Source organism: Xylophilus sp. (genome assembly GCA_009914555.1).
Classification (GTDB): Bacteria; Pseudomonadota; Gammaproteobacteria; order Burkholderiales; family Burkholderiaceae_C; genus WNDY01.
Genome location: WNDY01000025.1, coordinates 1 through 55,697 on the forward strand (window position 1 = coordinate 1; position 55,697 = coordinate 55,697).

The 55,697-nt window shown below is 70.3% G+C and carries 50 protein-coding genes, 3 pseudogenes and 1 riboswitch (1 of these 54 running past the window's edge); of the genes and pseudogenes, 25 read left to right on the plus strand and 28 right to left on the minus strand.

Annotated features, from left to right (window positions below):
- Positions 1-124: 124 nt before the first annotated feature.
- From GAK38_RS12395 to mntR, 13 genes and pseudogenes are all read right to left on the minus strand, one after another.
- Positions 125-760, minus strand: a pseudogene (locus tag GAK38_RS12395) (ATPase, T2SS/T4P/T4SS family); the annotation flags it as partial.
- 1 nt (position 761) lies between these two features.
- Complete coding sequence (locus GAK38_RS12400) at positions 762-2,054, minus strand: AAA family ATPase (RefSeq protein ID WP_325344541.1); 1,293 nt, start codon at positions 2,052-2,054, stop codon at positions 762-764.
- A 17-nt stretch (positions 2,055-2,071) separates the two neighbouring features.
- The gene (locus GAK38_RS12405; RefSeq protein ID WP_325344543.1) at positions 2,072-3,403 is read right to left on the minus strand and encodes a type II and III secretion system protein family protein; all 1,332 of its coding nucleotides are present in this window, start codon (positions 3,401-3,403) and stop codon (positions 2,072-2,074) included.
- Positions 3,404-3,508: 105 nt separating this feature from the next.
- On the minus strand, positions 3,509-4,519 hold the full coding sequence (gene cpaB / locus GAK38_RS12410) for a Flp pilus assembly protein CpaB (RefSeq protein WP_325344545.1): 1,011 nt from the start codon (positions 4,517-4,519) through the stop codon (positions 3,509-3,511).
- Between the two features lie 18 nt (positions 4,520-4,537).
- Positions 4,538-5,005 carry a TadE/TadG family type IV pilus assembly protein gene (locus tag GAK38_RS12415; RefSeq protein ID WP_443089211.1) on the minus strand — a complete coding sequence of 156 codons (468 nt, stop codon included), beginning with the start codon at positions 5,003-5,005 and terminating at the stop codon, positions 4,538-4,540.
- A gap of 136 nt (positions 5,006-5,141) precedes the next feature.
- Positions 5,142-5,687 carry an A24 family peptidase gene (locus tag GAK38_RS12420; RefSeq protein WP_325344549.1) on the minus strand — a complete coding sequence of 182 codons (546 nt, stop codon included), beginning with the start codon at positions 5,685-5,687 and terminating at the stop codon, positions 5,142-5,144.
- A gap of 24 nt (positions 5,688-5,711) precedes the next feature.
- Positions 5,712-5,894, minus strand: coding sequence for a Flp family type IVb pilin (locus GAK38_RS12425; protein ID WP_325344551.1), 183 nt, complete (start codon positions 5,892-5,894; stop codon positions 5,712-5,714).
- A gap of 214 nt (positions 5,895-6,108) precedes the next feature.
- Positions 6,109-6,852 carry a monofunctional biosynthetic peptidoglycan transglycosylase gene (gene mtgA, locus GAK38_RS12430; RefSeq protein WP_325344553.1) on the minus strand — a complete coding sequence of 248 codons (744 nt, stop codon included), beginning with the start codon at positions 6,850-6,852 and terminating at the stop codon, positions 6,109-6,111.
- Between the two features lie 5 nt (positions 6,853-6,857).
- Positions 6,858-7,709: a shikimate dehydrogenase gene (gene aroE / locus GAK38_RS12435; RefSeq protein WP_325344555.1), complete on the minus strand. Its 852-nt coding sequence runs from the start codon at positions 7,707-7,709 to the stop codon at positions 6,858-6,860.
- A 72-nt stretch (positions 7,710-7,781) separates the two neighbouring features.
- A complete protein-coding gene (locus GAK38_RS12440; protein ID WP_325344557.1) occupies positions 7,782-8,645 on the minus strand; it encodes an energy transducer TonB in 864 nt (287 codons plus the stop codon).
- A gap of 15 nt (positions 8,646-8,660) precedes the next feature.
- Positions 8,661-10,733: a ribonuclease catalytic domain-containing protein gene (locus GAK38_RS12445; protein ID WP_325344559.1), complete on the minus strand. Its 2,073-nt coding sequence runs from the start codon at positions 10,731-10,733 to the stop codon at positions 8,661-8,663.
- 138 nt (positions 10,734-10,871) lie between these two features.
- The gene (locus GAK38_RS12450; RefSeq protein ID WP_325344561.1) at positions 10,872-11,462 is read right to left on the minus strand and encodes a YqiA/YcfP family alpha/beta fold hydrolase; all 591 of its coding nucleotides are present in this window, start codon (positions 11,460-11,462) and stop codon (positions 10,872-10,874) included.
- Between the two features lie 40 nt (positions 11,463-11,502).
- The gene (mntR, locus tag GAK38_RS12455; protein ID WP_325344563.1) at positions 11,503-11,970 is read right to left on the minus strand and encodes a manganese-binding transcriptional regulator MntR; all 468 of its coding nucleotides are present in this window, start codon (positions 11,968-11,970) and stop codon (positions 11,503-11,505) included.
- 187 nt (positions 11,971-12,157) lie between these two features.
- Between mntR and GAK38_RS12460 the strand changes: the two genes are divergently transcribed.
- Genes GAK38_RS12460 through rodA form a run of 5 tightly spaced genes read left to right on the plus strand, consistent with a single transcriptional unit; the run spans position 12,158 to position 16,849 of the window.
- Positions 12,158-13,066, plus strand: a complete 909-nt coding sequence (locus tag GAK38_RS12460) for a metal ABC transporter substrate-binding protein (RefSeq protein WP_325344564.1) — start codon at positions 12,158-12,160, stop codon at positions 13,064-13,066.
- Positions 13,063-13,956 (plus strand): manganese/iron ABC transporter ATP-binding protein, encoded by an 894-nt coding sequence (locus GAK38_RS12465; protein WP_325344565.1) that lies wholly within the window; start codon positions 13,063-13,065, stop codon positions 13,954-13,956. Before GAK38_RS12460 ends, GAK38_RS12465 begins: the two co-directional genes overlap by 4 nt.
- Positions 13,953-14,822, plus strand: coding sequence for a metal ABC transporter permease (locus tag GAK38_RS12470; protein ID WP_325344567.1), 870 nt, complete (start codon positions 13,953-13,955; stop codon positions 14,820-14,822). The genes GAK38_RS12465 and GAK38_RS12470 overlap by 4 nt, the downstream gene beginning before the upstream one ends.
- Positions 14,819-15,637 carry a metal ABC transporter permease gene (locus GAK38_RS12475; RefSeq protein WP_325344568.1) on the plus strand — a complete coding sequence of 273 codons (819 nt, stop codon included), beginning with the start codon at positions 14,819-14,821 and terminating at the stop codon, positions 15,635-15,637. Before GAK38_RS12470 ends, GAK38_RS12475 begins: the two co-directional genes overlap by 4 nt.
- Before the next feature lie 57 nt (positions 15,638-15,694).
- Positions 15,695-16,849: a rod shape-determining protein RodA gene (rodA, locus tag GAK38_RS12480; protein WP_325344569.1), complete on the plus strand. Its 1,155-nt coding sequence runs from the start codon at positions 15,695-15,697 to the stop codon at positions 16,847-16,849.
- Here the strand turns inward: rodA and GAK38_RS23935 are convergent.
- Positions 16,836-17,971: pseudogene (locus tag GAK38_RS23935) on the minus strand (amidase family protein). The gene rodA and the pseudogene GAK38_RS23935 overlap by 14 nt on opposite strands.
- Before the next feature lie 99 nt (positions 17,972-18,070).
- Between GAK38_RS23935 and tldD the strand changes: the two are divergent.
- On the plus strand, positions 18,071-19,531 hold the full coding sequence (tldD, locus tag GAK38_RS12500; RefSeq protein ID WP_325344575.1) for a metalloprotease TldD: 1,461 nt from the start codon (positions 18,071-18,073) through the stop codon (positions 19,529-19,531).
- Between the two features lie 19 nt (positions 19,532-19,550).
- Here tldD and GAK38_RS12505 read toward each other — a convergent pair whose 3' ends face one another.
- Positions 19,551-20,375 carry an HpcH/HpaI aldolase/citrate lyase family protein gene (locus GAK38_RS12505; RefSeq protein WP_325344577.1) on the minus strand — a complete coding sequence of 275 codons (825 nt, stop codon included), beginning with the start codon at positions 20,373-20,375 and terminating at the stop codon, positions 19,551-19,553.
- Here GAK38_RS12505 and GAK38_RS12510 point away from each other — a divergent pair.
- Positions 20,322-20,540 (plus strand): annotated as a pseudogene (locus GAK38_RS12510) (LysR substrate-binding domain-containing protein); the annotation flags it as partial. The gene GAK38_RS12505 and the pseudogene GAK38_RS12510 sit on opposite strands and share 54 nt — an antisense overlap.
- Before the next feature lie 253 nt (positions 20,541-20,793).
- A complete protein-coding gene (locus tag GAK38_RS12515) occupies positions 20,794-21,936 on the plus strand; it encodes a 3-deoxy-7-phosphoheptulonate synthase (RefSeq protein ID WP_325344579.1) in 1,143 nt (380 codons plus the stop codon).
- Between the two features lie 61 nt (positions 21,937-21,997).
- On the opposite strand, the gene mpl is transcribed toward GAK38_RS12515, so the two are convergent.
- The 3 genes from mpl to GAK38_RS12530 are packed head-to-tail and all read right to left on the minus strand — an operon-like array spanning position 21,998 to position 26,477.
- Complete coding sequence (gene mpl, locus GAK38_RS12520) at positions 21,998-23,377, minus strand: UDP-N-acetylmuramate:L-alanyl-gamma-D-glutamyl-meso-diaminopimelate ligase (RefSeq protein ID WP_325344581.1); 1,380 nt, start codon at positions 23,375-23,377, stop codon at positions 21,998-22,000.
- A 38-nt stretch (positions 23,378-23,415) separates the two neighbouring features.
- A complete protein-coding gene (locus GAK38_RS12525; protein ID WP_325344583.1) occupies positions 23,416-24,738 on the minus strand; it encodes an ABC transporter ATP-binding protein in 1,323 nt (440 codons plus the stop codon).
- 17 nt (positions 24,739-24,755) lie between these two features.
- Positions 24,756-26,477 carry an ABC transporter permease gene (locus tag GAK38_RS12530; RefSeq protein ID WP_325344585.1) on the minus strand — a complete coding sequence of 574 codons (1,722 nt, stop codon included), beginning with the start codon at positions 26,475-26,477 and terminating at the stop codon, positions 24,756-24,758.
- Between the two features lie 209 nt (positions 26,478-26,686).
- Here GAK38_RS12530 and GAK38_RS12535 point away from each other — a divergent pair, with 209 nt between their 5' ends.
- From GAK38_RS12535 to GAK38_RS12560, 6 genes are all read left to right on the plus strand, one after another.
- Positions 26,687-26,977, plus strand: coding sequence for a co-chaperone GroES (locus GAK38_RS12535; protein ID WP_325344638.1), 291 nt, complete (start codon positions 26,687-26,689; stop codon positions 26,975-26,977).
- A gap of 50 nt (positions 26,978-27,027) precedes the next feature.
- Positions 27,028-28,674, plus strand: coding sequence for a chaperonin GroEL (groL, locus tag GAK38_RS12540; RefSeq protein WP_325344587.1), 1,647 nt, complete (start codon positions 27,028-27,030; stop codon positions 28,672-28,674).
- A 200-nt stretch (positions 28,675-28,874) separates the two neighbouring features.
- Positions 28,875-28,971, plus strand: a riboswitch (S-adenosyl-L-homocysteine riboswitch).
- 73 nt (positions 28,972-29,044) lie between these two features.
- Positions 29,045-30,484 (plus strand): adenosylhomocysteinase, encoded by a 1,440-nt coding sequence (ahcY, locus tag GAK38_RS12545; protein ID WP_325344589.1) that lies wholly within the window; start codon positions 29,045-29,047, stop codon positions 30,482-30,484.
- Between the two features lie 26 nt (positions 30,485-30,510).
- Positions 30,511-31,512 (plus strand): TlyA family RNA methyltransferase, encoded by a 1,002-nt coding sequence (locus GAK38_RS12550; protein WP_325344591.1) that lies wholly within the window; start codon positions 30,511-30,513, stop codon positions 31,510-31,512.
- A complete protein-coding gene (gene metF, locus GAK38_RS12555; protein WP_325344593.1) occupies positions 31,509-32,390 on the plus strand; it encodes a methylenetetrahydrofolate reductase [NAD(P)H] in 882 nt (293 codons plus the stop codon). Before GAK38_RS12550 ends, metF begins: the two co-directional genes overlap by 4 nt.
- The gene (locus GAK38_RS12560) at positions 32,377-32,907 is read left to right on the plus strand and encodes a septal ring lytic transglycosylase RlpA family protein (RefSeq protein ID WP_325344595.1); all 531 of its coding nucleotides are present in this window, start codon (positions 32,377-32,379) and stop codon (positions 32,905-32,907) included. The genes metF and GAK38_RS12560 overlap by 14 nt, the downstream gene beginning before the upstream one ends.
- A gap of 58 nt (positions 32,908-32,965) precedes the next feature.
- Here the strand turns inward: GAK38_RS12560 and GAK38_RS12565 are convergent, their stop codons facing one another.
- Positions 32,966-33,859: a 23S rRNA (adenine(2030)-N(6))-methyltransferase RlmJ gene (locus GAK38_RS12565; protein ID WP_325344640.1), complete on the minus strand. Its 894-nt coding sequence runs from the start codon at positions 33,857-33,859 to the stop codon at positions 32,966-32,968.
- Positions 33,860-33,972: 113 nt separating this feature from the next.
- Between GAK38_RS12565 and GAK38_RS12570 the strand changes: the two genes are divergently transcribed.
- From GAK38_RS12570 to mdtD, 5 genes are all read left to right on the plus strand, one after another.
- Positions 33,973-35,616, plus strand: a complete 1,644-nt coding sequence (locus tag GAK38_RS12570) for a serine/threonine protein kinase (RefSeq protein ID WP_325344597.1) — start codon at positions 33,973-33,975, stop codon at positions 35,614-35,616.
- A 174-nt stretch (positions 35,617-35,790) separates the two neighbouring features.
- Entirely contained in the window at positions 35,791-36,222 is a 432-nt protein-coding gene (gene rplM / locus GAK38_RS12575; RefSeq protein WP_325344599.1) for a 50S ribosomal protein L13, read from the plus strand.
- A gap of 11 nt (positions 36,223-36,233) precedes the next feature.
- Complete coding sequence (rpsI, locus tag GAK38_RS12580) at positions 36,234-36,629, plus strand: 30S ribosomal protein S9 (protein ID WP_325344601.1); 396 nt, start codon at positions 36,234-36,236, stop codon at positions 36,627-36,629.
- A gap of 178 nt (positions 36,630-36,807) precedes the next feature.
- On the plus strand, positions 36,808-37,173 hold the full coding sequence (erpA, locus tag GAK38_RS12585; RefSeq protein WP_325344603.1) for an iron-sulfur cluster insertion protein ErpA: 366 nt from the start codon (positions 36,808-36,810) through the stop codon (positions 37,171-37,173).
- 111 nt (positions 37,174-37,284) lie between these two features.
- Positions 37,285-38,721 (plus strand): multidrug transporter subunit MdtD, encoded by a 1,437-nt coding sequence (gene mdtD / locus GAK38_RS12590; RefSeq protein WP_325344605.1) that lies wholly within the window; start codon positions 37,285-37,287, stop codon positions 38,719-38,721.
- A 70-nt stretch (positions 38,722-38,791) separates the two neighbouring features.
- Here mdtD and GAK38_RS12595 read toward each other — a convergent pair whose 3' ends face one another.
- A complete protein-coding gene (locus GAK38_RS12595; protein WP_325344607.1) occupies positions 38,792-39,907 on the minus strand; it encodes an anhydro-N-acetylmuramic acid kinase in 1,116 nt (371 codons plus the stop codon).
- A 37-nt stretch (positions 39,908-39,944) separates the two neighbouring features.
- Positions 39,945-41,303: a peptidoglycan DD-metalloendopeptidase family protein gene (locus tag GAK38_RS12600; protein ID WP_443089210.1), complete on the minus strand. Its 1,359-nt coding sequence runs from the start codon at positions 41,301-41,303 to the stop codon at positions 39,945-39,947.
- A 182-nt stretch (positions 41,304-41,485) separates the two neighbouring features.
- Between GAK38_RS12600 and tyrS the strand changes: the two genes are divergently transcribed.
- Complete coding sequence (gene tyrS / locus GAK38_RS12605) at positions 41,486-42,718, plus strand: tyrosine--tRNA ligase (protein WP_325344609.1); 1,233 nt, start codon at positions 41,486-41,488, stop codon at positions 42,716-42,718.
- A gap of 46 nt (positions 42,719-42,764) precedes the next feature.
- Entirely contained in the window at positions 42,765-43,064 is a 300-nt protein-coding gene (locus GAK38_RS12610) for a type II toxin-antitoxin system VapB family antitoxin (RefSeq protein WP_325344610.1), read from the plus strand.
- A 9-nt stretch (positions 43,065-43,073) separates the two neighbouring features.
- On the opposite strand, the gene GAK38_RS12615 is transcribed toward GAK38_RS12610, so the two are convergent.
- The gene (locus GAK38_RS12615; RefSeq protein ID WP_325344612.1) at positions 43,074-44,057 is read right to left on the minus strand and encodes a LysR substrate-binding domain-containing protein; all 984 of its coding nucleotides are present in this window, start codon (positions 44,055-44,057) and stop codon (positions 43,074-43,076) included.
- A 111-nt stretch (positions 44,058-44,168) separates the two neighbouring features.
- Between GAK38_RS12615 and GAK38_RS12620 the strand changes: the two genes are divergently transcribed.
- The 3 genes from GAK38_RS12620 to GAK38_RS12630 all read left to right on the plus strand — a co-directional run bounded on the left by GAK38_RS12620 (position 44,169) and on the right by GAK38_RS12630 (position 46,827).
- Entirely contained in the window at positions 44,169-44,540 is a 372-nt protein-coding gene (locus tag GAK38_RS12620; protein WP_325344613.1) for a DUF2917 domain-containing protein, read from the plus strand.
- 122 nt (positions 44,541-44,662) lie between these two features.
- On the plus strand, positions 44,663-46,075 hold the full coding sequence (gene glmU / locus GAK38_RS12625) for a bifunctional UDP-N-acetylglucosamine diphosphorylase/glucosamine-1-phosphate N-acetyltransferase GlmU (protein ID WP_325344615.1): 1,413 nt from the start codon (positions 44,663-44,665) through the stop codon (positions 46,073-46,075).
- Positions 46,075-46,827 (plus strand): sensor histidine kinase, encoded by a 753-nt coding sequence (locus tag GAK38_RS12630; RefSeq protein ID WP_325344616.1) that lies wholly within the window; start codon positions 46,075-46,077, stop codon positions 46,825-46,827. The genes glmU and GAK38_RS12630 overlap by 1 nt, the downstream gene beginning before the upstream one ends.
- 62 nt (positions 46,828-46,889) lie before the next feature.
- Here GAK38_RS12630 and GAK38_RS12635 read toward each other — a convergent pair whose 3' ends face one another.
- Together GAK38_RS12635 and GAK38_RS12640 are read right to left on the minus strand one after the other, a co-directional pair.
- On the minus strand, positions 46,890-48,542 hold the full coding sequence (locus GAK38_RS12635; RefSeq protein WP_325344617.1) for a methyl-accepting chemotaxis protein: 1,653 nt from the start codon (positions 48,540-48,542) through the stop codon (positions 46,890-46,892).
- A gap of 99 nt (positions 48,543-48,641) precedes the next feature.
- Positions 48,642-49,166 carry an Lrp/AsnC family transcriptional regulator gene (locus tag GAK38_RS12640; protein ID WP_325344619.1) on the minus strand — a complete coding sequence of 175 codons (525 nt, stop codon included), beginning with the start codon at positions 49,164-49,166 and terminating at the stop codon, positions 48,642-48,644.
- Between the two features lie 121 nt (positions 49,167-49,287).
- On the opposite strand from GAK38_RS12640, the gene glmS reads away from it, so the two are divergent.
- Positions 49,288-51,147: a glutamine--fructose-6-phosphate transaminase (isomerizing) gene (gene glmS / locus GAK38_RS12645; RefSeq protein WP_325344621.1), complete on the plus strand. Its 1,860-nt coding sequence runs from the start codon at positions 49,288-49,290 to the stop codon at positions 51,145-51,147.
- 58 nt (positions 51,148-51,205) lie between these two features.
- Here glmS and GAK38_RS12650 read toward each other — a convergent pair whose 3' ends face one another.
- The 4 genes in view from GAK38_RS12650 to GAK38_RS12665 are tightly spaced (at most 11 nt apart) and all read right to left on the minus strand, a layout consistent with a single transcriptional unit that may run on beyond the window.
- Positions 51,206-52,852, minus strand: coding sequence for a 3-(methylthio)propionyl-CoA ligase (locus tag GAK38_RS12650; RefSeq protein ID WP_325344623.1), 1,647 nt, complete (start codon positions 52,850-52,852; stop codon positions 51,206-51,208).
- 8 nt (positions 52,853-52,860) lie between these two features.
- Positions 52,861-53,832, minus strand: a complete 972-nt coding sequence (locus tag GAK38_RS12655; RefSeq protein WP_325344624.1) for a Bug family tripartite tricarboxylate transporter substrate binding protein — start codon at positions 53,830-53,832, stop codon at positions 52,861-52,863.
- Positions 53,829-54,476, minus strand: coding sequence for a 3-isopropylmalate dehydratase small subunit (gene leuD / locus GAK38_RS12660; RefSeq protein WP_325344626.1), 648 nt, complete (start codon positions 54,474-54,476; stop codon positions 53,829-53,831). Before leuD ends, GAK38_RS12655 begins: the two co-directional genes overlap by 4 nt.
- Positions 54,477-54,487: 11 nt before the next feature.
- On the minus strand, positions 54,488-55,697 hold the 3' portion of the coding sequence (locus GAK38_RS12665) for a 3-isopropylmalate dehydratase large subunit (protein WP_325344628.1). Its footprint extends 197 nt past the window's final position; only the last 1,210 of its 1,407 coding nucleotides appear in the window; its start codon lies off the right edge, out of view — the gene reads right to left on this strand; the stop codon is at positions 54,488-54,490.

Below are 55,697 nucleotides of genomic sequence, written 5' to 3' on the forward strand. Positions count from 1 at the left end.
TTGGGGATCGTGGGCAACGCCGCCGTTCGGGCGGCTATCGCTGCGTTCTTCGTTTTCGTCTTGCTCGTCGGCATACATGCTCCTCATTGACATGCTATGCCTCACACACAAAATTTCGGACAGGCTCGACCGCCATCTCCAGCAGCTGCGCCATCGCATGGTCGAAGGTGCCCAGCTGCACCAGTTCGGCCGGCTTGAGCGGGTCGCTGCGGAACTTGCGGATCGACACCGCCGGTCCCTTGATGACCAGCGGCTCGATGACCACGTTGATGCGCCCGCCGTCGGGCAGCCGCGCATCGACCATCGGATTGGATTCGTCGAGCCGCCGGCCGATCGGCGCGAGAATGCGGCGCACGATGCGCAGCAGATGGTCCTCGTCGGTGAAGCGCAGCGTCTCCTTCTGCAGGATGCCGCGCCGCGACACGTAGACTTGGTCGCTGCCGTTGATGAGGATGTCCTCGACGGCCGGGTCGTGCAGCAGGTCTTCCAGCGGACCCAGGCCCGCCAGCTCCTTGGTGAGCGCGTCGGCCACGAGCTGCGTCTCGCGCTCGTTGATCGGCACGCGCTGGAGGCGGACGAAGCTGTCGAGCTCCAGTTCGACGAACTGCCGGATCGCCGCGCGCGACCAGCGGCCGAACTCGGCGCCCAGCTCCTCCACCCGGCCCAGCAGGTGCTCGTGCGCCCACGACTTGATGTTCTGGAACTGCTGCGACTGGGCAAAGGCCTCGTTGTCGTCGGCGAACTCGATGCCGTTGCTCATGTCATTTCCACTTGCCGGTGATCTGGTGCATCAGCGACGACCAGCGGTCGGCCGCCGTCGCCGCCGTCGTGGCTCCGGCCGGGCGGCGCTGCGGCGCCAGCGTGCGCACGATCGCCTGCAGCGCCTGCACATAGGGGTCGCTGCGCGCCGTCTGCGACAGCAGCGCGCCCCGGTTGGCGGCGGCCAGCAGCGCCGTGTGCCGCGCCGGCAACACCGGGCCCAACGCCAGGCCCAGCCGCGAGGCGATGTCGCGCGGCGCCAGGCTGACCTGCGCGTCGTACCGGTTGACCAGCAGCGCGAAGGCGGAGGTGTCCACGCCGCGCTCGCGCAGCTCCTTGAGCTGCGCCGCGGTGGAGACGATGGAGCCGATGCCCTGGTCGCAGACCACCCAGACCCGGTCGGCCTCCTTCACCGTCTGCGCGATGAAATCCACCGTGCCGAAGCCGCCGAGATCGACCACCTGGTAGTCGAAGAAGTCCACGAGCCGGCGGATCAGCGAGACCGACTCGGCGTGCGAGATCTCGCGCACCTGCGCGAGGCTGGCGGGCAGCGGCAGCACCGCGGCGCCGCTGCCGTGGTGGGCGAGCGCGGTCTGCAGCAGCGTTGGGTCCAGCCGGCGCAGGTTGACCACGCCATCGACGAAGCTGAACTCGCTTTGCAGGTTGAGGTAGAGCAGGCCGTCGCGCGCCGGCAGCCCGAGGTCGAGCAGGGCCACCGCCTGCCGCGGGGCCGGCTGGGATGCCGGCTGTGCGCGGTCCCGCGGCTGCGCCGCCGGCGCGAACTGCTCGGCCAGCATCGCCGCGAGATGGGTGGCGAAGGTCGTCACCCCCAGGCCGGCGCGCGCGCCCAGCACCACCAGGGCACGGCCGCGCTCCACGGCCTTCTGCCCGGTGCGGCGCTCCATCAGGGCCGCGAGCGTGGGCACCACGGCGTCGGGCGAGCCGGCGAGGTCCACGAAGTCGTTGACGCCGGCGCGCAGCGCGGCCAGCGTGCTGGCCGCATCGCTCACCACGCCGGCGGCCAGGACGGGCAGCTGCGGCCAGTCGCGGCGCAGCGCCTGCACGAGCGCGGCGGAGCGCTCGGCCGCGTCGGCCGAGAAGTCGAGGAAGACCGCCTGCGGCTGCAGCAGGGTGATGCGCTCTTCGAGCACGGCGGCGCTGGGCAGGGCCGGGACGACGGCGCCATAGTGGCCGATCGCGTCGGACAGCCAGGTAATGCGCGAGCCGTTCTCCGTGGCGAACAGGTAGGTGCCCTCGCCGAAGTCGGCGGGGCGGTGGTCATGGCGGGCGTTCATGGGAGGTAGGCGGAGCATCAGCGGGAAAAGCCGGGCACCGCATCCTCCTGCGCCCCGAGCAGGTAGCTGCGCCACACCGGGCCGTCGCGCTGCTCCGAGCGCGCGCCGGGCAGCTGCGCGTCGATCGGCGTGCCGCGCGCCAGCGGCTGCACCAGCCGCGGCGTGACCACGAACACCAGTTCGCGCTCATCCTGCTGGTACTGCAGGCGCTTGAAGAAGGGGCCGAGCACTGGCAGGTCACCCAGCAGCGGCACCTTGTCCACGCCCGATGCCGTGTTGCGGCTCACCAGCCCGCCAATCACGAAACTCTCGCCGTCGCCCAGCTCCACCGTGGTGTCGGCCTGCCGCGTCTTGATCGCCGGGATCAGGATGCTGTTGGTGGTCACGGCGTTGGTGTAGTCCAGCTCGCTGGCCTCGGGTGCCACCTTGAGCACGATGCGGTCGTCGGCCAGCACCGTGGGCGAGACGGTCAGCCCGATGCCGAATTTCTTCCACTGCACGCTGGTGGCGCCCAGGGTGGACGAGGTGGGGATCGGTATCTCGCCGCCGGCCAGGAAGTTGGCGCTCTGCCCCGACAGCGTCACCAGTGTCGGCGCGGCCAGCACGCGGGCCAGGTTGTTCGATTCGAGCAGCTGCAGGTTCAGCCCGATGTCGGCGCGGCCGAAATTGAGCAGCAGCGAGAACGCCTGCGACAGCGGTGTGGCGTTGGCGGTGTCGAGCGCGCCGCCCGATCCGAACACCGTATTGCTGGCGCCGCCCGGGGAAAGCACGCCAAAGCTGAAGCCGTGGCGGTTGGTCGCGGTGCTGAACAGGTTGAGGCCGGCCTTGTGCAGCACCGACTTGCTGAATTCCACCACCCGCACGTCCACCTGCACGGTGCTGCTGCGCAGCGCGATGCGCGAGCGGTCGAACAGCAGGTCGTCCTTGGCACGGGCGGCCCCGGCCTCGGCCAGGGCTTCCTGGTGCGCCGGCAGGCCGGGCACCTCGGCATCGAGCCGCTGCACGCGGCGCGCCACCGTCAGCGCGTAGACCTGCGCCGGGCCGCCGCCGCGCGGCCACAGCAGCAGCGTCGTGCTGCCGCCGGCCAGCGGCGTGATCAGTACCCGTGCTGCCGGCTGCCCCGCGCGGGCGCGTGTCAACGTCACACTGGCCACCGATTCGTCACCGATGGCGATCCGTTCGAGCCCCGCCTCCACCGTCAGCTCGTGCGGGGTGCCGACGGTCAGCGACAGCGGGATGGCGGCAGCGGCCGGGGCGGCAGCCAGCGCCGCTACGGCGCAGAGCAGGCCCGCCGCAGCGGCCGGTCGCGCGGCGAAGGGCGAGGCGGTGGAACGGCGGTGGATCGGCATGGATTCCTTGGCGGCAGCGGATGGTGCGGGGCGAGAGCGGGAAGGGCGGGCCTTCATGGGACATTTCTCATGAGTTCTGCTTCCTTTGCGCCCGGTGTTTCTTCTTCAGTAGCGCAGCGTGTCGCGCTTGGCGCCGTGGATGAACTCCACGGCCGCGGCCTGGGGCACGGGCGCCGACGTGCGGGCGGGCGCGCGCGGCAGCGGCGGGGCGGCGGGGCGGCTGCCGCCGCGCGGCGCGGTGCCGCCGGCGGCCAGGTCGGCCAGGGCCAGGCCGGAGCGGGCGTCGTCGATCGGTGCCAGCGGCGGGGCGCTGCGGCTGGCGGCGGTCCTCACGGCCGCCGCGGGCCTGCCAAACGCGGTCGCCGGCGGCAGCCAGGCCGACAGGCCCGGGTCAGGCTCGGTCGTGTCGCTGGGGTTGCGCAGCGCCAGTACCAGATGGCCGTGGGCCTCGCCCAGGGCCAGGCGGTTGATCTCGGCCACCGGCACGGCCAGCACCGCCGTGCGTGCGGCCTCGCTGCGCCCGCCCTGCTGTTGCGCGGCCGGGGTCGTGCCGGGCGGGGCGGCGTCGGTCAGTCCGTCGAGCGACGAACCGCCGTAGGCCAGCACCTTCTTGCGCGCCAGCAGCAGCCGGGCCTGGCTGCGGTCGATCTCGCCGTTGTCGCGGCGCAGCAGGAAGAACACGTCCACGTAGTCTCCCGGGCGCACCCGGTGGCCGGCGGCCGAGGCTTCGTCCACCTTGACCGCGACCGCGCGTTCGCCTTCGGCCACGCGGTTGGCCAAGCCCGTGGCCAATTGCTGGCGCAGCACGGGCGTGCCAGCGCCGAGGTCGAACACCGGCACCTGTCCGGCCAGCGCCTCCACCGTGCGGAAAGCGCCCGGCGGGTCGATGGGAAGCGTGGTCACCTTCAGGTCGCCGGCCTTGAGCGGCTGGCCGGCCGGCACGGCCGCGGTGGTGACCACCACGTCGAAGGCGGCCTGAGGCGCGGCCGCCCGCGCGCCGGCGGCCGGCGCCGGCGCGCGGGCTGGCGGGCGCTGGGCGAGAAACCACGCATAGCCGCCCAGCGCCACGGCGAGCAGAACCAGGACGACGGCGAAGATCTGGGCGAAACGTGGCATGGCAGGTGCTTCGGTTCTTCAAAGGGTGGTGCTGTATTGCGCGACGGCGTTGCCGTACAGCTTCGGGGGAGTGGGCAGTTTCAGGAGGCTGCCGAGCAGATGGGGTACGAGCGGGTGTTCCGCGTAGTCATAGGTCAGCGTCACCTCGATACAGCCCACGCCCGTGACGGTGGGGCACTTGGCAGCGGGCGCCGGCTGGGGGCTGCAGGTGATCGAGGCGCCGACCTGGTTGAATACCTGCACGAGCGCCAGCGCCGTGGTGCACGACAGATCCCGCCGGCTCGGTTCATCCTTCTGGTAGCGCACGGCCGCCCGCGCGCCCTCGGCGGCGGCCAGCGTCAGGGTCTGCTGGGCTGTGAATATCAGTCCGTAGGTGATGATTCCGTAGAACAGCAGGAAGAAGGCCGGAAAGAGGAGCGCGAACTCGACGGCCGCCGCACCCGCCTGCTGGCGGCGGGGCGGGCAGGCGCGGTGCCGGTCCCGCATGGCGCGCTGTTGGCGGTGGCGTGGATCGGCGGTACGCATGATGGCTGGGGTTCCCTCGGTGTGTGTGGCCGGTGCGGCTGATGTCGTTGTGTTTGCTTGTCCTTGCGTGCTTGCCGATGGCGCGCCGTCTGTCTGCCTATCCCGCCGGCAGCGCCGCCAGAGGCGGTCCCAGCGCCAGGGCGGCGACGGCCAGATAGCTGCCGTACGGCACCGGCCGCAGGCGTGGCTGCCGCGCGCCCTGCCCCTGTTGCGGCGCAGCGGGAGCAGGGCGGCGCCCGGCCAGCAGCGGTGCGAGCCAGGCCCACCAGGCGGTATTGCGCGTGGCCACGATGAGCAGCGCATGCAGCCCGGCCAGCACGCTGGCTGCGGCCCAGATGGTCAGCAGCGGGCGCCAGCCCAGCGCCAGGCCCAGCACGGCGGCGAACTTGACGTCGCCGGCTCCCATGAGGCCGGTGGCGTAGAACACCAGTAGAGCGGCCAGCGCCATGGCTGCCCCCAGCAGACCCGGGACGATGCCCGTGCCCCAGGGCAGCCGTCCCGCGCCTGTGGCGTACAGCACAGCCAGCACGATTACCGTGCCGAGCAGCAGCCGGTTGGGGATACGGCGCTGGAGGCCATCCCCCAGCGCGACGGCGGCAAGGAACAGCGCCCAGGGAAGGACCCAAGCGGTGTGGTCCGACACACGGGACACTGCTAGGCAGGCCCCTCAGGAGGCGCCCAGAGCTGTCAGCTTGGTCACGATCGTTCCGTAAAAAGTGGCCAGAGCGCTGCGGACACTTTCGAGGGAGACGATCAGTCCCACAGCGATCAGGCCAACGATCAGGGCGTACTCGATCGCCGTGGCGCCTTCTTCGTCGCGCACGAATTGAAGAAAGATTTCTTTACGCATGGTGCTCTCCTTGCCGGGAATGATGAAGGTTCAGTGAATGATACTTCAGAAATAAAAATGTTTCCTATGCTTACGACAATATTTAGGAGCGGATTGTTACGTCGAGTCAATCAAAGTTCGCGCAGCGGTAGGGAGTTGGAAACAATTTGCGAAAGCCACTGTGGCGTCGCAACCGGTGTTTCGCCCCCGTGCGCCCGGACACGGGGCGGTGCTGTCAGGGCGCTTCCGCCGCAGCTATCCGCGCCTGGATGGTCCGCGCCCGCCCGGCCACATAGGCCGACTGCGGCAGCCGCTCGAAGTACTTCGGCCGCGGCAGCATCACGGCCAGGCGGGCCGCCTCGTAGGCGGTGAGGCGCGCGGCCGGCTTGCGGAAGTAGCGCTGCGCCGCCGCTTCGGCGCCGAAGATGCCCTCGCCCCATTCGACGCTGTTGAGGTACAGCTCCAGGATGCGGCGCTTGGACAGCAAGGTTTCCAGCAGCACCGTGACGACGAGCTCCTGCCCCTTGCGCAGCATCGTGCGCTCGCCCGAGAGGAACAGGTTCTTGGCCAGCTGCTGGGTGATGGTGGAGCCGCCGCGGATGCGCGGCGGCCGGTTGCCCGCGCGGGCCCGGCGGCTGCCCCGGTAGGCACGTTCTTCGGCCTGCTCCTGGGCTGCGGCGTTGGTCTGCCAAGCCTTCTCGACCGCGGTCCAGTCCACGCCGTCGTGGTTGGCGAAGCCGCTGTCTTCCGAGGCGATCACGGCGCGCTTCAAGGTGTTGGGCAGCTGCGTGTACGGCACCCATTCCTGGCGCCAGCGGCCGATGTCGCCGCTGCGCGCGAGGCGCAGCGCCTCGGAGCGCTGGAACGCGGTGGATTGCGGGTCGGCCACCGCCATGAGCGCGATGCGCGCGGCGAAATAGAGCTGCAGCGCCAGCCCGGCCAGCAGGGCCAGGGTGATCCAGCGCAGCAGCGGCTTCATGGTCGTCAGGCGCCGACGGCCTGGGGGACGAGGGCACGCAACTCCGCCAGCACGGCCGCGGCCGGCGGCCGCACGCCGCGCCAGAAGGCGAAGGATTCGGCCGCCTGCTCGACCAGCATGCCCAGGCCGTCGCGCGGCACGGCGCCGTGCTGCCGGGCCCAGGCGAGGAAGCCGCCGGCCGGCTCGCCGTACATCATGTCCACGACCAGCGCACCGGGGCGCAGCACGCCGGCCGCGACCGGCACGCCGCCGCCGGCCAGGCTGCTGGCCGTGCCGTTGACGACCACGTCGTAGGCGGCGCCGGCATCGGCCAGGCCGGCTGCGGCCAGCACGACGCCGTGGGCCTGTGCGATGGCGGCATGGCTTGCGATCAGCGCACAGGCCTTGCCGGCCGTGCGGTTGACGACCGTGATCTGCGCCGGGCCGGCGGCGATCAGCGGGCCCAGCACGCCGGCGGCCGCGCCGCCCGCGCCCACCAGCAGCACCCGCTGCCGGGCCAGCGCGACGCCGGCGTTGTGCTCGATGTCGGCCACGAGGCCGGCGCCATCCGTGTTGTCGGCGGCGATGCGGCCATCGGCCTCGAAGCGCAGCGTGTTGGCCGCGCCGGCCAGGCGGGCGCGGTCGGTCGGCGCCTGGGCGAGCGCGAAGGCGTCGAACTTGAAGGGCACGGTCACGTTGCAGCCGCGGCCGCCGGCAGCGGCGAACGCGCGCACCGCGGCGACGAAGCCGTCGAGCGGTGCGAGCAGCCGGTCGTAGGCGACGGCCTCGCCGGTCAGCGCGGCGAAGCGGCCGTGGATCCAGGGCGAGCGGCTGTGTTCGACCGGGTTGCCGATGACGCGGTATTGATCGAAGGGCATGTATGGGGGTATGTCTCTGAAGCGGGCGACTGTCGCGCGCGTTGGGCTGTTACGTGCGGGGGTATCTGCTGCTCAGCGCACCGTCGTCTCAAGCGTCGCGTCGCGTGTGAACCGGAAGCGCGAGACCACGACGATCTGGTCGGCCTGCCGCCGCATCGCCGCGGTGCAGGCGCCGAACGGCCCGGCGCCGCGCGCGATGGCCTCGGCCCGGCGGTCGAGCAGCTTGTTGCCCGAGCCTTGCACGATCTCGGTGTCGATCACCCGGCCGTCGTGGTTGACGGTGAGCGTCATGATCAATTCGCCATAGAGCTTGCGGCCGCCCTGTTCGGGGAAGTTCTGCGTGCCGCGGTCTTCCACCTTGCGGCGCAGGCCGTCGTAGTAGATGGCGTAGACCTCCTCGCGCGTGGCCGGGCTGATGTAGTGCTTGCGCGGGCGGGCGTTTTCCTCGTTGATGCGGCGCTCGATCTCGGCCAGCAGCTTGACGAGCTGGCGCCGGCGTTCTTCCTGCGACTGGTTGTCGGTGCTCTGGCTGGGCGCGTGCGGGTCGGGCGGCGGCAGCGTGGCGAGCTGGCGGCGCAGCTGGGCGAGCAGCTGGGTCTGCTGCTCCTGCAGCGTGTCCATGCGGCGCTGGGCTTCCTCCAGGCTGTCGCCGACGCTGGTCAGCGCCGCGGAGGGCAGCGGGCTGGTGGCGCGGCCCTGGGGCCCGTCGCCGCCGCCGGCCAGCGCGCTCTGCGCGATGGCCTGGGCCTTGTCCGGGCGCTGCCCGTTGGCGCGGGCGTTGACCAGGATGACTTCGAGCGGCGTGTCCTGGAACACCCGCTCGAACGCCGCCGGGTCGGCGAAGCGCACCGCCAGCAGCGCCGCATGCACCGCCACGGAGGCCCCCAGGGCGATCTGCAGGGTGGAGAGCGGGCGGAGGCGGGCGAGCAGGGTCACGGGCGCGGATTATCGCTACGCGCCGCCGCCGGCCGTCGGTGCATCGGCCTCGTTCACGTCGACCGCGATGGCGATCGGGCCGGCGATCGGCTCGTCGTCCTCGGCGGCTTCCCCGGCCGCGCTGTCGGCGTCGCTGTCGTCGGCCAGCACCTCGATGACGGTGCCGTTCACGTCGAGCGCGATCTCGTCGATCTCGCCCAGGCGCACGCGCACCCGCGCGCCGCGGGCCAGCGCCTGCGCGCCCAGGGCCGGCAGCACCAGCGGCAGGTTCTCTGCGCGCACCAGCACGCCGCCGCCGGGCAGGTTGTCCCGGACCACGCTGGCGGTCAGCTCGGTGATGCCGTTCTGGCGCAGGTACTGCAGCGTCCAGAAGCGCTCCATGTTGGCCTGGTGGGTGTTGTAGGCGCCGTAGGCCGCATCGAAGGCCGAGAGGATGGAGAACAGCTCGGCGTCCTTGGGACGGAACGGCGCGGCCAGCGCGGCGGTGCGGCCGTGGCGCACGGCGGCGATGATCTGCCACTGGTTGACCAGGTCGACGTAGCGGCGCAGCGGCGAGGTGCTCCAGGCGTAGCTGGCCACGCCGATGCCCGCGTGCGGCAGCGCCTTGGTGCCCATGCGCACCTTCACGCCGGGTGCGAGGCTGGCCTGGCTGCGGTAGAGGCCGGGCACGCCCAGCTCGCCGAGCCAGCTGCCCCAGGTGCTGTTGGCCAGAATGGCGGCCTCGGCCACGATCAGGTCCAGCGGCGCGCCGCGGCGGCGCGTGGTGATCTCCACGCGCTCGTCGCCGCGCGGGCCCTCGTCGCCGGCCACGCCGTCGAGGCGGAAGCTGTAGTCCGGGCGGCTGAAGTTCTCGGGCTTGCCGCGCACGACTTCGCGCCGGGCCTTGAGATGCTTCGCGAGGCGGTGCAGGAAGGCGAGTTCGGACCGCAGCGCGAGCAGCTCGGGCGGCGCGCCCTCGGGCTGGAGCGGCGCGTCGGCCAGCCAGGGCTCGGTCACGATGTGGTCGAGCCTGTCGTGGCGCAGGTTGTGGACCACGGGCACGCGCTCCAGGCGCGTCTGGCTCGCGGCGATCTCCAGCGTGGCCTCGTCGAAGGTCACGTAGAGCGACACGGCCGGCCGCGCGGAGCCGGCGCCGAGCGTGTAGATCTGCACCACCTCGTCGGGCAGCATGGTGATCTTGTGGCCGGGCATGTAAACGGTCGACAGGCGCGTGCGGCCCAGCTGGTCGAGCGCGCTGCCGGGCTGGATCGCCAGCCCCGGCGCCGCGATGTGGATGCCCACGGTGACCTGCCCGCTGCCGAGGCCGCGCACCGACAGCGCGTCGTCGATCTCGGTCGTGGCCGAATCGTCGATCGAATACGCCTGCACGTCGGCCACCGGCAGGTCCTCCGGCGGCTGCGGCGCGGTGACGGCCGGAAAGCCGGTGCCCTTCGGGAAGTTCTCGAACAGGAAGCGCTGCCAATGGAACTGGTAGGCCGAGTCGATCGCGCCGGCGGCCTGCAGCAGCGCCAACGGCGCGGTCTGCGTGGCGCGCGCGGCCTCGACCACGGCCTTGTATTCAGGCGCGTTCCTGTCGGGCTTGAAGAGGATCCTGTAGAGCTGGTCGCGCACCGGCCGCGGGCACTGTCCGGCAACCAGCTCGCCGGCCCAGGCATCGATCTGCGCCTGGAGCTGCTTCTTCTTCTCGATGCCGGCCAGCGCCTGCTGGAGGATCTCGGCCGGCGCCTTCCTGAAGCGGCCCTTGCCGGCGCGGCGGAAATAATGCGGCGCCTCGAACAGGCGCAGCAGCGCGGCGGCCTGCTGCACCAGCGTGGCATGGTCGCCGAAGTAGTCGCTGGCCAGGTCGGCGAAGGCGAATTCGTCCTCGGGCGCGAATTCCCAGGCCAGGTCCAGCTCGATCTCCTGGGCCTGCACGGCGGCCTGGGCCAGCAGCTCGGCCGGCGTGGGCTTGTCGAACTTCAGCAGGATGTTGGCGGCCTTGACCTTGACCCGCTTGCCCGAGTCCAGCTCGATCTGGGCCGAGCTTTCCGCCTCGGAAAGGATGCGGCCGGCGTGGAACTTGCCGGCTTCTTCGTACAGTGCGTGCATGGGGCGGATTGTCCCACGCGCGCCGGGCGCCGCCTGGCCGGCGGCTGCGCCTGACGCAGGGATGTCGCGATTTGTCCTGGGGTATGGGTCCGAAGCGGTTGGGGGAGGAGCGCTTGGGGCTGGTAAAGGGGGGAGTATTTAGCGCGCCAGTTGCAGGAAGTCGAACACCTCGTCGATCTGGCTGGCGAAATCGTCCAGCGCATGGTTGCTGCCGTCGAGCAGCCGCAGGCGGGCATGCGCGCAGCGCGCGGCCATCTCGCGCCAGTCGAGCACCTCGTCGCCCTTCGCGATCACGGCAAAGGCCGGCGCTGCCGGCGGCTCGCCGCGCACGTCGAGCGCACGCAGTTCGTCGATGTACTCCGCGCGGAAGAAGACGCGCTCCTCGGGCGATTGCCACACCGGGTGTTCGCCGATGTAGCGGGCCAGGTCGCGCGCCGGGTCCACGGCCGGGTTCAGCAGCACGCTGGGGCACCGCATCCGCTGCGCCACCCAGCCCGCATAGAAGCCGCCGAGCGAGGAGCCGATCACCGCCATCGCCGCCCGCGGCCAGCCGGCGATGCCGCCAGCCACCATCGCCATCGCCTGCCGCGGCGAAGGCGGCAGCTGCGGGCACCAGAAGGTCACGGCCGGATGGTCGCGCGCCACCCGCTCGGCCACCATGCGGGCCTTGGCCGAGCGCGGCGAGGAACGGAAGCCGTGGAGGTAGAGCAGGTGGGTGGTGGCGGGCATGGCGGTGGTGCTGGCGCAAGAAGGCGATGCGTGTGCCGGCTCAGCCGCCGCGCTGCAGGAACCGCCTGAATGCCTCCAGCGTCGCGTCGCTCACATGGTGCTCGATGCCCTCGGCGTCGCGCCGGGCCGAGTCCTCGTCCACGCCCAGTGCCAGCAGGGTCTTCTCGACCAGCTGGTGGCGGGCCCGGCTGGCCTCGGCCAGCCGCTGGCCCGCTTCGGTCAGCAGCGTGCCGCGGTAGCGCTGCCGCACCACGTAGCCGCCGTCGGCCAGGCGCTGGAGCATCTTGGCCACGGTGGGCTGCTTCACGCCGATACGTGCCGCGATATCCACCTGCCGGGCCTCGCCCGTTTCGCGCAGCAGGTCGGCGATCAGCTCGACGTAATCGTCCACGCGCTCCTGCCGGTGCGCCCGGCGGACCTGCCGGAAGCTCTCGACCTGCACGGCGGCCTCGGGAAGATCGGTCGCCTGCGCAAAGCTGTACATCGTCTTGTGCATTGGAGTGGTCATGGTCGTCCATCACAGGCCGGCGGGCGCGGCGGCATGCGTGCATGCGGCGCGCAATATATACCAAGGCGGAATTTCATAGCCCCGGCTATAATCCGGCGGCACGCAGCCGACCGGCCGGCCATCCCCGTGGATGCGGGGACGCCGTGCGGTTCAGCCACGCAGATCTCTTCAATGGAGACATCCAGCCATGGCTATTGCTTCTCCCGGACGGCGTACGCTGGTCCTCTCGACGCTGGCCGCCGCCGTTGCCGCGCCCCGCGCGGCGTGGTCGCAAGGCAGTCCCTTCAAGGTCGTCACCACCTTCACCATCATTGCCGACATGGCCCGCAACGTGGCCGGCGATGCGGCCGCCGTCGAGTCGATCACCCGGCCCGGCGCCGAAATCCACGACTACCAGCCCACGCCCGGCGACCTGGTCCGGGCGCAGGGAGCGCAGCTGATCCTGTGGAACGGCTTCAACCTGGAGCGGTGGTTCGAGAAGTTCTTCCAGCGCCTCAAGGGCGTGCCCAGTGCGGTGGTCTCCAAAGGCGTCGAGCCGATCGGCATCGGCGAGGGCCCCTACCGCGGAAAGCCCAATCCGCATGCCTGGATGTCGCCGAGCGCCGCCGCGGTCTACGTGGACAACATCCGCGATGCGCTGGCACGCCACGACCCGGCCCGCGCCGCCGACTACCGGACCCGTGCCGAAAGCTACAAGCAGCGCATCGCCGCGACGGCCGAGCCGATCCGTCGGCGGCTCGCGGCGCTGCCGCCCGAGCGGCGCTGGCTGGTCACCTCCGAGGGAGCGTTCAGCTATCTCGCGCGCGACTTCGGCCTCAGGGAGCTGTACCTCTGGCCGATCAACGCGGACCAGCAGGGCACGCCGCAGCAGGTGCGCAAGGTCATCGATGCGGTGAAGGCCCACGGCATCCGCGCGGTGTTCAGCGAAAGCACCGTCTCGGCGGCGCCGGCCCGGCAGGTGGCACGCGAGACGGGCGCGCGCTATGGCGGCGTACTCTACGTCGACTCGCTCAGCGGGCCGTCGGGCCCGGTGCCGACCTACCTCGATCTGCTGCGGGGGACGTCCGAGACGATCGCCCGCGGCCTGGAGTCATGAGCCCCGCCTGGCCGCCCGAAGACGCGCCGGCGGGCAGCGGCCCGGGCCTGCGCGTGCAGGGGGTGACGGTGGTCTACCGCAACGGCCACACCGCCCTGCGCGACGCGAGCTTCGAGATCCCCCGCGGCACCCTCACTGCGCTGGTGGGTGTCAACGGCAGCGGCAAGTCCACCCTGTTCAAGGCCATCATGGGCCTGCTTCGGCCGGTGCGCGGCAGCATCTCGCTGCTCGGCGGTTCGATCGACGAGGCCATCGGCGCCCGCCGGATCTCCTACGTGCCGCAGAGCGAGGACGTCGACTGGAGTTTCCCCGTGCTGGTCGAGGACGTCGTGATGATGGGCCGCTACGGCCACATGGGCTTCCTGCGCATCGCGCGCCGGCAGGACCGGCAGGCCGTCGACCTGGCGCTTGCCCGCGTCGGACTCGCGGACCTGCGCCGCCGGCAGATCGGCGAACTCTCCGGCGGGCAGCAGAAGCGCGTGTTCCTCGCCCGCGCGCTGGCGCAGGACGCGCAGGTCATCCTGCTCGACGAGCCGTTCACGGGCGTGGACGTCCAGACCGAGGATGCGATCATCCAGCTGCTGCAGTCTCTGCGCGACGAGGGCCGCGTGATGCTGGTGTCCACCCACAACCTGGGCAGCGTGCCCGAGTTCTGCGATCGCACGATCCTGCTCGACCGCACGGTGCTGGCTGCAGGGCCGACGCCGCAGGTCTTCACGCGGGCCAACCTGGAGCGGGCCTTCGGCGGCATGCTGCGACACTTCGACGTGCCCGACGGCGGCGCGGCCGGCGCCGGCAGCGTGGGCATCCTCACCGACGACGAGCGCCCGCTCGTGCTGCGCGACGGCCGCTCGATGGTGCGCGCGGCGTCGCCCGGGGAGCGCCCGTGACGCCGGCCTGGCTCCAGCCGTTCGAATACGGCTACATGCTCAACGCCATCGGCGTCTCCACACTGGTCGGCGCCGTGTGCGCCTTCCTCTCGTGCTACCTGATGCTCAAGGGCTGGTCGCTGATCGGCGACGCGCTCTCGCACGCGATCGTGCCGGGCGTCGCCGGAGCCTACCTGCTCGGGCTGTCGTTCTCCGCGGGCGCCTTCCTGGCCGGCGGGCTGGCCGCCGGTGCGATGGTGTTCCTGCAGCAGCGCACGCGGCTCAAGCAGGACGTGATCATCGGGCTGATCTTCTCGTCGTTCTTCGGCCTGGGCCTTTTCATGGTCTCGCTCGCGCCGGCCGCAGTAAACGTGCAGACCATCGTCATGGGCAACATCCTGGCCGTCTCGCCGGGCGACACCCGCCAGCTCGTCCTGATCGGCGCGGTCTGCCTGGCCGTGCTCGCGCTCAAGTGGCGCGATCTGCTGGTGGTGTTCTTCGACGAGAGCCATGCCCGGTCCATCGGCCTGCGGCCGGTGCTGCTCAAGGGCGTCTTCTTCGCGCTGCTGTCGGCATGCACCGTCGCGGCGCTGCAGACCGTCGGCGCCCTCCTCGTGGTCGCGATGATCGTGACGCCGGGCGCCACAGCCTACCTGCTGAGCGACCGCTTCGCGCGCGTGATCGCGATCGCCGTGTTCATCGGGGCGGCCACCGGCTTCGCCGGCGCCTATGCCAGCTGCTTCCTCAACGGGGCGACCGGCGGCGTCATCGTCGTGCTGCAGACGCTGGTCTTCCTCGCAGTCTTCCTCGCCGCGCCGAAGCACGGACTGTGGGCGGGCCGCCGGCTGGCCCGCCGCGCGGCGGCGCAGGAAGAGGAGCCGGCATGAACCCGGCATCGCTGTGGGCGCCGCTGCAGCTCGACTTCATGCAGCAGGCGCTGCTCATCGCGGCCCTGGTCGCGGTGCCGACGGCCCTGCTGTCGTGCTTTCTCGTCCTCAAGGGCTGGGCGCTGATGGGCGACGCCATCTCGCATGCCGTATTCCCCGGCGTGGTGGTGGCCTATGTCGTCGGCCTTCCCTATGCCGTGGGCGCCTTCGCCGCGGGCATCGCCTGCGCCCTGGCGACCGGCTATCTCAAGGACAACAGCCGCGTCAAGCAGGACACGGTGATGGGCATCGTCTTCTCGGGCATGTTCGCCGCCGGGCTGCTGCTCTACACCGCCATCGAAAGCGACGTGCACCTGGAGCACATCCTCTTCGGCAACATCATGGGTGTGGGCTGGCGCGACATCGGCGAGAGCGCGGCGATCGCCCTGGCCGTGGGCGGCTGGATCCTGCTCAAGTGGAAGGACCTCCTGCTCCATGCCTTCAGCCCCATCCAGGCGCGGACCGTCGGCCTGCACACGGGACTGCTGCACTATGGCCTGCTGGCGGCCATATCGCTGGCCGTCGTGGGCGCGCTGAAGGCCGTGGGCATCGTGCTGTCCATTTCGCTGCTCATCGCGCCTGGAGCGATCGCCTTCCTGCTGACGAGGCGCTTGTCCGCGATGCTCGCAGCGGCGGCGGCCATCGGCCTGGCGGCGGCGCTGGGCGGCGTATACCTGAGCTTCTTCCTCGACAGTGCGCCCGCGCCTACCGTGGTGCTGGTGCTCTTCATCGCATTCCTGCTCGCGCTCGGATGCCGCCGGCAACGCGCACGCTGATGCACCGTTTCCGAGGTGCTGTGGAGGGCCGGCGCGGAGGTCCGATAATCGCGCCCCATGTCCGCCGTGTTCGACAAGCCGTCCCTGCCCCAGCGCATCCTTCCGTTCTTCCAGGGCTTCGACCCGTGGCTGCTCCTCGCCGTGCTGCTGCTCGCCGGAATCGGGCTGGTGACCATGTATTCCTCGGGATACGACCATGGCACGCGCTTCTACGACCATGCCCGCAACATGGTGCTTGCCGCGGGCATCATGTTCGTCGTCGCCCAGGTGCCGCCGCAGCGGCTCATGGCACTGGCCGTGCCGCTCTACCTGGCGGGCGTGGCGCTGCTGGTGGCGGTGGCGCTGTTCGGCATCACCAAGAAGGGCGCGCAGCGCTGGCTCAACGTGGGCGTCGTCGTCCAGCCCAGCGAACTGCTCAAGATCGCCATGCCGCTGATGCTGGCCTGGTGGTTCCAGAAGCGCGAAGGCGCGCTGCGGCCGGTGGATTTCGCCGCGGCGCTGGCGCTGCTGGTCGTGCCGGTGGGGTTGATCATGAAGCAGCCCGACCTGGGCACCGCGCTGCTGGTGCTGGCCGCGGGCCTGTCGGTGATCTTCTTCGCCGGCCTGAGCTGGAAGCTGGTGCTGCCGCCGGTGCTCATCGGCGCCGTCGCCGTCGGCCTGGTCGTCTGGTTCGAGCCCAGCCTGTGCGCCGACGGCGTGCGCTGGCCGGTGCTGCACGACTACCAGCAGCAGCGCATCTGCACGCTGCTCGATCCGACGCGCGACCCGCTGGGCAAGGGCTTCCACATCATCCAGGGCATGATCGCGATCGGCTCGGGCGGACCCTTCGGCAAGGGCTTCATGGAGGGTACGCAGACCCACCTGGAGTTCATTCCCGAGCGCACGACCGATTTCATCTTCGCCGCCTATTCCGAGGAGTTCGGCCTGGCTGGCAACCTGCTGCTGATCGCGGGCTGCCTGTTCCTGGTGTTCCGCGGCCTGCTCATCGCACTGGAGGCTCCCACGCTGTTCTCGCGGCTGCTGGCCGGCGCGGTGGCGATGATCTTCTTCACCTACGCCTTCGTGAACATGGGCATGGTCAGCGGCATCCTGCCGGTGGTGGGCGTGCCGCTGCCGTTCGTGAGCTACGGCGGCACGGCGATGGCCACGCTGGGGCTCGCGTTGGGCATCCTGATGTCGATCGCGCGGGCCCGCAGGCTCAGTCTGCCGTAGCCAACACGGCTTCGACCGCGCGGCCGATGCGCAGCACCCGGGCGTCGGCGCCGTGCAGCCCGGCGACCGACAGGCCCACGGGCAGCGCGCCCGGCTCCCCGCAGGGCAGCGTCAGCGCGCAGCCGTCGAAGAAGTTCAGCACCGACGGGTTGCGCAGCGCGAGCGCGTTGGTGGCGGAGAACCGGTCGTCGTCCGCTTCCAGTTCCGCGAGCGGGGACGCCAGCAGCGGTACGGTCGGCAGCAGCCAGGCGTCGAAGCCCTGCAGCCGCGCGCGGGCTGGTGCAGGGCAGCCAAGCGCGCACGCTGAACCTGCCAAGCCTCGGCCGTGACCAGGCCGCCGGCGGCGTTGATGCCCGGCAGTTCGTTCAGTTCGGGAAAGGCGAAGCGCTCGATGCGTGCGCCGCCCTCGGCCAGGCGCTGCAGCGATTGCTCGAAGGCGGCGGCCACGGCCGGCTCCAGCCCTTCGGCGACGAAGTCGTCGGTCACGTCCAGCCGCAGGCCGGCGGGCGGCACGGCCCGGGTGTCGAGCGGCTCGCCGCTCAGCACGGCGTCGAGGATCGCGCCGCGCCGTCGGCTTGAAGCCGGTCAGTCCGCAGAAGGTCGACGGGATGCGCGCCGAGCCGCCGGTGTCGGTCCCAGTGCGGCCGAGGCCAGGCCGATCGCCACCGAGGTGGCCGCGCCGACGCTCGACCCGCGGCGATGCGCGTGCCGCGGTGCGGATTGAGCCCGAGTCCGGAGAAGGCGAATTCGCTGAGGTTGGTGCGCCCAAGCAGCACCGCGCCGGCCGCGCGCAGGCGCGCGACAACCGGGGCGTCGGCGGCTGCCGGCACGTTGCCGACCAGCACGGCCGAGCCGGCCGTGGTGACCTGGCCCTGCACATTGAACAGGTCCTTGACGGAGACCGGCAGGCCGGCCAGCAGCGAAGGCGCCTGCCCGGCAGCGCGCCGTGTCGCTCGCGCGCGCCGCGGCCAGCGCGGCCGCGGCATCGACCGGCGCCACGTAGGTGCGCCCGCCGGCGGCCACGTGGTCGCCGATGCGCGCCAGGGCTTCCCCGACGAGTGCTTCGCTGGTTGTGGTTCCGCGCGCAAAGGCATCGGCCTGGGCGCGCAGCGGCGCGGTCAGCAGGGAACCGGGGGCACGGCGGCCTCGATGAAAGAAAGAGCGACCAGGCGATATACCACGCGCCGCGCACGTCGATGCGCCGGCTTCTAGAATGGCTGGATGATCTCCCGCGAACCCACCATCGAACGCCTCGCCACCGCCCGCCAGCTGCTGCTGGAGCCCTTCGGCCTGGACGAAACCCATCTCGCGCGCGCCCTGGCCGAGATCCGCGCGCACCGCGTCGACGACGCCGACCTGTACTTCCAGTACACGCGCCACGAAGGCTGGAGCCTGGAAGAGGGTATCGTCAAGACCGGCTCCTTCAGCATCGATCAGGGCGTGGGCGTGCGCGCCGTGGCCGGCGAGAAGACGGCGTTCGCCTATTCCGACGACATCTCGTGGGCTTCGCTGCTCGATGCCGCGCACACCGTGCGCGCGATCAGCGCGGCCTCGGGCGTCGGCCGCGTGAAGGTCGTGCCGCGCAAGGTTGCTAAGGCCCGCTCGCTCTACGAGGGGCTCGACCCGATCGCCACGCTCGACAGCGCGGCCAAGATCGCGCTGCTCGGCCGCGTCGAGACGCTGGCGCGCGGCAAGGATCCGCGCGTCTCGCAGGTCATGGCCGGGCTTGCGGCCGAATACGACGTGGTGCTGGTTGCGCGCGCCGACGGCACGCTGGCCGCCGACGTGCGCCCGCTGGTGCGCCTGTCGGTCACGGTGATCGCCGAGCAGGGCGGCCGGCGCGAGGTCGGCTCCTCGGGCGGCGGCGGGCGCTTCGGTCTGGCGCACTTCGACGATGAACTCATCGCCAAGTATGTGGACGAGGCGGTCAAATCGGCGCTGGTCAACCTCGATTCGCGTCCGGCCCCGGCCGGCGAGATGACCGTGGTGCTCGGCCCCGGCTGGCCCGGCGTACTGCTGCACGAGGCCGTGGGCCACGGGCTCGAAGGCGACTTCAACCGCAAGGGTTCGAGCGCCTTCAGCGGCCGCATCGGCCAGCGCGTGGCGGCCAAGGGCGTCACGGTGCTCGACGACGGCACGATTGCCGACCGCCGCGGCTCGCTCAACATCGACGACGAAGGCCATGCGAGCCAGCGCAACGTGCTGATCGAAGATGGCATCTTGAAGGGCTACATCCAGGATTCGCTCAACGCGCGCCTCATGGGCGTGGCGCCGACCGGCAACGGCCGCCGCGAAAGCTATGCCCACGTGCCGATGCCGCGCATGACCAACACCTACATGCTCGGCGGCGGCAAGGACCCGCAGGAGATCGTCGCGAGCATCAAGAAAGGGCTCTACGCGGTCAACTTCGGCGGCGGGCAGGTCGACATCACCTCGGGCAAGTTCGTCTTCTCGGCGAGCGAGGCCTACTGGGTCGAGAACGGCAAGATCCAGTACCCGGTCAAGGGCGCGACCATCGTCGGCAGCGGCCCCGAGTCGCTCAAGAAGGTGAGCCTGATCGGCAACGACCTCGCGCTCGACAGCGGCGTCGGCACCTGCGGCAAGGAAGGCCAGAGCGTGCCGGTCGGCGTGGGCCAGCCGACGCTGCGTATCGACGGGCTGACGGTCGGCGGCACGGCCTGAGGCGGCCGCCTTCCTCTTCTCAATAGCCCGCGCCGGGCCGCGCAGGCGCCGAAGCCGTCGGCGCGCCGCCGAACTGCGTGCGCAGACGGCGCGCGGCGTTCACGAAGATCAGCACGTCCACGCCCACGGCCACGAAGGTGCAGCCGAGGTCGAGGTAGCGCTGCGCGAGCGCCGGGTCCGAGGTCAGCGTGCCTGCGGCCTTGCCGCTCGCGACGATGGTCTTCATCGCGCCTTCGATGGCCGCCTGCACCTCCGGGTGGCCGGGGTTGCCGCGGTGGCCGAGCGAGGCCGCGAGGTCCGCCGGGCCGATGAAGACGCCGTGCACGCCGTCGACGGCGCAGCTGGCCTCCAGGTTGGCGAGCGCGGTCGCGCTCTCGGCCTGCACCAGCAGGCAGACCTCGTCGTCGGCCGTGGCCAGGTAGTCGCCGCGCGCGCTCCATCGCGAGGCGCGGCCCACTGCGCTGCCCACGCCGCGGATGCCGCGCGGCGGGTAGTGCGTGGCCGCGGCGACGGCACGGGCCTGCTCGGCCGTATCGACCATCGGCACCAGCAGCGTCTTCGCACCGATGTCGAGCATCTGCTTGATCAGCGCGGGACTGCCTTCGACCACGCGCACCGCGGGCTGCGACGGGTGCGGCGCCACGGCCTGCAGCGCGGCCAGCGTGCTGCGCAGGTCGTTCGGCGCATGCTCGCCGTCGATCAGCAGCCAGTCGTAGCCGGCGGTGGCGGCGGCCTCGGCGAGGTACGGGTCGGCCATGGAGAGCCACAGGCCGATCTGCGGTCGGCGAGGGCGGTCGACGGGCGCGGCATCGCACTGCGCTCGCTGTGGGACGTGGGGCCCCACCTGCAGGCGGGCCGGCTGGTGCAGCTGCTGCCCGACTGGCAGCAGGAGGCCAACATCTGGGCCGTGTACCCCACGCGGCTGAACCTGTCGGCCAAGGTGCGCGTGTGCGTGGAGTTCCTGCAGGAGCACTTCCGCCAGGCGCCGGGCCCGTGGGGCGGGCCCTAGCATGCCGGGGCGAATTCGCGGCCGCCGAGGGGCCAGATGGCGCTGGCGTCGAGGCGGCGGCTGTGCTACATTGGCCGCCATGGTTTCCCGCGCTTTCGCCTACTTCTACTTTTGGTTCTTGGTCCCAGGCGGACGAGAGGCGAGCGCGTAGGCACCCGAAACCTCCCGAAGACAACCGCCGCAGCTGCAAAAGCCCGGCGGTTTTTCTTTGCCCGCCTTCACACCCACATCATCCACGACTCCTGGAGCTTCCATGACCGCCAAAGTCCACCAGCCCGCCAGCGACAGCTGGTATGCGCCGTCCGTCGAAAAAACCGGCCAGACCGACAACGAACGCATCCAGGAAATCACCGTGCTGCCGCCTCCCGAACACCTGATCCGCTTCTTCCCCATCCGTGGCACGGCCACCGAGTCGCTGATCGCGCAGACGCGGCGCAACATCCACGAGATCATCGCGGGGCGCGACGACCGGCTGCTGGTGGTGGTGGGTCCGTGCTCGATCCACGATCCGAAGGCCGCGGTCGAATACGCCGAGCGCCTCGTGGAGGAGCGCAGGAAGTACGCCGACACGCTGGAGATCGTGATGCGCGTCTATTTCGAGAAGCCGCGCACCACCGTGGGCTGGAAGGGCCTCATCAACGACCCCTACCTCGACGAGAGCTTCCGCATCGACGAGGGACTGCGCATCGCGCGCCAACTGCTCATCGAGATCAACCGCCTGGGCCTGCCGGCTGGCAGCGAGTTCCTCGACGTGATCTCGCCGCAGTACATCGGCGACCTGATCTCCTGGGGCGCGATCGGCGCGCGCACCACCGAAAGCCAGGTGCACCGCGAGCTGGCCTCGGGCATCTCGGCGCCGATCGGCTTCAAGAACGGCACCGACGGCAACATCCGCATCGCCACCGACGCGATCCAGGCTGCCGCGCGCGGCCACCATTTCCTCTCGGTGCACAAGAACGGCCAGGTCGCGATCGTGCAGACCCGCGGCAACAAGGACTGCCACGTGATCCTGCGCGGCGGCAAGGCGCCCAACTACGACGCCGACAGCGTCGCCACCGCCTGCCAGCAACTGACCGCGGCCCACCTGCCGGCTACGCTGATGGTCGACTGCAGCCATGCCAACAGCAGCAAGCAGCACCAGCGCCAGATCGATGTGGCGCGCGACATCGCGGGCCAGGTCGCGGGCGGCTCGTGCAACATCTTCGGCCTGATGGTCGAGAGCCACCTCAAGGCCGGCGCGCAGAAGTTCTCGCCGGGCAAGGACGACGTGGCCGCGCTGGCCTATGGCCAGAGCATCACCGACGCCTGCCTGGGCTGGGACGATTCGCAGGACGTGCTCGCGCTGCTGTCCGAAGCGGTGCAGACGCGCCGCGACGCGGTCCGCGCTGCAGCCTAGGGGATATACGCTCACAGCGCTTGAGTGAAAAGCGCTGTGAGCGTATAGGGCTGGGAGTATATTAGGCAGCTCGCGTCGCGAGTGCGTCGAGCAGCTTGCCGTGGATGCCGCCGAAGCCGCCATTGCTCATGCAGACCACCTGGTCGCCCGGGCGCGCGGCGGCAGCGACCCGCGCCACGAGCGCCTCGACCGATCCGGCCGTCACCGCGCGGCCGCCGAGCGGCGCGAGCGCGGCCGCCGCGTCCCAGTCGAGCCCGCCGGTGTGGCAGAAGGCGAGGTCGGCCGCCTCCAGGCTCCAGGGCAGCTGGGCTTTCATGGTGCCGAGCTTCATCGTGTTGCTGCGCGGCTCGAACACCGCGAGGATGCGCGTGCCAGGGCCGACGCGCCGCCGCAGCCCGTCGAGCGTGGTACGGATCGCCGTCGGATGGTGGGCGAAGTCGTCGTACACGGTGACGCCGCCGGCCGTGCCGCGAACCTCCATGCGCCGGCGCACGTTGCGGAAGGCGGACAGCGCCGCGGCCGCCTCGGCCGGATCGACGCCCACGTGCTCTGCCGCCGCGATCGCCGCGAGCGCGTTCAACTGGTTGTGCACGCCGCCGAGCGCCCAGTCCACCGTGCCCACGCGCGCGCCGCGCCGCAGCACGTCGAAGCGGTGCGGCTCGCCCTCGGCCGTGAAGTCGCTCGCCGCCGCGCCGAAGCTCGCCACTTCGCTCCAGCAGCCCTGGCCGAGTACGCGCGCCAGGCTTTCCTCCAGCCCGTTGACGACGATGCGGCCGGTGGACGGCACGGTGCGCACCAGGTGGTGGAACTGCCGCTCGATCGCCGCGAGATCCTCGAAGATGTCGGCGTGGTCGAACTCCAGGTTGTTCAGCACCGCCGTGCGCGGGCGGTAGTGCACGAACTTGCTGCGCTTGGCGAAGAAGGCGGTGTCGTATTCGTCGGCCTCGATGACGAAGGCATTCTGCGAGCCCAGCCTCGCCGAGACGCCGAAGTCCAGCGGTACGCCGCCGACCAGGAATCCCGGCTGCCGGCCCGCGCGCTCCAGCGCCCAGGCCAGCATCGATGTCGTGGTGGTCTTGCCGTGCGTGCCGGCCACGGCCAGCACGTGGCGGCCCTGGAGCACGTGCTCGGCGAGCCACTGCGGGCCGCTGGTGTAGCGCGCGCCGGTGTCGAGGATCGCTTCCATCAGCGGGAACTTCGGCGTCCCATCGTCCAGCCTTGTACGGCTCACCACGTTGCCGACCACGAACACGTCGGGCTTCAGCGCCAGCTGGTCGGCACCATAGCCCTCGATCAGATCGATGCCGAGCGCGCGCAACTGGTCGCTCATGGGCGGGTAGACGCCGGCGTCGCAGCCGGTGACCTGGTGGCCGGCCTCGCGGGCCAGCGCGGCCGCGCCGCCCATGAAGGTGCCGCAGATGCCGAGGATGTGGATATGCATGGGCCGCGATTCTAGGTTGCCGCCCCACGCGGCCGTGCTCATGCCGGCGTCTCGTCGCCCGTGGGCAGGCGCAGGACACGGGTGCGGAAGTCGTACTCGAACACTTCGCCGTGGCGGGCCCAGGTGATGGCCGTGCGCAGCACGCCGGCGGCTTCGACGGCACCGAGCCGCTCGTCCAGCAGGCGCAGGAACGGCGCGTCCGGTAGCTCACCCTCGGGCTCCTGCTCCAGACTGTGGCGGATGTGGGCGACGAGCGGAACGCGGGCCAGCAGCTGCTGGCCGAAGAGGTTCTGGCGCAGGCCGTGCGGCCCGTCAACGTACCGCCGGCCCAGGGGCGTGATCTGCAGGTCGCCGTCCGCGAGCGCCGCCAGGCCGAGCTGGGCCAGCGCGTGGGCCGCGGGCAGCAGGTCGGCGTCCGCGAGGCCGGCCTCCTCGGCCAGCCGCGGCAGGTCGGCGCGCCCGCCGAACGGCGGCCCGGCCAGCAGCTCCAGCAGGCCGTCCATGCGCGCCACGTCGGCGGCGGGCAGGCGGTCGGTGAGCGTGGCGCGTGCGGACGGCTCTGCCGGCGCCGCGCCGGCCGCGGGGCGCGCCGCGCTGGCCGTCATGAGCGCATAGACCTCGTCGACCAGCGCGCGCACCTGGACGCCGTCCGCATCGCGCGGGCGCGGCAGCGGAATGGCCCGCTCGCAGCGGATGCGGCCCGGGTCCCGGGCGAGGATCAGCACGCGGTCGGCCATCACCACCGCCTCTTCGATGCTGTGCGAGACCACGAGCATGGCCCGGGTGGGCATGCTGCCGCCGTGCCACAGTTCCAGGATGTCTTCGCGCAGGCGCTCGCCGGTGAGCACATCGAGCGCGGAGAAGGCTTCGTCCATGAGCAGCACGTCGGGGCCGGTCACCAGCGCGCGGGCGATGCCCACGCGCTGGCGCATGCCGCCCGAGAGTTCGCGTGGCAGCGCGCCCTCGAAGCCCGCCAGGCCGATCAGCGCGATGGCGTCGGCCGCCCGCCCGGCGCGCGCGGCCTGCGGCACGCCGCGCGCCTCCAGCCCCAGCTCCACGTTCTGCTGCACCGTGAGCCAGGGGAACAGCGCGAACGACTGGAACACCATGCCGATCCCGCGCGCCGGGCCGTACAGCGGCTGGCCGCGGTAGCGCACCTCGCCGCGGTCCGCCGGCACGAGTCCCGCCATGATCCGCAGCAGCGTGCTCTTGCCCGAGCCGGACGGGCCCAGCAGGGCGACGATCTCCCCCTCTCGCAGCGTGAAATCGACCTGCTGGAGCACCGGGCGCTCGCGTCCATCGGAGGAGCGGAACGTCTTGTCCACGCCGCGGAGTTCGAGGATGGGTGGGGGCTGCGTCATGGCGGCAACGGCTCCGGTCAGGAATGCATGCGGTCTTCGGCCAGGCGGTACAGACGCCGCCAGAGGAAACGGTTGAGCCCCATCACGAACACCACCATCACGCCGATGCCCAGCGCGATGCGCGGGAAGTCGCCGGCCGCCGTCATCTGCGCGATGTAGCTGCCCAGGCCCTTGGCCTGCAGCGTGGTGTCGCCCCAGGTGACGTACTCGGCCACGATGCTGGCGTTCCACGAGCCGCCGCTGGCGGTGATGGCGCCGGTGACGAAGCTCGGGAACACGGCCGGCAGCAGGTAGCGCTTCCAGCGCAGCCAGCCCGACAGGCCCAGGTTGCGGGCGGCCAGGCGCAGCTCGTCCGGAATGCCTGATGCGCCGGCGATCACGTTGAAGAGGATGTACCACTGCGTGCCCAGAATCATGAGCGGCGAGAGCCACACGTCCGGGTCGAGCCTCCAGCGCACGACCAGCATCACCGCCAGCGGGAAGAACAGGTTGGCCGGGAACGCCGCGAGGAACTGCGCCACCGCCTGCAGCCGGCCCGACCAGCGCGGATCCATGCCGATCCACACGCCCACGGGCACCCAGACCACGGCCGCCAGGGCGATCAGCACCAGCACGCGCAGCAGCGTGCAGCCGCCCAGGACGAAGACGTGCGCCACCTCCTGCCAGCCCACCTCCGCATGCACGAACTGCGCGAGCCGCGCGGCGGCGAGCAGCACGCCGGCGGCCAGCACCGCGTCCCACGCGCGTTCGGCACGGCCCGAGGGCGCGCGCGGCCGCGCGCGGATCGAGGTGCCGTCGTGGCGCAGCCGCGACAGTGTCAGCGTGCGCGCCAGCTGCAGCCGGCACCAGCCGGCCAGGGCCTGCACGGCGCGCGCGCGGCGCAGCCAGTCCAGCAGCCACGAGCGCGAGGAGGCGCCGTCGCCGCTCTCCTCGAAGCGGAACTTGTCGGCCCAGGCCACCAGCGGGCGGAACAGCAGCTGGTCGTACAGCAGGATCGCCGCCAGCATGCAGGCGATGGCCCAGCCGATGGCGGCGAGGTCGCGGGCCTCGATGGCCAGCGCGATGTACGAGCCTACGCCGGGCAGCTTGATGTCCCGGTGGGCGACCGAAATCGCCTCGGAGGCCACCACGAAGAACCAGCCGCCGGACATGGACATCATCATGTTCCAGAGCAGGCCCGGCATGGCGAAGGGCAACTCCAGCCGCCAGAAGCGCTGCCAGCCCGAGAGCTGGAACACCCGCGCGGCCTCCTGCAGTTCCGCCGGCACGGTGCGCAGCGACTGGTAGAGGCTGAAGGCCATGTTCCAGGCCTGCGAGGTGAAGATCGCGAAGATGGCCGCACACTCCACGCCCAGCAGGCTGCCCGGGAAGAGCGCGATGAAGCCCGTCACCGTGATCGACAGGAAGCCCAGGATGGGAATGGACTGCAGCACGTCCAGCAGCGGCACCAGCACGCGTTCGGCCAGCCGGCAGCGCGCGGTCAGCACGGCGAACGCCGCGCTGAACACCAGCGCTCCACCCAGGGCGATGAACATCCGCAGTGTGGTGCGCAGCAGGTAGTACGGCAGCTGCCGCGGCGCCAGCGACAGCGGCAGCGCCTGGCCCACGTGGAAGGGTTGCGCCATCTGCTGCGCGCCGTAGGCCAGCAGCACCAGGCCGGCCAGCACCAGCGGCAGCAACGCCCAGTCCCACCGGTTCGGCGACACGTCCACGATCTGGCGGGGAAGGAGAGGATGCATGGCGATGCTGCAAGCCTAAGCGTTTTTCATGCCGGCCGTTCTTCTCGCCGCGGCCGGGCAGATGCCGGCTCCAGCAGCCACCAAAACGTCTTGAACCATCCGAAAAAGCCGATATGATTGGCACTCGTGCAGTCAGAGTGCTAACAAAGACACTTTGGTTCTGTACCTCAATACAAATCTCACCTCACCAATTGTTCACAGGAGATGCACTGAACCTTCGTCCTCTGCACGATCGCGTGATCGTCAAGCGCCTGGAACAGGAAACCAAGACGGCTTCCGGCATCGTGATCCCGGACAACGCCGCCGAAAAGCCCGACCAGGGCGAGGTGCTGGCCGTCGGCCCCGGCAAGAAGAACGACCAGGGCGTGGTGTCGCCCCTGGGCGTGAAGGTCGGCGACCGCGTGCTGTTCGGCAAGTACTCCGGCCAGACCGTCAAAGTCCACGGCGACGAACTGCTCGTCATGAAGGAAGACGACCTGTTCGCGGTCGTCGAGAAGTAAGCGCGGGTCCCGCCGCATCCCACCTCAACAGAATCCGGAGTCCATAGAAAATGGCAGCAAAAGACGTAGTCTTTGGCGGCGAAGCCCGCGCCCGCATGGTCGAAGGCGTGAACATCCTCGCCAACGCCGTCAAGGTCACCCTCGGTCCCAAGGGCCGCAACGTGGTGCTGGAGCGCTCGTTCGGCGCCCCCACCGTAACCAAGGACGGCGTGTCCGTGGCCAAGGAAGTCGAACTCAAGGACAAGCTGCAGAACATGGGCGCCCAGCTCGTGAAGGAAGTGGCCTCCAAGACCAGCGACAACGCTGGCGACGGCACCACCACCGCCACCGTGCTGGCCCAGGCCATCGTGCGCGAAGGCTCCAAGTACGTGGCCGCCGGCCTGAACCCGATGGACTTGAAGCGCGGCATCGACAAGGCCGTCGCCGCCCTGGTCGAGCAGTTGAAGAAGGCTGCCAAGGCCACCACCACCTCCAAGGAAATCGCCCAGGTCGGCTCGATCTCGGCCAACTCCGACGAATCCATCGGCAAGATCATCGCCGACGCGATGGACAAGGTCGGCAAGGAAGGCGTCATCACGGTCGAAGACGGCAAGTCGCTCGACAATGAGCTCGACGTGGTCGAAGGCATGCAGTTCGACCGCGGCTACCTGTCGCCCTACTTCATCAACAACCCCGAGAAGCAGGCCGCGGTCCTCGACAACCCGTTCGTGCTGCTGTTCGACAAGAAGATCAGCAACATCCGCGACCTGCTGCCCACGCTCGAAGCCGTGGCCAAGGCCGGCCGTCCGCTCTTGATCATCGCCGAGGACGTGGAGGGCGAAGCCCTGGCGACCCTGGTGGTCAACACCATCCGCGGCATCCTGAAGGTCGGGGCCGTCAAGGCCCCGGGCTTCGGCGACCGCCGCAAGGCCATGCTCGAAGACATCGCCATCCTCACGGGCGGCAAGGTGATCGCCGAGGAAGTGGGTCTGTCGCTGGAGAAGGTCACGCTGGCCGACCTGGGTCAGGCCAAGACCATCGAAGTCGGCAAGGAAAACACCACGATCATCGACGGCGCTGGCGCCGCGGGCGACATCGCAGCCCGCGTCAAGCAGATCCGCATCCAGATCGAGGAAGCCACCAGCGACTACGACCGCGAGAAGCTGCAGGAGCGCGTGGCCAAGCTGGCCGGCGGCGTGGCCGTGATCAAGGTCGGCGCCGCGACCGAAGTCGAGATGAAGGAAAAGAAGGCCCGCGTCGAAGACGCCCTGCACGCCACCCGCGCTGCCGTCGAGGAAGGCATCGTGGCCGGCGGCGGCGTGGCGCTGCTGCGCGCCCGCCAAGCGGCCGGCGAGATCAAGGGCGACAACGCCGACCAGGACGCCGGCGTCAAGCTGATCCTCAAGGCCATCGAAGCCCCGCTGCGCGAGATCGTCTACAACGCCGGCGGCGAGCCGAGCGTGGTGGTCAACAAGGTGCTCGAAGGCAAGGGCAACTTCGGCTTCAACGCCGCCAACGACACCTACGGTGACCTGATCGAGCTGGGCATCCTGGATCCGACCAAGGTGACCCGCACCGCGCTGCAGAACGCCGCGTCCGTGGCCTCGCTGCTGCTGACGACCGAAGCCATGATCGCCGAGGCGCCGAAGGACGACGCCCCCGCCGCCGGCGGCGGCATGCCCGGCGGCATGGGTGGCATGGGCGGCATGGACATGTGACGCCCCGTGCATGCCGGGCCGGCGACCGCCCGGCATGCGGCACGGCATGACGCGCCCGCGCGCCGCAAGGCCCGCGGGCTTTTTCATGTCGTCCGCGGGCCTTGCGGCGCTCAGCACGGCCTTGCCCGGCCGGCATGCGCGTGATGTCCGCACGGCCAGCCGCGCCAGGCTGCCCGCAGCGGGCTTTTGTACAATCCGCATCTTCCGAGGAGCGTTGCAACGCCTCCGCCGCCCATCACGGGCGCGCCGCGGGTCGTGAGGCTCGGAATATCCACACCGCAACGACGCTCGCCCACGTCCAGTGTGCCTGCGCGCTTTCTTCGCCGCCGCCGGACGTGGTCGTCCAGATCTTCACCGGCGCCGACCGACCATGAATGCCGTCCTGCAACCTTCCTCCCCCACCGCCGGCGACCATGCCATCGCCGATATCGCGCTGGCCGCCTGGGGCCGCCGCGAGATCCGCATCGCCGAGACCGAGATGCCCGGCCTGATCGCGATCCGCGAGGAATTCGCCGCCAGCCAGCCGCTCAAGGGCGCGCGCATCACCGGCTCGCTGCACATGACGATCCAGACCGCCGTGCTGATCGAGACGCTCCAGGCGCTCGGCGCCGAGGTGCGCTGGGCCTCGTGCAACATCTTCTCGACGCAGGACCACGCGGCCGCCGCAATCGCCGAGGCCGGCACGCCGGTGTTCGCCGTCAAGGGCGAGTCGCTGGAGGACTACTGGGACTACACCCACCGCATCTTCGAGTTCGGCGCCAAGGGAGCCAAGGGCGAGGGCCCGAACATGATCCTCGACGACGGCGGCGACGCCACGCTGCTGCTGCACCTGGGCAAGCGCGCCGAGGAGGACGCCCGCGTGCTGCTCGACCCCAGGAGCGAGGAGGAGCGCATCCTCTACGCCGCCATCAAGGCCAGGCTCGCCACCGACCCGACCTGGTACAGCCGCAAGGCCGCCGAGGTCATCGGCGTGACCGAGGAGACCACCACCGGCGTGCACCGCCTGAAGGAGATGTCGGCCAAGGGCACGCTGCTGTTCCGCGCGATCAACGTCAACGACTCGGTCACCAAGAGCAAGTTCGACAACCTCTACGGCTGCCGCGAGTCGCTGGTGGACGGCATCAAGCGCGCCACCGACGTGATGATCGCCGGCAAGGTCGCCGTCGTGGCGGGCTACGGCGACGTGGGCAAGGGCTGCGCGCAGGCGCTGGCCGCGCTGCGCGCGCAGGTCTGGGTCACCGAGATCGACCCGATCAACGCGCTGCAGGCCGCGATGGAGGGCTTCAAGGTCGTGACGATGGAATACGCCGCCGACAAGGCCGACATCTTCGTGACCACCACCGGCAACCGCGACGTGATCCGCCACGAGCATCTCGTCGCGATGAAGAACGAGGCCATCGTCTGCAACATCGGCCACTTCGACAACGAGATCGACGTCGCCTCGCTGGAGCAGTACCGGTGGGAAGAGGTCAAGCCGCAGGTCGACCACGTGATCTTCCCCGACGGCAAGCGCATCACGCTGCTGGCCAAGGGCCGCCTGGTGAACCTGGGCTGCGCCACCGGCCACCCGAGCTTCGTGATGTCGAGCTCGTTCGCCAACCAGACCATCGCCCAGATTGAGCTGTTCACCAAGCCCGAGGCCTACACGCCGGGCCAGGTTTACGTGCTGCCCAAGATCCTCGACGAGAAGGTCGCGCGGCTGCACCTCAAGAAGGTCGGCGCCCAGCTGACCGAGCTGACGGACGTGCAGGCAGCGTACATCGGCGTGAGCAGGAACGGCCCCTACAAGCCTGAGACCTACAGGTACTGACTGGTCGACCCGAGGAACGGCGGCACATGCGCGCGGATGTGTTTCTGGTGGAGCGCGGCCATGCCGCCACCCGGTCGCAGGCCCAGCGGCTCATCGCCGCCGGCGTGCGGTGGCGGCTGGCGGCGGGCATGCCGTGGAACCAGGTCGCGAAGAACGGCGACGAGATCCCGGCCGTCGCCGAGGTCGAACTGCTCGATGCGGCCGAGGCGAAGTATCTCTCGCGCGGCGGGCTGAAGCTCGAAGGCGCGCTGGCGGCCACGGGTGTGGCCGTGGCCGGCCTGCGCTGCCTGGACGTGGGCCAGAGCACCGGCGGCTTCACCGACTGCCTGCTGCAGCGGGGCGCATCCCAGGTCGTGGGCGTGGACGTAGGCCACGGCCAGCTGCACGCGCGGCTGCGCAGCGACCTGCGCGTGGTGGCGGTGGAGGGCGTCAATGCCCGCTCGCTCACCGCCGGATCGCTGCAGGACGCCTGCGAGGAAGCGCTGTCCGAACGGGTCGAGGAAGACCCCGAGGACAACGATACCCAGCCCGTCGCGCCCTACGCCTGGATGCGCAACGGCGGCCTGGTCGACGACGCCTACGACGACAGCGACGATGCCACGGAGCAGGACGTCGAGTCCTTCAAGGCCGAGCGCGCCGCCCGGGACGAGGCCCGTGCCGAAGGCGCCCTCGCCACCGTGCGCCGGCGCCGCGCCGACCGTGCGGACGTGGACACGACGCCCGCGTTCGACCTGGTGACGGGCGACGTGTCGTTCATCTCGCTCACACTGATCCTGCCGGCCGTGGTGCCGCTGCTGCGGCCCGGCGGCACGATGCTCATGCTGGTCAAGCCGCAGTTCGAGCTGCAGCCGGCCCAGGTCGGCAAGGGCGGCATCGTGCGCGATGCGGCGCTCTACGCGGTGGTCGAGCAGCGCCTGCGCGATGCCTGCGCGGCGCTCGGCCTTGCGGTCCTCGGCTGGCACGGCAGCACGATCGAAGGCGGCGACGGCAACCGCGAATTCTTCATCCATGCACGCAAGGGCCCATGAGCGCATCTGCTTCCGCCGTTGAATCGAAGGCGCTGCCGGTCAGCGTCGAGTTCTTCCCGCCCAAGACGCCCGAAGGCGTGGTCAAGCTGCGCGGCGTGCGCCGCCAGCTCTACGGCGCGATCGCGCCGCAGTACTGCTCGGTGACCTATGGCGCAGGCGGCTCCACGCAGCGCGGCACCTTCGATGCGGTGGCCGAGATCCTGGCCGAGGGCGTGCCGGCGGCGAGCCATTTCTCCTGCATCGGCGCCACGCGCGAGAGCGTGCGCGAGCAGCTCGCGCAGCTCCAGGCGATGGGTGCGCGCCGGCTGGTGGCGCTGCGCGGCGACCTGCCCAGCGGCTATGGCGCGGGCGGCGAATTCCAGTACGCGAGCGACCTGGTGGCATTCATCCGCGCCGAGACCGGCCGCGCATTCCACATCGAGGTCGCCGCCTATCCCGAGGTGCACCCGCAGGCCCGCTCGCCCGAATCCGACCTGCAGGCCTACGCGGCCAAGGTACGGGCCGGGGCCAACGGCGCGATCACGCAGTACTTCTACAATGCCGACGCGTACTTCCGCTTCGTCGACGACGCGCGCGCCGCGGGTGCCGACGTTCCGGTGGTGCCGGGTATCATGCCGATCACCAGCTCGTCGCAGCTGATGCGCTTCTCCGACGCATCGGGCGCCGAAATTCCGCGCTGGATCCGGCTGCGGCTGCAGGCGTATGGCGACGACGTGGAGTCGATCCGCGCCTTCGGCCTCGATGTGGTCGCGGCGCTGTGCGAGCGGCTGCGCGCCGGCGGCGCGCCGGGCCTGCACTTCTACACGATGAACCAGAGCACGGCGACACTGGAGCTCTGCCGCCGATTGAACCTTGGAGCACGCCTTGCCTCAGCCTGACCGCATCGCTTCATTCTGGGTACCCCGCATCGCGGCGGTGGCGCTTGCCGCCGGCATGGGCTGCGCCGCTGCGCAGCAGCAGCCCGATGCCGCTGCCGAGTCGCCGGAGCCTGCGCCGGCACAGCAGCACCGGCTGGCCGCGGCCTCGTCCTGGCTCACGCGCTATGCGATCGAGCGGGGCGGCGCCTCGTGGTACGCACAACGCTTTCACCAGCGGCGCATCGCGAGCGGCGAACGCTACGACCAGAGCGCTTTCACCGCCGCCCACCGCACACTGCCATTCGGCACGCGCGTGTGCGTGCACAGCCTCGTCAACGGACGCGAGGTGATGGTGCGCATCAACGACCGCGGCCCATACCTTCGCTCGCGCGTGATCGACGTGAGCCTGGCTGCGGCCGAGGCGCTCGGCATGGTTGGCCGCGGCGTCAAGGACGTCGTGCTGACGCTGCCGTCGTCGACAGGACGCGCCTGCGGCGCCCAGGGCGTGACCGCAGCGCTGGATACCCCCGAGGAGTAGGTATCTGTAGCGCGCGTGGAATGCGCGCCAGGGGTTGATGCAAGGGGGAGTATAAGAGTCAGCCGCCGGTTTCCAGCACGAAGCTCGCGTGGCGGTCCTGCCCCAGGATCTCCACGAGCTGCGGCAGCGCCGGGGCCAGTGCCGCTTTGAGCGTGTAAGGCGGGTTGATCAGGAACATGCCGCTGGCCGGCAGGCCCGGGCGGCGCGTCTCGCCGGTGGCTGCGTCCTGGCTGATCCTGCTGGACTTGACTGTCAGCGCCGCGTGCAGCCAGCTCCTGCCGGCCTGGGTGGCCAGCGTGCGCAGCCGGCGCGGCAGATCGTGCGCCTCGGGGCGCGGAATGATCGGGTACCAGACGGCATAGGTGCCGGTGGCGAAGCGCTTGAGCGCTTCGGCGGCAAAGCCGAGCACGCGGGCGTAGTCGGTCTTCATCTCGTAGCTCGGGTCGCACAGCACCAACGCGCGGCGCGAGGGCGGCGGCAGGAACTTGACGGCCGAGCCGAAGCCGTCCTCGCGCAGCACCGCGACCTGGCGGCCGGCGTCGAGCTGGGCGATGTTGCCGTCGAGCGCCCGCGCGTCCGATGGGTGCAGCTCGTAGAGCTTGAGCCGGTCGTGCGGTCGCAGCAGGCGCTGGGCGATGAAGGGCGAGCCAGGATAGACGCGCGGCTGCTTCGCCGGGCCGTGGTTGAAGGCGCGCACGAGGTCCAGGTAGGCCTGGAGCGCGGGCGCCAGCGTCGCGTCGGACGCCGCGAGCGCATGGATGCCGTGCGCGGCCTCGCCGCTGGTCGAGGCATAGTCGCCGTCGAGCCGATAGAGCCCGGCGCCGGCATGGGTGTCGACGACGGTGAGGGCCGCTTCCTTCTCGGTCAGGTGCTGCAAGGTGGCGACCAGCACGGTGTGCTTGAGCACATCGGCATGGTTGCCCGCGTGGAAGGCGTGGCGGTAGCTGAACATCCGGCAATGGTACCGGCGCGCGGGCCGCCGGCCGCCGGGCTGGCGCACGGCAGGCTTCTGGGACATGATGTCGCGCCGCAGCATCGCCTTGACTGCCGCGGACGCCTTTTGCCATGACCCCCGCCAACGATCCGCCGCAACCCGTCCACGTCCCGGCCGTCAGCCACATCGATGCGCTGCCGCCGGGCAGCCGCCTGGCGGAATTCGAAGTCGTCGGCCTGCTCGGCGTGGGCGGCTTCGGCATGGTCTACCACGCGTTCGACCATTCGCTGCACCGCGCCGTGGCGATCAAGGAATACATGCCGGCCGCCCTGGTGGGGCGCGCCGCCGGACTGTCGGTGACGCTGCGTTCGTCCGCCGACGCGCAGCCGTTCGAGGCCGGGCTGCGCTCCTTCATCGGCGAGGCCCGGCTGCTGGCGCAGTTCGACCATCCCTCGCTGGTCAAGGTGTTCCGCTTCTGGGAGGCCAACGGCACGGCCTACATGGTGATGCCGCTCTACGCCGGCACCACGCTCAAGCAGGCGCGCGCGCAACTGCGCCGGCCGCCGTCGGAGCAGTGGCTGCGCACCGTGCTCTGGTCGGCGCTCGGTGCGCTGCGCGTGCTGCACGGGGCCCAGACGCTGCACCGCGACGTCTCGCCCGACAACATCTTCCTGCAGGACATCGGCCCGCCGGTGCTGCTGGACCTGGGCGCTGCCCGCCGCGCGATCGGCGAGGGCACGCGCCACCATACGGCCGTGCTCAAGGTCAACTATGCGCCGGTCGAGCAATATGCCGAGGCCGCGAGCGACCTGCGCCAGGGTCCGTGGACCGATCTCTACGCGCTGGCCGCCGTAGTGCACGGCCTGGTCTGCAACGAGCCGCCGCCGCCGGCCACGTTCCGCGTGCTGCGCGACCGCATGGTGCCGTTCGAGCAGGCGGCTGCCACGGTCGAGGCCGAGTTTGGTGAGCGCTATTCGCCGGCCTTCGTCGGCGCGGTCACGCGGGCGCTGTCGATCCGACCCGAGGACCGGCCGCAGAGCATCGACGCGTTCATCGCCGCGATGGCGCTGCTGCCGCCGGCCCAGCCGCTCGAAACCTTCGACTGGCGTGCCGCCAGCGGCGATGCCTGGGCCGATCCGGTCGACCTGGCGGTGGACCCGGCGCCGACCGGGGCCGCCGTGCCGCCGCCGCAGGAGCGCACCCAGGTGCTGCCGCCCCGCCTGCCCGGCGTCACGCTTGCGGACATGCCGGCGCCTGCCACGGGGCCGATGGCATTGCCTGCGCCGCCGCCCGCTGCCGAAGCGGCGGCTGCCGGGAGCGGAGCCGCGCCACCGCCGCGCCACCGCGGCCGCATCGCGGCGATCGCGGGCCTGACGGCGCTGCTTGCAGCCGCAGCCTTCGCCTGGAGCCTCCAGCGCACGCCGCCGCAGCCCGACATCGTCCGCACGCCGGACGACCAGGTCATCACCGAGGCGCCCGAAGCCGTATCCGTACCCACAGCGGCGTCGCGCGAGCCGGCTGCCGTCGCGGCAGCGACTGCACCTGCATCCCCGCGCCCGGCCAGGCCGGAGCCGGCGGTCTGGCCCGTGGCGGGCGAAACGGCACCCGCACGCCGGCCCGTCGAGCGCACCTCGGCGATCTGCGCCGATGCCAGCGCCTTCGGCCGCACCATGTGCATCCACACCGAATGCCAAAAGCCAGCCAATGCGCACAACGCCGTCTGCGTGGACTACCGGCGCAAGCAGCGCGAGGAGCGCGAGCGGCTGTCGAACTGACTGCCGAAGATTTGGCGGCAGCCCGGCTGTGCGCTAGAATGCCGGGTTTCGCAGCGCATTTCGTGGCCCCGCGGCGAAACGGCAGTCTGCCGACCCCACCTAAGAGGTTTCCTCCAGAGAAACACCGACCGTGGAAAAGGGCCCTTTTCGTACCAGCTCGAAAGCTCCAAAGCTATGTCTACTACGGTCAGCGCGAAACCCGCTGAGGTGGTGCACGAGTGGTTTGTGATTGACGCCACCGACAAGGTGCTCGGCCGGGTAGCCAGCGAAGTTGCCCACCGTCTGCGCGGCAAGCACAAGGCCATTTACACGCCTCACGTCGATACCGGCGACTACATCGTCGTCATCAACGCATCCAAGCTCAAGGTCACCGGCACCAAGTCGCTCGACAAGGTGTACTACCGCCATTCGGGCTTCCCCGGCGGCATCACCGCCACCAACTTCCGCGACCTGCAGGCCAAGCATCCCGGCCGTGCGCTCGAGAAGGCCGTCAAGGGCATGCTGCCCAAGGGTCCGCTCGGCTACGCGCAGATCAAGAAGCTCAAGGTCTATGGCGGTGCCGAGCATCCGCACACGGCCCAGCAGCCCAAAGTCCTGGACATCTGAGGAGCCCGGAAATGACCATTGGTGAATGGAACAACGGCACCGGCCGTCGCAAGTCCAGCGTCGCCCGCGTGTTCCTCAAGAAGGGCTCCGGCAAGATCACGATCAACGGCAAGGATGTCGTCGAGTACTTCGGCCGCGCCACGTCGGTGATGATCGCCAAGCAGCCGCTGGTGTTGACCAACCATGTCGAAACCTTCGACATCCAGATCAACGTCCACGGCGGCGGCGAATCCGGCCAGGCCGGCGCGGCCCGCCACGGCATCACCCGCGCCCTGATCGACTACGACGCTACGCTCAAGCCGGCGCTGTCGGCCGCAGGCTTCGTGACCCGCGACGCCCGCGAGGTCGAGCGCAAGAAGGTCGGCCTGCACTCCGCACGCCGCCGCAAGCAGTTCTCCAAGCGCTGATCCAGGCGCCTGCAGTTCCGCACGCACAGCCGCCCCATTCGCTTGGAGGCGGCTGTGCTGCTTTGGGGAGGGAGCGGGGGCGGCCCTTCTGCCCGAATGGCCGGCCAACAACCCTGAGAGCAGCAGGCCCGGCAGGCTTGCGATACGATCGACCCAAAGCTTCCCCAGGAGTACACGCATGAGCGCCGTCGCCGAGAACATTTCCACGACCCTGCCCGAACCGATCATCTTCACCGATAGCGCGGCCGCCAAGGTGGCCGACCTGATCGCCGAGGAAGGCAACCCCGACCTGAAGCTGCGCGTCTTCGTGCAGGGCGGCGGCTGCTCGGGCTTCCAGTACGGCTTCACGTTCGACGAGATCGCCAACGAGGACGACACTACCATGACGAAGAACGGCGTGTCCCTGCTCATTGACGCGATGAGCTACCAGTACCTCGTCGGTGCCGAGATCGACTACAAGGAAGACCTGCAGGGCGCGCAGTTCGTGATCAAGAATCCGAACGCGACGACCACCTGCGGCTGCGGCTCGAGCTTCTCGGTCTGATCCTGCGCTGTCGTGCCGGCCCCGCTGTCCGCACGGTAGGTCCCACCTCCCAAGCCGCCGCAAGGCGGCTTTTGTTTTTGATCCCGCAGCATACCGACAACAACGAGACACATGCATCCATCCGCTCCCGCCGCTCCCAGCGCTCCCCGTTCCTCCGTCCTGCTGTGGCTCGTCGCCGTCGGCTTCTTCATGCAGACGCTGGACGCGACCATCATCAACACCGCGTTGCCGTCGATGGCCCGCTCGCTCGGCGAGAGCCCGCTGCGCATGCAGTCGGTGGTGGTGGCCTATTCGCTGACGATGGCGATGCTGATCCCGGCCTCGGGCTGGATCGCCGACCGCTTCGGCACGCGGCGGGTCTACGTCGGTGCGATCACGCTGTTCGCCATCGGTTCGCTGCTGTGCGCCATCGCGGCCAGCCTGGGGCAACTGGTGGCCGCTCGCGTGGTGCAGGGGCTGGGCGGCGCGTTGCTGCTGCCGGTGGGCCGGCTGGCGGTGCTGCGGGCCTATCCGCGCGAGGAATTCCTGCGCGCGATGAGCTTCGTCGCGGTCCCCGGCCTGATCGGCCCGCTGATCGGCCCGACCGTGGGCGGCTGGCTGGTGGAGTATGTGTCCTGGCATTGGATCTTCCTGATCAACCTGCCGGTGGCCCTGGTCGGCTGCCTGGCGTCGCTGCGCTACATGCCGGCGGGCGAGGGCGAGACGGTGGGACGCTTCGACCTTAGCGGCTACCTGATGCTGTCGTTCGGCATGGTGGCGGTCTCGCTGGCGCTCGACGGCGTGTCGGAGCTGGGGCTGCGCCAGTCCGGCGTGATGCTGCTCATGGTGTTCGGCTTCGCCAGCCTCGCGGCCTACTGGCTGCGTGCGGCGCGGCGGCCCGATCCGCTGTTCTCGCCCCACCTGTTCCTGGTGCAGAGCCTGCGCGTGGGGTTGCTGGGCAACCTGTTCGCCCGCATCGGCAGCAGCTGCATGCCGTTCCTGATCCCGCTGGTGCTGCAGGTCTGCATGGGCTATTCGCCGGCCCAGGCCGGCATGATGATGCTGCCCACGGCGTTCGCCGGCATGGCGGCCAAGACGCTGGCCACGCGGCTCATCATGCGCTACGGCTATCGCCGCGTGCTGGTGGGCAACACCTTCTCGCTCGGGCTGGTGATGCTGAGCTTCGGCCTGATCTCGCCACAGGAGCCAGTGTGGCTGCGCATCGTGCAGCTCGCGGTGTTCGGCGGCATCAACTCGATGCAGTTCACCGCGATGAACACGATCACGCTCAAGGATCTGTCGCCCGCGGCCGCGAGCAGCGGCAACAGCCTGCTGTCGATGGTGCAGATGCTGGCCATGAGCATGGGCGTGGCGGCCGCCGGCGCGGTGCTCGCCGGCTTCACCGACCTTTTCGGCGTGCAGAGCGGCGCGGCCGCACAGACGCTCACGGCCTTCCATGCCACCTTCCTCACCATGGGCGTGATGACGATGGCCTCGGCCGGCGTGTTCTGGCAGCTGGAAGACACGCGGTCGATGCCGACCGTGACCGGCCCCGTGGACGAGACCTGAGGGTCATCCCCCGGACGGCTTCGCGCCGGCGCGGCCAGCGGCCCTTGCGCGGCGGCGTTCGCCGGGTGGCTCAGGCCGGGTAGAGCGCGCCCAGCACGCGCTCCCCGGCCGCGCCGGTGACGCGCGGCAGGTTGCCGGGCTCGCCGCGCAGCCTGCGCCAGGCCAGCCAGGCGAAGGCGGCGGCCTCGACCTGCAGCGGCGGCAGTCCGTGTTCGGTCGATGAGGCCACGCGCAACGCGGGCAGCAGCGCCTGGAGCCGGGCGACCACGTGGTCGTTGCAGGCGCCGCCGCCGCAGACGATCAGCGGACCGGCGCCGACACCGCCCCCCCAGCGCTGGACGGCGTCGGCGCAACTGCGCGCGGTGAACTCGGCCAGCGTGGCCTGCACGTCCACCGGTGCGGCTGCGGCGAACGGCGCGAGCCGGGCATCGAGCCATGCGGGGTTGAACAGGTCGCGGCCGGTGCTCTTGGGCGGGGAGCGCTGGAGAAAGGGCTCCGCCAACAAGGCCAGCAGAAGGAGGAGTATGGGCTTGCCACGGGCACTCCACGCGCCGCTTGCGTCATATCTCCTGCCGGTATGTTGCAGGCACCAGTGATCCAGCAGGGCGTTGCCGGGGCCGCAGTCGAAGCCGGCGACCGAGCCGTCCGCATCCAGCACGCTCAGGTTGGCGATGCCGCCCAGGTTGAGCACCCGCACCGTCTCGCCCTCGCGGCCGAACACGGCGTGGTGGAAGGCCGGCACCAGCGGCGCGCCCTGGCCGCCGGCGGCCACGTCGCGGCTGCGGAAGTCAGCCGCCACCGGGATGCCGGTGCGCTCGGCCAGCAGAGCCGGGTTGTTGAGCTGGAGCGTGTAGCCGGTGCCGTCGAACTCGCCGGGCCGGTGGCGCACGGTCTGGCCGTGGGCGCCGATGGCGCCAATGGCGAAAGGCGGCAGCCCGGTGTGACGGAGCAGGTCCTGCACCACGCCGGCGTAGAGCCCGGCCAGCGCATTGGCTGCGAGGGCGGCGCGATGAAGTTCGTTGCCGCCTGGCGTGTTGAGCGCGAGCAATTCGGCACACAGCGGCGCCGGCATGGCGGCGAACGCATGGGCCTGCACCACGGGCAGGCCGCTGGAGAAATCGACGACGACGCCGTCGACGCCGTCGAGCGAGGTGCCGGACATCAGGCCGATGCAGAGGTCCGCCATTCCGGCGCCCGTCGTGGAAGCAAAAGGCCGATGCGGATTACTCGGCGCTGGCCTGCTGCACCAGCGCGGCGGCCGACAACTGCATGCGCATGCTGGCCGCGAGCTTGTCGAAGGCCGGCCTGGCGGCGGCGGAGATCGGCACCGACCCGCTCTGCCTGGCGATCGTCATCGGGTCCTGCTGCACGCCGCCGACGCGGAACTCGAAGTGCAGGTGCGGGCCGGTGGCCCAGCCGGTGGCGCCGACGTTGCCGATGACGTCACCCTGGGCGACTATCTGGCCCGGGCGCACGCCGATGCGGCTCAGGTGGGCATAGACGGTCACGTGGTTGCTGTCGCGGTGCTTGACGAAGACGACGTTGCCGTAGCCGTTCTGCACGCCCGCGAACTCGACCACGCCGTCGCCCACGGTGCGCACCGGCGTGCCTTCCGGCGCGGCGAAGTCGGTGCCCTTGTGGGCGGTCCAGGTGTGGAGGATCGGGTGGAAGCGCATCGCGAAGCCGCTGCTCACGCGGGTGAAGGCGACCGGCGACGACAGGTAGGCATGGCGCAGGCTCCTGCCGTCCAGGCCGTAATAGGCGCCTTTCTGGCCGGGCTCCTGGAACCACATGGCCTGGAAGGTCTTGTCGCCGTTGGCGAACTCGGCGCTCAGCACGCGGCCGGTGCGCAGCGGCTCGCCGTCGGCTTCGAGCGACTCGTAGACGACCGAGCAGCGGTCGCCGCGCCGCAGCGCGCGGCGGAAGTCGATGTCGGTCGAGAAGATCTCGGCGATCTGGCCGGCCACGGCGTCGGGCAGGTTGGCCTCGTCGGTCGCGGCGAACAGCGACGAGGTGATGGTGCCGCTGGACAGCCGGCTCGTGGCGACGAGCGGCGCGGTCTCGACGCGCGAGGCGAAGCCCGTGCCGTTCCTTTCGATCACCAGACGCTGGAAGTTGCCGCTGTCGTCGGCCGCCCAGCGCGCGGTCAGGCGCTGCAAGGCATGCTCGTCGGTGGTTTCGGCCGAGACGCTGCGGCCGGCGCGGTCCAGCAGCGCCTGGCGGGCCGTGGCGTCGCTGCGCAGGAAGGCCGCGGCCGCGGTATCGGCGATGCCAAGGCGTTGCAGCAGCGAATCCGCGGTGTCGCTGGAACGGGTGACGTCGCTGCGGTACAGGGTGAACGGGACGGCGGGCAGCAGACTGTCGGCGGACTGCTGGTCGGCCAGCGACGTGATCGGCAGCAGGATGCGCTGCACCGGCAGGTCGGACGCGTCGGGCCCGAACTGCGCCACGGCATAGGCGCCTCCGGCGCCGCACAGCAGCATGGCGGCGATGGCCGCGGTGACGCGGCGGGGAAGGTGTTGCACGCCGTGGGCGAGGCGGACGGCAAAGGCTGCGCCAGCGGAGGTCAGACCAAGTGTCAAGGATGTGTTCCCAGGGGAGGAAAGTGTGCCGGACTGTGCGGTATGCGGCGCGACCGCACGACGCGGGACGGGTGGTGGGCGGCTGCGAAAGCAGACCGGAAGCCGCCGACTAGAATGCCTCCCCTGCGCGTTGCCGCGGAAGTATAGCGACGCCCCTGCGGCGGGCATCAGGATAAAACCGCATGAATAAATTAGTTGTTACAGACACGCAGGTCTCGGCTGGTATAGAGCGCGCCCTGCAGATCACGCTGCGCGGAGCCGACGAACTGCTGCCGCAGGACGAATGGACCAGGAAGCTCCAGCGTGCCGAAGCGACCGGCCAGCCGCTGCGCATCAAGTTCGGCATGGACCCGACCGCGCCGGACCTGCACCTGGGCCACACGGTGGTCCTCAACAAGATGCGTCAGCTCCAGGATCTGGGGCATACGGTGGTCCCGCTGATCGGCGACTTCACCACCCTGATCGGCGATCCGTCGGGGCGCAACAGCACGCGCCCGCCGCTCACGCGCGAGCAGATCGAGGCCAATGCGCGGACGTATTTCGACCAGATCCGCCTGGTGATCGACGTCGACAAGGCCGAGGTCCGCTACAACAGCGAATGGAGCGATCCGCTGGGCGCGCGCGGCATGATCGAGCTGGCCGCGCGCTACACGGTGGCTCGCATGATGGAGCGCGACGACTTCCACAAGCGCTTCCACGGCGGCCAGTCGATCAGCGTGCACGAATTCCTCTACCCGCTGATGCAGGGCTACGACTCGGTGGCGCTGAAGTCGGACCTGGAGCTCGGTGGCACCGACCAGAAGTTCAACCTGCTCATGGGGCGCCATCTCCAGCAGGAGTACGGCCAGGAGCCGCAGTGCGTGCTCACCATGCCGCTGCTCGAAGGACTGGACGGCGTGCAGAAGATGTCCAAGAGCAAGGGCAACTACATCGGCATCACCGAGCCGGCCAACACCATGTTCGCCAAGGTGCTGTCGATCTCCGACGAACTCATGTGGCGCTGGTACACGCTGCTGTCGTTCCGCTCGATCGAGGAGATCGAAGCGCTCAAGGCCGAGGTCGCGGCCGGCCGCAACCAGAAGGATGCCAAGGTGGCGCTGGCGCGCGAGCTCACCGCGCGCTTCCACGGCGGCGCGGCGGCCGATGCGGCCGAGCAGGACTTCGCCAACCGCAGCAAGGGCGGCGTGCCCGACGAGATCGCGGAAGTCGCGCTGCCCGGCGCGCCGCTGGGCATCGCCGTGCTGCTCAAGGCCGCGGGGCTCGCGCCGTCGAGTTCGGAGGCCAACCGCCTGATCGACGGCGGCGGCGTGCGGGTGGATTCGGCCGTGGTGTCCGACAAGGGTCTCAAGCTCGCCACCGGCACCTACGTGGTGCAGGTGGGCAAGCGCAAGTTCGCACGGGTGACGCTGGGCTGAGTCAGGACTTGTGCATGCCATGTGCATGGCTTGTGCAATGCCGGCCATGCGCACCAACATCAACCTCGACGCCGCCCTCGTGGGCGAAGCCATGCGCCTGACCGGCGTGCGGACCAAGCGCGAGGCGGTGGACCGCGCCCTGCGCGAACTGGTCTTCGAGGCCGCTGCCGGCCTCTATGCACAGGCGCTGCGCCAGGGCGTCACGATCCGCACGGCGGTGGACTGCCTGGTGGCGCAGCTGGCCATCGAGCACCAGGCCGTGCTGGTGCACAACGACCGCGACTACCTCGCGCTTGCCCGCACCGGGCCGCGGCTGCGCATCTTCCCGGCCGGCGCGCTGCATTGAACCGGAGCTTCAGCCGATGTCGTCGGCGAGGTCCGGGTCCGGCCCTTCGCCGACCCTCTCGCGCGTGATGCGGGCCTGCTCGCGCAGCCAGTCGCAGAAGGCGCGGATCTCCGGCCGCTGGGCGCTGCGCGGACCGACCAGCAGCCAGTAGGCCATCGGTGAGTCGAGCCGGCGCTCGGGCATCGCCTCCACCAGGTCGCCGCGCGCCAGGCTGTCGGCCACCAGCGGCAGCCGCGCCAGCGAGATGCCCTGGCCCGCAAGCACCGCCTGCGCCATCTGGTGCGCGTAGTTGAAATACAGCCAGCGTCGCGGCACCAGCTTCTCCTGCCCCTGCCGCGCGAGCCAGCGCCGCCAGCTCAGGTGTTCCATGAAGGCGCTGCGGTGGGCGTCACCGGCCTCCACCAGGGCGAACTGGGTCACGTCCTCCGGCTGCGACAGCCGCGTGCCGCCCTTGAGCAGCCACGGGCTCGCGACCACGGCCAGTCGCTCGCCGAACAGGCGCTGGGCCGTGGGCGGCACGTTGGCGGGCAGGGCGTAGCGCAGGGCGATGTCCACGTCGGCCGTGTCCAGGTCGCCCGATTGGTCGCTGGCGTCGATGCGGATGTCAATGTCCGGGTGTGCCTGCTGGAATTCCTCCAGCCGCGGGATCAGCCACATCGACGCGAACGAGGCCCAGGTCGTGATGGCCACGCTCTTGCGCCCGGCCGTCTGGCGGATCTGCCGCACCGTGCCGTCGATGCGCTCCAGTGCGGGCGTGACCGCGCGCAGCAGCTGGGCGCCGGCGCTGGTCAGCTCCACCGCGCGGGTATGGCGCAGGAACAGCGGCACGCCGACCTCGTCCTCCAGCGACTGGATCTGGCGGCTCACGGCCGACTGGGTGAGCGCCAGCTGGTCGGCCGCGGCGCGGAAGTTCAGGTGCCGGGCCACGGCCGCGAAGCTGCGCAGCTGGCCCACGCCGATCGGGCGCGTACGCAAATGGGGTTGGTGGTCCATGGCGAAAGATTGACGCGGCGGCGGAATCAACAGCCTAGCGTCATTTCATTGGACGCCTCAGCGGGCCGTGCGGATCATGGCCCTCACACCAACGCCGCCGGAGCCCAGGCCATGACCGCCGTCCCCATTCCCGATCCGCAACAATGCCGGCTCCAGCCGGGGCAGGCGGCCACGCTGCGGGCCATCGCGGCATCGCGCCTGACGGTGATCGAGGGACGGGCATGGATCACCTTCGACGGGCCGCACGGCCTGGGGCCGCAGGCCGGCGGTGATCTGGTACTGACGGCCGGCAGTCCCGGGCTGGACATCACCGCCCGCCAGCGCGTGGTGATGGAACCATACGACGCCGCGCCCGTTCTGGTACGCATTGCCGTGGTGCCGGCCCGCGCCCGCGCCGGCCTGTTGCGCTTGCCGCGCCGCCGTGCGCGGGCCGCAGCGCCTGCGGCCGCGTGCGCACCGCCAATCGTTTCCTGCGAAACGTAAGCGGCGCAGCCTGCGCCAGGCAGCGGCGGTTTTTCTCCGGTCCACGGCCGGGCGCCGCAAAACGCGTCCGATAATCGCCCGTCACGCTTTATCTCAATGAAGACGACGGGACGGATACGACGATGACGGCATTGGATGTGGTGATCATGGCAGCGGGCAAGGGCACGCGGATGAAGAGCAGCCGGCCCAAGGTGCTGCACACGCTGGCCGGCCGTCCGATGGCCGCGCACGTCGTGGCCGCCGCGCGTGCCCTGGAGCCGCGCCGCGTCGTCATCGTGACCGGCCACGGCGCCGCCGGCGTGGAACACGCACTGGGCCGGTTGCCGCGCGACGCCAACGCCCCCGCATTGCAGTTCGTCCGCCAGGAGCCGCAGCTCGGCACCGGGCACGCGGTCCGGCAGGCCGCGCCGCTGCTGGGGCAGGACGGCACGGTGGTCGTGCTCAACGGCGACGTGCCCCTGATCTCCAGCGACGCCATCGCCCGCCTGGCCGCCGCCAGCGGCGGCGCGCGGCTCGCGCTGCTGACCGTGGTGCTCGACGACCCGACGGGCTATGGCCGCATCGTGCGCGACGCCGGCGCCGCCGTGCGCGGCATCGTCGAGCACAAGGATGCGAGCGAAGCGCAGCGCGCCATCCGCGAGGTCTACACCGGCATCATGGCCGCGCCCGCGCGCCACCTGCACGGCTGGCTCGGCCGCATCACCAACGACAACGCCCAGCACGAGTACTACCTGTCCGACGTGGCGGCGCTGGCCGTGGCCGACGGCGTGGAGGTGCTGGGCCTGCCCACGGCCGACGCAGTGCAGGTGACCGGCGTCAACAGCGCGCGCCAGCTGGCCGAACTGGAGCGTGCCTGGCAGCTGCGGCAGGCCCAGGCGCTGATGGACGATTTCGGCACCCGGCTGGCCGACCCGGCGCGGTTCGACCTGCGCGGCACGCTCGACGTGGGGCCGGACGTGGAGATCGACGTCGGCTGCGTGTTCGAAGGCGCGGTGTCGCTGGGCGAGGGCGTGCGCATCGGCGCGCACTGCGTCATCGCCAATGCCGCCATCGCGGCCGGTGCGGTCATCCACCCCTTCACCCACATCGACGGCGGCGCCGCCGGCGGCGTGGCGGTGGGCGAGGGCGCGCTGGTCGGTCCGTTCGCCCGCCTGCGGCCGGGCGCGCTGCTGGGCGCGGAGGTCCACATCGGCAACTTCGTCGAAGTCAAGAACAGCACGCTCGCCGCGGGCGCCAAGGCCAACCATCTGGCCTACCTGGGCGATGCCACCGTGGGCGAGCTGGTCAACTACGGCGCTGGCGCCATCACCGCCAACTACGACGGCGCGAACAAGCACCGCACCGTCATCGAGGCCGACGTGCACGTGGGCAGCAACTGCGTGCTGGTCGCGCCGGTCACGCTCGGCGCGGGCGGCACGGTGGCCGGCGGCTCCACGATCACCAAGGATGCGCCGGCCGGCGCATTGAGCGTGGCGCGCGGCAAGCAGGTCACCATTCCCGACTGGAAGCGGCCGACCACGGCCGCCAAGTCCTGATGGCCGATGACGGCGCGGCCAGCCTGCGCGCCGCGCTGGCCGCGAGCGAGCAACGGCTGGCCGAGCTGCAGGCGGCGCAGGAGGAGTTCCTGCGCGCCGTGTCGCACGACCTGCGCGCGCCGCTGCGCCATGTGACCGCCTGCGGCCAGCTCGCGCGCGAGGTGCTGCAGCCCGAGCCCGGCGCGGCCGCGCAGGAGGCGCTCGGCTACCTGGCGACGGCGGACAGGTCCGCCCGGCAGATGGGCCGCATGATCGACGGCCTGCTCGAACTCTCGCGCATCGCGCGGGCGCGGCTGAATGTGGCGCCGGTGGATGTGCGGGCTGTGGTGGACGAGGTGCGCCTCCAGCTCGAAGCTGCCGAGCCAGCGCGCGCCGTGGTCTGGCAGGTCGATGCGCAGCTGCCGTCGGTGGCGGGCGACGGCGGCTGGCTGCGCGCGCTGTGGACGCATCTGCTGTCCAACGCCTGGAAGTTCAGCCGCCAGCGCACGCCGGCCCACATCGCCGTGACCGCGTCGGTGGCGGCGGGCGAGGCGTCGTTCGAGATCCGCGACGATGGTGCCGGCTTCAATCCGGCGCAGGCCGGCCGGCTGTTCGGCGTGTTCCAGAGGCTGCACCGGGAATCGGAATTCGAGGGCACCGGCACCGGCCTGGCCGCGGCCCAGGCCATCGCCCGGCGCCACGGCGGGCGCATCGCGATCGATGGCGCTCCGCAGCAGGGCTGCGCCGTCCGGCTGGTGCTGCCCGTACGCTGACGGGGGTATGGGTCGCTAGTGTACAGACTGTGCGCGCTACAGGAGGGTAGGCCAGGGGGTATTCAATGCAGCGCCAGCGCGCGCGGTGCGGCGGCGGCCTGCGCCTTGGCTTCGCGGCGCAGTGCGACGGCGTCCGGGCCGCTGGCAAAGGACGCGTGCGCATCGATGCGGAAGACCTTGACCGTCTCGGTCACCGTCTGCGCCTGGCGTTCGAGCGAGCCGGCCGCCGCGGCGATCTGCTCCACCAGCGCCGCGTTTTGCTGGGTGATGGTGTCGAGCTGGTTGACCGCGGCATTGATCTGCGAGATGCCACCGAGCTGCTCGGCCGTGGCGCTGCTGATCTCGCCGATCAGCGCATTGACCTGCTGCACCGTCCGCAGCGCCTCGGACATGGTGTCGCGCGCCGCGCCGGCCAGCGCATGGCCGGCCTCGACCTTGCCGGCCGAATCCTCGATCAGCTTCTTGATCTCGCGCGCGGCGTCGGAGGTGCGCCGCGCCAGCGCCCGCACCTCGCCGGCCACTACGGCGAAGCCGCGACCCTGCTCGCCGGCGCGCGCCGCCTCGATCGCGGCGTTGAGCGCCAGGATATTGGTCTGGAAGGCGATGCTGTCGATCACCTGCGTGATCTCGCCGATGCGCTGCGACGATTCGCGGATGGTCTGCATGGTCTGCGTCACGTCCTGCACCGCATGGCTGCTGCGCTCGGCCACCTCGGTGGCGGTCTGGGCCAGCGTGCTGGCCTGGCGCGCGGTGTCGGCGCTCTGGCGCACTGTGCCGGTCATCTGCTCCATCGACGCCGCCGTCTGCTGCAGGTTGCCGGCCTGCGCCTCGGTGCGCTCCGACAGGTGGTGGTTGCCCTGCGCGATCTCGCGCGTGGCATGGCGCATGACCTCGGCCTCGGTGCGGGCGTCGCGCACGATGGACTGCAGGTTCACATTGAGCTGGTTGAGCGCCTGCGCCAGGTCGCCGGCCAGGTCGGCCCGGCCGCGCTGGAGCTTGTGCGTCAGGTCGCCCGCAGCCATGCGGTTGCTGAAGGCCAGCAGCGACTGCATCGGCGCCACGACGAGCCGCCGCAGGTACCAGCTGGCCAGCAGCGCGGCCAGCACCAGCACGACCATGTCGATGGCCAGCGTGCCCAGGCCGCTGGCCGTGCGCCCGACAGCGACTCCCGCGGCCGCGAGGGCGAAGGACACGAACGCGATCTTGCCGCCCAGGCCGAGCGAGACGGCGCGGCGCATGCGGCTGACCAGGTCGTTGCGGTGCACCTGGCCGGCCTGGAAGCGGTGGACCAGATGGCCGGCTTCTTTCTCGGCGCGCATCCTGGCGTAGAGCGCCTCGGCGGCCTGCGTCTCGGCCCGGCTGGGTTCGGTGCGAACCGACATGAAGCCGACCGGCCGGTCGCCTTCGAGCAGCGGCGTCACGTTGGCCATCACCCAGTAGTAGCCGCCGTCCTTGCGGCGGTTCTTGACCGGCGCCGACCATGGGCGGCCGCTCTGGATCGTCTCCCACATGTCGCGGAAAGCCTCTTCCGGCATGTCGGGGTGGCGGATCATGTTGTGGGGCTGGCCCAGCAGTTCGTCGCGCTCGTAGCCGCTGACGGTCACGAAAGGGGCGTTGCAATAAAGGATGCGGCCTTTGAGATCGGTGGAGGACACCAGCGTCTGGCCTTGGGGGAACGGGAATTCGCGGTCCGTCACAGGCAGATTGACGCGCATCGAAAGGCCTCCATTTCGCTTACTTCTTGATGCAAGTCATCCTACGGGGGTCGCCTGAAATGTCAAAACATTGTTGCGCGAGCCGCGCAGAGGGCGTTTTCAGCCGTGGCGCGACAGGGCCGCGGCTGCCGTTGAGAGATCCATGCGGGGCGCGAACTTGGCCCGCTTGACCGCGAAGAACGCCTTGACGTTGCGCACGTTGGCGTCGCCGGTGAAGAGGCGCTGGGCCAGCGCCAGGTAGGCCGGCATGTCGGCGATCTGCACCACCAGCACGAAGTCCGGCCCGGGCGATACCCGCCAGCACTGCTGCACGGCGGCGTCGGCCACAGCGCGCACCTCGAAGGCATCGAGCCGCTGCGCGTCCTGGCGGTCGAGCGTCACCTCGACGATGGCCGCGAGCCCGTGGCCGACCAGGGGTGACAGCGCGTCCGGGCTGAGCACCGCGATCTGCCGTTCGATCAGCCCGGCCTCGCGCAGGCGCCGCACCCGGCGCAGGCAGGTCGGCGGCGAGATGTGGACCCGCTCGGCCAGCGCCTGGTTGCTGATGGATGCATCGGCCTGCAGGCAGTCGAGCAGGCGGACATCGGTCAGATCGAGATGTATGGATTTCTTTTCCGAAGCCATCCAGAAATTTTATTTCTCGACAGAATTTGACTGCAACAGGATTGCTAAAAGCTGCTTATTTCGATCGGAAATTCAATCGCGAACTGCCTACTATCGCCCGATCTCTTGGAGGTACTCCAGCATGTGCGGCATCGTCGGCGCGGTTTCCACCCGCAATATCGTTCCCATCCTCGTCCAGGGCCTGCAGCGGCTCGAATACCGCGGCTATGACTCCTGCGGCGTCGCGGTGCATGCCGGCGGCGGACTGAAGCGCGCGCGCAGCACGGCCCGCGTGGCCGAGCTGCTCACGCAGATCGAGACCGACCATGTCGAGGGCACGACCGGCATCGCCCACACCCGCTGGGCCACCCACGGCGCGCCGGCGGTGCACAACGCCCATCCGCACTTCAGCGACGGCCCCGGCGAGGCCGGCAACCGCGCGCCGCGGGTGGCCCTGGTGCACAACGGCATCATCGAGAACCACGACGAGCTGCGCCTGTCGCTGGAGCGCCGCGGCTATGTGTTCGAGAGCCAGACCGACACCGAGGTCATCGCCCACCTGGTCGACAGCCTGTACGACGGCGACCTGTTCGACGCCCTGCGCGCCGCCGTTGCCCAGCTGCGCGGCGCCTATGCCATCGCCGTTTTCCACAAGGACGAGCCGCACCGCGTCGTCGGCGCGCGCGCCGGCTCGCCGCTGATCCTGGGCGTGGGTGCCGAGGGCGGCGAGCTCTTCCTGGCCAGCGATGCGATGGCCCTGGCCGGCGTGACCGACCAGATCGTCTACCTCGAAGAAGGCGACGTGGTCGACCTGCAGCTCGGCCGCTACTGGATCGTCGATGCCGATGGTCAGCGCCCCGAAGTGTTCGCGCGCCCGGTGCGCACCGTGGTCGCCCACAGCGGCGCGGTGGAGTTGGGCCCGTACCGCCACTACATGCAAAAGGAGATCTTCGAGCAGCCGCGCGCCATTGCCGACACGCTCGAAGGCGTGGAGGGCATCGTGCCCGAGCTGTTCGGCAATGCCGCCGCGCGCACCTTCGCGGCGATCGACAGCGTACTCATCCTGGCCTGCGGCACCAGCTACTACAGCGGCTGCGTGGCCAAGTACTGGCTCGAAGGGCTGGCCGGCATTCCCACGCAGGTGGAGGTGGCGAGCGAATACCGCTACCGCAGCTCGGTGCCCAACCCCCGCTCGCTGGTCGTCACCATCAGCCAGTCCGGCGAAACGGCCGACACCCTGGCCGCGCTGCGCCATGCGCAGAGCCTGGGCATGCGCCACACGCTGACCGTCTGCAACGTCGCCACCAGCGCCATGGTGCGCGAATGCGCGCTGGCCTACGTGACCCGCGCCGGCGTGGAGATCGGCGTGGCCTCCACCAAGGCCTTCACCACGCAGCTCGCCGGGCTCTTTCTGCTCACGCTGGCACTGGCCCAGGCCAAGGGCCGGCTCACGGCCGAGCAGGAGGCGCTGCACCTGAAGAGCATGCGCCACCTGCCGCTCGCGCTGCAGGCGGTGCTGGCGCTGGAGCCGCAGGTCATCAGCTGGGCCGAGGACTTCGCCCGCATGGACAACGCGCTGTTCCTCGGCCGCGGCCTGCACTACCCGATCGCGCTCGAAGGCGCGCTCAAGCTCAAGGAGATCAGCTACATCCATGCCGAGGCCTATCCGGCCGGCGAACTCAAGCACGGCCCGCTCGCGCTGGTGACGAGCGCCATGCCGGTGGTGACGGTGGCGCCCAACGACACACTGCTGGAAAAGCTCAAGAGCAACATCCAGGAGGTGCGCGCCCGCGCCGGCGTGCTCTACGTGCTGGCCGATGCCAACACCCGCATCGACAGCAGCGACGGCATCCACGTCATCCGCATGCCCGAGCACTACGGCGCGCTGTCGCCGCTGCTGCACGTGGTGCCGCTGCAGCTGCTGGCCTACCACACGGCGGTGGCGCGCGGCACCGACGTGGACAAGCCCAGAAACCTCGCCAAGAGTGTGACGGTCGAATGACCGGCACGCGCTTGCCTTGTCGGCGCCGCCCCGCATCGCGCCGGCATCCAGGGATTCGCTATCGAGCTTCCGTCAGCTGGTAGCCCCTGAGTTGCTCGCGCAGTGTCGTCTTGAGCATCTTTCCGGTAGGCCCAAGCGGGATCGCCTCGACGAACACCACATCGTCCGGAATCTGCCATTTCGCGGCCTTGCCATCGTAGAACTTCAGCAGTTCGTCCCGCGTGACCTCGCTGCCCGGCTTTCTTGCCACCACGATGACCGGCCGCTCGCCCCATCTGGGATGGAACACGCCGACGCAGGCAGCCATGGCGACCGCGGGATGCGACAAGGCGATGTTCTCGATGTCGATCGAACTGATCCATTCGCCACCGGACTTGATCACGTCCTTGCTGCGGTCGGTGATCTGCAGGTAGCCGTCGGCATCGATGGTGGCGACGTCGCCGGTCGGAAACCAGCCCCGGCGCTGTGCGTCGGGTACCAGCGGATCGCCGTCCTCACCCTTGAAATACGCTTTGACAACCCACGGCCCCTTGACCAGCAGGTTGCCGGCCGCCTTGCCGTCCCACGGGAGTTCCTCGCCGCCGCTGCCGACAATCTTCATGTCGACGCCGAAAAGGGCCCGGCCCTGCTTCAGGCGGATCGCGGCCTGTTCGCCGCGCGGCAGCGAGAGATGCTTCCGCTTGAGCGTGCACAGCGTTCCGAGCGGACTCACCTCCGTCATGCCCCATGCATGGAGCACCTCGACCCCGTAGCGCTCCCGGAATGCGTCGATCATGGCCGGCGGGCAGGCCGAGCCGCCGATCACCGTGCGGCCGAGCGTCGAGAAACGGAGGTCGTTGGCCTGCATGTGGCCGAGCATCGTCTGCCAGACCGTCGGCACGCCGGCCGCGAAGGTCACGCCCTCCGTCTCGATCAATTCGAAAATCGACTTCCCGTCCATCGCCGCACCCGGGAGCACGAGCTTGGCGCCCACCATCGCGGCCGAGTACGGAAGGCCCCAGGCGTTGACGTGGAACATGGGCACCACGGGCAGGACCGCGTCGCGCGCCGACAGGTTCATCGCGTCGGGCAGCGCCGCTGCACAGGCGTGCAGCACGGTAGAGCGGTGGCTGTAGAGCACTGCCTTCGGATGGCCCGTGGTACCGCTCGTGTAGCACATGCCGCAGGCGGAGTTTTCGTCGAAGTCCGGCCATGCGTACCGGCCCGGCTGCGCACCGATCCAATGCTCGTAGCTGACCAGGTTGGGTATGCCGCTGCCGGCCGGCAGACGGTCCGCATCGCACAGGGCGACCCACTTCTCGACGGTCGGGCAACTGGCATGCATGGCCTGCACCGCAGGCAGGAAGGTCAGATCGAAGCAGAGAACCTGGTCTTCGGCGTGATTCACGATCCAGGCGATCTGGTCGGCATGCAGGCGCGGATTGAGGGTGTGCAGCACCCGGCCCGAGCCCGATACGCCGTAGTACAGCTCCAGATGGCGATATCCGTTCCAGGCGAGCGTGGCGACACGTCCGGAGAACGGCAGCCCCTGGGCGTCGAGTGCCCGGGCCACCTGGCGGGCCCGGCCGGCACAGTCCGCCCAGGTGTAGCGGTGCAGGTCGCCCTCCACCCGGCGCGAGACGATGTCGGCGTCGCCGTGATGGCGTTCGACATGCGCCAGCAGCGAAGAGATGAGCAGCGGGACGCTCTGCATCAGGCCTTGCATGACCGTCCTCACTTGCTCTTGCTCAGGCCGCTGCTGCGAACGACGGCGGTCCAGCGCTCGTGCTCGCCGCGGACGAACCTGTCGGTCTCCGCCTGCGACAGGCTCAGAGGCAGGCTGCCGTCGGCGATGATGCGCGAGATCACGGCCGGCTGCGCCAGAGCCTTCTGCACTTCCCTGTTCCAGCGCGACACCACCGCCGGCGAGGTGCCCGCGGGCGCAACCAGGACTTTCCATTCCGCGGCGTGGAAGCCGGGATAGCCGGATTCCGCGACCGTCGGCACGTCGGGTAGAAGCGGCAGCCGCTTGGCGGAAGTCACGGCCAGCGCCCGCAGGCGCCCGCCCTTGATTAGGGGCAATGCGCCAGGTGGGACCGCAAACATGCAGTCGACCTGGCCGCCTGCCACGTCCTGCAGCGCGGGCGCCGAGCCCTTGTAGGGGCTGGACTGGAACCTGGCGCCGACCAGGCTGCCGAACATCTCGCCGACCATCTGGCCCACCGTGCCGTCGCCAGCGGTCGCCAGGGTGAGTTGCCTGCCCTTGTGCACAGCGACCAGATCGGCCAGCGAGCGGAATTTCGACTCGGCGTGCACTACCAGGACGAGCGGCTGCTCGGCCACGGTGGCGATAGGTACCAGGTCCCGCAACGGCTGGTAGGGAAGGCTGCGGAACAGCGCCGGATTGATCGCCAGCGTGGCGGTCTGGCCCATGCCGAGCGTGTAGCCGTCTGGCTTGGCCTTGGCCACGGTATCGGTGCCGATGATGCCGTTCGCGCCAGGCTTGTTGTCCACCAGGACCGTCCACTGCGCATCGGCGCCGACGGTGGAGCCGATGATGCGGGCCATCAGGTCGGTGCCGCCGCCCGCGGGCGCTGCCACGACGATGCGCACCGGCTGCTGGGGGTAGCCATCCTGTGCGGCTGCCGGCAGGTCGCGGACCAGCAGGAGTGCTGCCCCGAGCATGCATGCTCTGGAAAATCTCATGATTTTGTCTCCTTGTCCATCATGTCCAGCCAGATCCACGGGCGCCTTCGGCGGTCCGCTTCCTGAAACGCGGCGATCTGCGCCCGGCGGCGCAACGTGAGCCCGATCGCATCCATGCCGGCCAGCATCATCTGCCGTTCGCTGGCGGGCACCTGCAAAGGCCACTGCCTGCCGTCCGATGCTTCCAGACGGTCGTGCTCCAGGTCGGCCGCCAGTTGCAGCCGGCCCGTTTCGGCCTCGCGTGCCAGCGCTTCGATCTCGGGCCGCGGCAGCGCGACAGGCAGCAAACCGTTGCGGTAGCAGTTGTTCGCGAAGATCGCGCCAAAGCTCGGTGCCACGATGACGCGCAAGCCGAACTGCCGCAGCGCCCAGGCTGCCTGCTCGCGGGAAGACCCGCTGCCGAAGTTGGCACCCGCAATCAGGAAGGCCGCTTGCCGGAACGGCTCGCGATTGAGCACGAAATCGGGGTTCTCCCGTCGCGTGCCGTCGTGCGCAGGGAGATAGCGCCAGGGCGCAAGCAGTTTTTCGCCATAGCCTTCCTTGCCGGGAGTGGTCATCTCGCGCGAAGGGATGAGCAGATCCGTGTCGATGTTGTCGCGCAGCAGCGGCGCGGCCACGCCCTGGACGCGGGTGAACTGTTCCATATCCCTGTCCCTCAGGCCAGCAGCGGCCGCGGGTCGGCGATGCGGCCCGCGAGCGCCGAGGCCGCGACGACCAACGGACTGGCCAGGTGCGTGCGAACCCCGGGGCCCTGGCGGCCTTCGAAGTTGCGGTTCGTACTGGAGACCACCCGGCGCGCAGGATGGCCGGGGCGGTCGAAGCTGTCGCCGCCGACGTAGAAGCACAGGGAACAGCCGCTCTCGCGCCATTCGAAGCCCGCCGCCCGGAAGACCGCATCCAGGCCTTCGGCCTCGGCCGCCTGCTTCACGGCGGTGGAGCCCGGCACCACGATGGCTGTGACGTTCGGCGCGACCCGCCGTCCCTTGACGAGCTTCGCCGCGGCTCGCAGGTCCGGCAGACGGCTGTTGGTGCAGGAGCCGATACACGCGGCATCGATGGGAACCTCGCTCAGGATCTGTCCCGGCAGAAGATCCATGTAGGCCAGGGCTCGCTCGACGTCCGCGGAGGCTGGCTGCGGTACGGCATCGCCAATGGCCGCCGTCTGCCCCGGATTCGTGCCCCAGGTGATCTGGGGCGCAAGCGTGTTGCAGTCGATCTGCAGTTCCCGGTCCCATGGCGCGCCCTCGTCGGAGGCCAGCGTGCGCCAGTGCGCGACCGCAGCCTCCCATTGCGCGCCGCGCGGCGCATGGGGCCGCGCGCGGAGCCAGCCGAAAGTGGTCTCGTCCGGTGCCACCACGGCCGTCCATGCGCCGAATTCGACGGCCATGTTGCACAGCGTCAACCGTCCTTCGACGTCGAGTGCGCGCACGGCTTCGCCGCAGAACTCGATGGCATGTCCTGCGCCGCCGGTCACCCCGTGGCGGCCAATCAGCGCCAGCGCCATGTCCTTGGCCGTCACGCCGGCGGCCAGCCGTCCGGTGAACTCCACCCGCATGGTCCGCGGCCTGGCCCGGATGAGGGTCTGGGTCGCCGCAGCGTGCTCGCCTTCGCTGGTACCGATGCCCCAGGCCAGGGCTCCGATCCCGCCGACCGTGCAGGTGTGGCTGTCGCAGCACACCAGCGTAGCGCCCGGCAACGCGATCCCCTGCTCCGGAGATACCACGTGCGAAATGCCCTGCCGCGGGTCGCCCAGGTCGAACAGCCTGATCCCGGCATCGTGCGCACCCTGGCGGAACGCCTGGATGAAGCCGCGCCCGCCCTTGAACAGCGTGTCGTCGCCGCGGCCGGGGTGCGTGTCGACGATA

What these genes read in the sequence shown, in the direction of transcription:
- cpaB (WP_325344545.1), bottom strand. Translation starts at nt 4,519, where the DNA reads ATGCCACGTTTCGCCCAGATCTTCGCCGTCGTCCTGGTTCTGCTCGCC.
- GAK38_RS12415 (WP_443089211.1), bottom strand. Translation starts at nt 5,005, where the DNA reads ATGCGGGACCGGCACCGCGCCTGCCCGCCCCGCCGCCAGCAGGCGGGT.
- tyrS (WP_325344609.1), top strand. Translation starts at nt 41,486, where the DNA reads ATGAATAAATTAGTTGTTACAGACACGCAGGTCTCGGCTGGTATAGAG.
- GAK38_RS12525 (WP_325344583.1), bottom strand. Translation starts at nt 24,738, where the DNA reads ATGACGCAGCCCCCACCCATCCTCGAACTCCGCGGCGTGGACAAGACG.
- GAK38_RS12570 (WP_325344597.1), top strand. Translation starts at nt 33,973, where the DNA reads ATGACCCCCGCCAACGATCCGCCGCAACCCGTCCACGTCCCGGCCGTC.
- rodA (WP_325344569.1), top strand. Translation starts at nt 15,695, where the DNA reads ATGTCCGCCGTGTTCGACAAGCCGTCCCTGCCCCAGCGCATCCTTCCG.
- tldD (WP_325344575.1), top strand. Translation starts at nt 18,071, where the DNA reads ATGATCTCCCGCGAACCCACCATCGAACGCCTCGCCACCGCCCGCCAG.
- mdtD (WP_325344605.1), top strand. Translation starts at nt 37,285, where the DNA reads ATGCATCCATCCGCTCCCGCCGCTCCCAGCGCTCCCCGTTCCTCCGTC.
- glmU (WP_325344615.1), top strand. Translation starts at nt 44,663, where the DNA reads ATGACGGCATTGGATGTGGTGATCATGGCAGCGGGCAAGGGCACGCGG.
- erpA (WP_325344603.1), top strand. Translation starts at nt 36,808, where the DNA reads ATGAGCGCCGTCGCCGAGAACATTTCCACGACCCTGCCCGAACCGATC.
- GAK38_RS12650 (WP_325344623.1), bottom strand. Translation starts at nt 52,852, where the DNA reads ATGCAAGGCCTGATGCAGAGCGTCCCGCTGCTCATCTCTTCGCTGCTG.
- GAK38_RS12610 (WP_325344610.1), top strand. Translation starts at nt 42,765, where the DNA reads ATGCGCACCAACATCAACCTCGACGCCGCCCTCGTGGGCGAAGCCATG.
- GAK38_RS12530 (WP_325344585.1), bottom strand. Translation starts at nt 26,477, where the DNA reads ATGCATCCTCTCCTTCCCCGCCAGATCGTGGACGTGTCGCCGAACCGG.
- GAK38_RS12460 (WP_325344564.1), top strand. Translation starts at nt 12,158, where the DNA reads ATGGCTATTGCTTCTCCCGGACGGCGTACGCTGGTCCTCTCGACGCTG.
- rplM (WP_325344599.1), top strand. Translation starts at nt 35,791, where the DNA reads ATGTCTACTACGGTCAGCGCGAAACCCGCTGAGGTGGTGCACGAGTGG.
- GAK38_RS12515 (WP_325344579.1), top strand. Translation starts at nt 20,794, where the DNA reads ATGACCGCCAAAGTCCACCAGCCCGCCAGCGACAGCTGGTATGCGCCG.
- GAK38_RS12640 (WP_325344619.1), bottom strand. Translation starts at nt 49,166, where the DNA reads ATGGCTTCGGAAAAGAAATCCATACATCTCGATCTGACCGATGTCCGC.
- rpsI (WP_325344601.1), top strand. Translation starts at nt 36,234, where the DNA reads ATGACCATTGGTGAATGGAACAACGGCACCGGCCGTCGCAAGTCCAGC.
- metF (WP_325344593.1), top strand. Translation starts at nt 31,509, where the DNA reads ATGAGCGCATCTGCTTCCGCCGTTGAATCGAAGGCGCTGCCGGTCAGC.
- ahcY (WP_325344589.1), top strand. Translation starts at nt 29,045, where the DNA reads ATGAATGCCGTCCTGCAACCTTCCTCCCCCACCGCCGGCGACCATGCC.
- GAK38_RS12565 (WP_325344640.1), bottom strand. Translation starts at nt 33,859, where the DNA reads ATGTTCAGCTACCGCCACGCCTTCCACGCGGGCAACCATGCCGATGTG.
- GAK38_RS12620 (WP_325344613.1), top strand. Translation starts at nt 44,169, where the DNA reads ATGACCGCCGTCCCCATTCCCGATCCGCAACAATGCCGGCTCCAGCCG.
- GAK38_RS12400 (WP_325344541.1), bottom strand. Translation starts at nt 2,054, where the DNA reads ATGAACGCCCGCCATGACCACCGCCCCGCCGACTTCGGCGAGGGCACC.
- GAK38_RS12630 (WP_325344616.1), top strand. Translation starts at nt 46,075, where the DNA reads ATGGCCGATGACGGCGCGGCCAGCCTGCGCGCCGCGCTGGCCGCGAGC.
- GAK38_RS12465 (WP_325344565.1), top strand. Translation starts at nt 13,063, where the DNA reads ATGAGCCCCGCCTGGCCGCCCGAAGACGCGCCGGCGGGCAGCGGCCCG.
- leuD (WP_325344626.1), bottom strand. Translation starts at nt 54,476, where the DNA reads ATGGAACAGTTCACCCGCGTCCAGGGCGTGGCCGCGCCGCTGCTGCGC.
- GAK38_RS12595 (WP_325344607.1), bottom strand. Translation starts at nt 39,907, where the DNA reads ATGGCGGACCTCTGCATCGGCCTGATGTCCGGCACCTCGCTCGACGGC.
- GAK38_RS12550 (WP_325344591.1), top strand. Translation starts at nt 30,511, where the DNA reads ATGCGCGCGGATGTGTTTCTGGTGGAGCGCGGCCATGCCGCCACCCGG.
- mntR (WP_325344563.1), bottom strand. Translation starts at nt 11,970, where the DNA reads ATGACCACTCCAATGCACAAGACGATGTACAGCTTTGCGCAGGCGACC.
- GAK38_RS12445 (WP_325344559.1), bottom strand. Translation starts at nt 10,733, where the DNA reads ATGCACGCACTGTACGAAGAAGCCGGCAAGTTCCACGCCGGCCGCATC.
- mtgA (WP_325344553.1), bottom strand. Translation starts at nt 6,852, where the DNA reads ATGAAGCCGCTGCTGCGCTGGATCACCCTGGCCCTGCTGGCCGGGCTG.
- mpl (WP_325344581.1), bottom strand. Translation starts at nt 23,377, where the DNA reads ATGCATATCCACATCCTCGGCATCTGCGGCACCTTCATGGGCGGCGCG.
- groL (WP_325344587.1), top strand. Translation starts at nt 27,028, where the DNA reads ATGGCAGCAAAAGACGTAGTCTTTGGCGGCGAAGCCCGCGCCCGCATG.
- GAK38_RS12450 (WP_325344561.1), bottom strand. Translation starts at nt 11,462, where the DNA reads ATGCCCGCCACCACCCACCTGCTCTACCTCCACGGCTTCCGTTCCTCG.
- GAK38_RS12615 (WP_325344612.1), bottom strand. Translation starts at nt 44,057, where the DNA reads ATGGACCACCAACCCCATTTGCGTACGCGCCCGATCGGCGTGGGCCAG.
- glmS (WP_325344621.1), top strand. Translation starts at nt 49,288, where the DNA reads ATGTGCGGCATCGTCGGCGCGGTTTCCACCCGCAATATCGTTCCCATC.
- aroE (WP_325344555.1), bottom strand. Translation starts at nt 7,709, where the DNA reads ATGCCCTTCGATCAATACCGCGTCATCGGCAACCCGGTCGAACACAGC.
- GAK38_RS12635 (WP_325344617.1), bottom strand. Translation starts at nt 48,542, where the DNA reads ATGCGCGTCAATCTGCCTGTGACGGACCGCGAATTCCCGTTCCCCCAA.
- GAK38_RS12425 (WP_325344551.1), bottom strand. Translation starts at nt 5,894, where the DNA reads ATGCGTAAAGAAATCTTTCTTCAATTCGTGCGCGACGAAGAAGGCGCC.
- GAK38_RS12475 (WP_325344568.1), top strand. Translation starts at nt 14,819, where the DNA reads ATGAACCCGGCATCGCTGTGGGCGCCGCTGCAGCTCGACTTCATGCAG.
- GAK38_RS12405 (WP_325344543.1), bottom strand. Translation starts at nt 3,403, where the DNA reads ATGCCGATCCACCGCCGTTCCACCGCCTCGCCCTTCGCCGCGCGACCG.
- GAK38_RS12655 (WP_325344624.1), bottom strand. Translation starts at nt 53,832, where the DNA reads ATGAGATTTTCCAGAGCATGCATGCTCGGGGCAGCACTCCTGCTGGTC.